Annotated in this window: 49 protein-coding genes; 13 read left to right on the top strand and 36 right to left on the bottom strand. The window is 38.7% G+C overall.

What is annotated here, in order from left to right:
• The 19 genes from tssD (AC1DNH_RS20595) to AC1DNH_RS20505 form a co-directional block, all read right to left on the bottom strand.
• The coding region (tssD, locus tag AC1DNH_RS20595; RefSeq protein WP_477625614.1) for a type VI secretion system tube protein TssD at window positions 1–124 on the bottom strand (124 nt) is incomplete at its 3' end.
• Window positions 125–676: 552 nt separating this feature from the next.
• Window positions 677–1,453: a hypothetical protein gene (locus AC1DNH_RS20590; RefSeq protein ID WP_477581688.1), complete on the bottom strand. Its 777-nt coding sequence runs from the start codon at window positions 1,451–1,453 to the stop codon at window positions 677–679.
• 5 nt (window positions 1,454–1,458) lie between these two features.
• The gene (locus tag AC1DNH_RS20585; RefSeq protein WP_477581686.1) at window positions 1,459–2,154 is read right to left on the bottom strand and encodes a hypothetical protein; all 696 of its coding nucleotides are present in this window, start codon (window positions 2,152–2,154) and stop codon (window positions 1,459–1,461) included.
• Between the two features lie 12 nt (window positions 2,155–2,166).
• On the bottom strand, window positions 2,167–4,767 hold the full coding sequence (locus AC1DNH_RS20580) for an OmpA family protein (RefSeq protein WP_477581684.1): 2,601 nt from the start codon (window positions 4,765–4,767) through the stop codon (window positions 2,167–2,169).
• Between the two features lie 3 nt (window positions 4,768–4,770).
• Entirely contained in the window at window positions 4,771–5,250 is a 480-nt protein-coding gene (locus AC1DNH_RS20575) for a DUF4280 domain-containing protein (RefSeq protein WP_230142646.1), read from the bottom strand.
• 4 nt (window positions 5,251–5,254) lie between these two features.
• Window positions 5,255–6,211: a hypothetical protein gene (locus tag AC1DNH_RS20570; RefSeq protein WP_477581681.1), complete on the bottom strand. Its 957-nt coding sequence runs from the start codon at window positions 6,209–6,211 to the stop codon at window positions 5,255–5,257.
• Between the two features lie 524 nt (window positions 6,212–6,735).
• Window positions 6,736–8,376: a hypothetical protein gene (locus AC1DNH_RS20565; protein ID WP_477581679.1), complete on the bottom strand. Its 1,641-nt coding sequence runs from the start codon at window positions 8,374–8,376 to the stop codon at window positions 6,736–6,738.
• A 7-nt stretch (window positions 8,377–8,383) separates the two neighbouring features.
• Window positions 8,384–8,548: a hypothetical protein gene (locus tag AC1DNH_RS20560; RefSeq protein WP_157258313.1), complete on the bottom strand. Its 165-nt coding sequence runs from the start codon at window positions 8,546–8,548 to the stop codon at window positions 8,384–8,386.
• 1 nt (window position 8,549) lies between these two features.
• Window positions 8,550–10,415 carry a type VI secretion system Vgr family protein gene (locus AC1DNH_RS20555; protein ID WP_477625613.1) on the bottom strand — a complete coding sequence of 622 codons (1,866 nt, stop codon included), beginning with the start codon at window positions 10,413–10,415 and terminating at the stop codon, window positions 8,550–8,552.
• Window positions 10,416–10,780: 365 nt separating this feature from the next.
• Window positions 10,781–11,176, bottom strand: coding sequence for a type VI secretion system tube protein TssD (tssD, locus tag AC1DNH_RS20550; RefSeq protein WP_025141860.1), 396 nt, complete (start codon window positions 11,174–11,176; stop codon window positions 10,781–10,783).
• Between the two features lie 143 nt (window positions 11,177–11,319).
• Window positions 11,320–11,490, bottom strand: a complete 171-nt coding sequence (tssD, locus tag AC1DNH_RS20545) for a type VI secretion system tube protein TssD (RefSeq protein WP_477625612.1) — start codon at window positions 11,488–11,490, stop codon at window positions 11,320–11,322.
• A 316-nt stretch (window positions 11,491–11,806) separates the two neighbouring features.
• A complete protein-coding gene (locus AC1DNH_RS20540) occupies window positions 11,807–12,379 on the bottom strand; it encodes an NAD(P)H-dependent oxidoreductase (protein WP_477582745.1) in 573 nt (190 codons plus the stop codon).
• Window positions 12,380–12,502: 123 nt separating this feature from the next.
• Window positions 12,503–13,891 (bottom strand): DUF5458 family protein, encoded by a 1,389-nt coding sequence (locus AC1DNH_RS20535; RefSeq protein ID WP_477582744.1) that lies wholly within the window; start codon window positions 13,889–13,891, stop codon window positions 12,503–12,505.
• Between the two features lie 18 nt (window positions 13,892–13,909).
• Window positions 13,910–14,356: a hypothetical protein gene (locus tag AC1DNH_RS20530; RefSeq protein WP_057933296.1), complete on the bottom strand. Its 447-nt coding sequence runs from the start codon at window positions 14,354–14,356 to the stop codon at window positions 13,910–13,912.
• Between the two features lie 58 nt (window positions 14,357–14,414).
• A complete protein-coding gene (locus AC1DNH_RS20525; RefSeq protein ID WP_477582743.1) occupies window positions 14,415–16,931 on the bottom strand; it encodes an ATP-dependent Clp protease ATP-binding subunit in 2,517 nt (838 codons plus the stop codon).
• Window positions 16,932–16,936: 5 nt separating this feature from the next.
• Window positions 16,937–19,312, bottom strand: a complete 2,376-nt coding sequence (tssR, locus tag AC1DNH_RS20520; protein ID WP_477608148.1) for a type VI secretion system protein TssR domain-containing protein — start codon at window positions 19,310–19,312, stop codon at window positions 16,937–16,939.
• Between the two features lie 39 nt (window positions 19,313–19,351).
• Window positions 19,352–20,329, bottom strand: a complete 978-nt coding sequence (locus tag AC1DNH_RS20515) for a PKD domain-containing protein (RefSeq protein WP_477585111.1) — start codon at window positions 20,327–20,329, stop codon at window positions 19,352–19,354.
• Between the two features lie 34 nt (window positions 20,330–20,363).
• Window positions 20,364–20,849 carry a type VI secretion system transmembrane protein TssO gene (locus tag AC1DNH_RS20510; protein ID WP_131032454.1) on the bottom strand — a complete coding sequence of 162 codons (486 nt, stop codon included), beginning with the start codon at window positions 20,847–20,849 and terminating at the stop codon, window positions 20,364–20,366.
• A gap of 10 nt (window positions 20,850–20,859) precedes the next feature.
• Entirely contained in the window at window positions 20,860–21,381 is a 522-nt protein-coding gene (locus AC1DNH_RS20505; protein ID WP_477585112.1) for a hypothetical protein, read from the bottom strand.
• Window positions 21,382–21,560: 179 nt separating this feature from the next.
• Between AC1DNH_RS20505 and AC1DNH_RS20500 the strand changes: the two genes are divergently transcribed.
• Both AC1DNH_RS20500 and AC1DNH_RS20495 read left to right on the top strand, forming a co-directional pair.
• Window positions 21,561–21,995 (top strand): GPW/gp25 family protein, encoded by a 435-nt coding sequence (locus AC1DNH_RS20500; protein ID WP_477585113.1) that lies wholly within the window; start codon window positions 21,561–21,563, stop codon window positions 21,993–21,995.
• A gap of 26 nt (window positions 21,996–22,021) precedes the next feature.
• Window positions 22,022–23,887, top strand: coding sequence for a type VI secretion system baseplate subunit TssF (locus AC1DNH_RS20495; protein WP_477608152.1), 1,866 nt, complete (start codon window positions 22,022–22,024; stop codon window positions 23,885–23,887).
• 411 nt (window positions 23,888–24,298) lie between these two features.
• Here AC1DNH_RS20495 and AC1DNH_RS20490 read toward each other — a convergent pair whose 3' ends face one another.
• The gene (locus AC1DNH_RS20490) at window positions 24,299–25,237 is read right to left on the bottom strand and encodes a type VI secretion system baseplate subunit TssG (RefSeq protein ID WP_477584647.1); all 939 of its coding nucleotides are present in this window, start codon (window positions 25,235–25,237) and stop codon (window positions 24,299–24,301) included.
• A gap of 116 nt (window positions 25,238–25,353) precedes the next feature.
• On the opposite strand from AC1DNH_RS20490, the gene AC1DNH_RS20485 reads away from it, so the two are divergent.
• Both AC1DNH_RS20485 and AC1DNH_RS20480 read left to right on the top strand, forming a co-directional pair.
• Window positions 25,354–26,247 carry a TssN family type VI secretion system protein gene (locus tag AC1DNH_RS20485; protein ID WP_477584648.1) on the top strand — a complete coding sequence of 298 codons (894 nt, stop codon included), beginning with the start codon at window positions 25,354–25,356 and terminating at the stop codon, window positions 26,245–26,247.
• A gap of 22 nt (window positions 26,248–26,269) precedes the next feature.
• Window positions 26,270–27,409 (top strand): hypothetical protein, encoded by a 1,140-nt coding sequence (locus AC1DNH_RS20480; protein WP_477625611.1) that lies wholly within the window; start codon window positions 26,270–26,272, stop codon window positions 27,407–27,409.
• 120 nt (window positions 27,410–27,529) lie between these two features.
• Here the strand turns inward: AC1DNH_RS20480 and AC1DNH_RS20475 are convergent, their stop codons facing one another.
• The 7 genes from AC1DNH_RS20475 to AC1DNH_RS20445 all read right to left on the bottom strand — a co-directional run bounded on the left by AC1DNH_RS20475 (window position 27,530) and on the right by AC1DNH_RS20445 (window position 32,509).
• Window positions 27,530–27,949 carry a hypothetical protein gene (locus tag AC1DNH_RS20475; protein ID WP_477610961.1) on the bottom strand — a complete coding sequence of 140 codons (420 nt, stop codon included), beginning with the start codon at window positions 27,947–27,949 and terminating at the stop codon, window positions 27,530–27,532.
• 144 nt (window positions 27,950–28,093) lie between these two features.
• Entirely contained in the window at window positions 28,094–28,534 is a 441-nt protein-coding gene (locus AC1DNH_RS20470) for a DUF2147 domain-containing protein (RefSeq protein WP_477581811.1), read from the bottom strand.
• Window positions 28,535–28,556: 22 nt separating this feature from the next.
• Window positions 28,557–29,558: an NADP-dependent oxidoreductase gene (locus tag AC1DNH_RS20465; protein ID WP_477581812.1), complete on the bottom strand. Its 1,002-nt coding sequence runs from the start codon at window positions 29,556–29,558 to the stop codon at window positions 28,557–28,559.
• A gap of 66 nt (window positions 29,559–29,624) precedes the next feature.
• Window positions 29,625–30,392 carry an SDR family oxidoreductase gene (locus tag AC1DNH_RS20460; protein WP_477625610.1) on the bottom strand — a complete coding sequence of 256 codons (768 nt, stop codon included), beginning with the start codon at window positions 30,390–30,392 and terminating at the stop codon, window positions 29,625–29,627.
• 23 nt (window positions 30,393–30,415) lie between these two features.
• Window positions 30,416–31,228: an SDR family NAD(P)-dependent oxidoreductase gene (locus tag AC1DNH_RS20455; RefSeq protein WP_477625609.1), complete on the bottom strand. Its 813-nt coding sequence runs from the start codon at window positions 31,226–31,228 to the stop codon at window positions 30,416–30,418.
• A gap of 135 nt (window positions 31,229–31,363) precedes the next feature.
• Window positions 31,364–31,954, bottom strand: coding sequence for a TetR/AcrR family transcriptional regulator (locus AC1DNH_RS20450; RefSeq protein ID WP_477581816.1), 591 nt, complete (start codon window positions 31,952–31,954; stop codon window positions 31,364–31,366).
• A gap of 159 nt (window positions 31,955–32,113) precedes the next feature.
• Complete coding sequence (locus AC1DNH_RS20445; protein ID WP_230142685.1) at window positions 32,114–32,509, bottom strand: winged helix-turn-helix transcriptional regulator; 396 nt, start codon at window positions 32,507–32,509, stop codon at window positions 32,114–32,116.
• 77 nt (window positions 32,510–32,586) lie between these two features.
• On the opposite strand from AC1DNH_RS20445, the gene AC1DNH_RS20440 reads away from it, so the two are divergent.
• The 5 genes from AC1DNH_RS20440 to AC1DNH_RS20420 all read left to right on the top strand — a co-directional run bounded on the left by AC1DNH_RS20440 (window position 32,587) and on the right by AC1DNH_RS20420 (window position 37,043).
• Window positions 32,587–33,222: an NAD(P)-dependent oxidoreductase gene (locus AC1DNH_RS20440; protein ID WP_477581818.1), complete on the top strand. Its 636-nt coding sequence runs from the start codon at window positions 32,587–32,589 to the stop codon at window positions 33,220–33,222.
• A gap of 182 nt (window positions 33,223–33,404) precedes the next feature.
• Window positions 33,405–34,388, top strand: coding sequence for a helix-turn-helix domain-containing protein (locus tag AC1DNH_RS20435; RefSeq protein ID WP_477581819.1), 984 nt, complete (start codon window positions 33,405–33,407; stop codon window positions 34,386–34,388).
• A gap of 181 nt (window positions 34,389–34,569) precedes the next feature.
• A complete protein-coding gene (locus AC1DNH_RS20430) occupies window positions 34,570–35,493 on the top strand; it encodes an NADP-dependent oxidoreductase (protein ID WP_477581821.1) in 924 nt (307 codons plus the stop codon).
• A gap of 59 nt (window positions 35,494–35,552) precedes the next feature.
• Window positions 35,553–36,632: an alkene reductase gene (locus AC1DNH_RS20425; protein ID WP_477581823.1), complete on the top strand. Its 1,080-nt coding sequence runs from the start codon at window positions 35,553–35,555 to the stop codon at window positions 36,630–36,632.
• 21 nt (window positions 36,633–36,653) lie between these two features.
• Entirely contained in the window at window positions 36,654–37,043 is a 390-nt protein-coding gene (locus AC1DNH_RS20420; protein WP_477581824.1) for an MmcQ/YjbR family DNA-binding protein, read from the top strand.
• Window positions 37,044–37,285: 242 nt separating this feature from the next.
• Here AC1DNH_RS20420 and AC1DNH_RS20415 read toward each other — a convergent pair whose 3' ends face one another.
• Window positions 37,286–37,726, bottom strand: a complete 441-nt coding sequence (locus tag AC1DNH_RS20415; RefSeq protein ID WP_477581825.1) for a nuclear transport factor 2 family protein — start codon at window positions 37,724–37,726, stop codon at window positions 37,286–37,288.
• Between the two features lie 116 nt (window positions 37,727–37,842).
• Between AC1DNH_RS20415 and AC1DNH_RS20410 the strand changes: the two genes are divergently transcribed.
• The 3 genes from AC1DNH_RS20410 to AC1DNH_RS20400 all read left to right on the top strand — a co-directional run bounded on the left by AC1DNH_RS20410 (window position 37,843) and on the right by AC1DNH_RS20400 (window position 40,023).
• Window positions 37,843–38,241: a winged helix-turn-helix transcriptional regulator gene (locus tag AC1DNH_RS20410; RefSeq protein WP_477581827.1), complete on the top strand. Its 399-nt coding sequence runs from the start codon at window positions 37,843–37,845 to the stop codon at window positions 38,239–38,241.
• Window positions 38,242–38,600: 359 nt separating this feature from the next.
• Window positions 38,601–39,371, top strand: a complete 771-nt coding sequence (locus AC1DNH_RS20405) for a glycoside hydrolase family 11 protein (protein ID WP_477608343.1) — start codon at window positions 38,601–38,603, stop codon at window positions 39,369–39,371.
• Between the two features lie 127 nt (window positions 39,372–39,498).
• Window positions 39,499–40,023, top strand: coding sequence for a hypothetical protein (locus tag AC1DNH_RS20400; RefSeq protein ID WP_477585712.1), 525 nt, complete (start codon window positions 39,499–39,501; stop codon window positions 40,021–40,023).
• A gap of 182 nt (window positions 40,024–40,205) precedes the next feature.
• On the opposite strand, the gene AC1DNH_RS20395 is transcribed toward AC1DNH_RS20400, so the two are convergent.
• The 6 genes from AC1DNH_RS20395 to AC1DNH_RS20370 all read right to left on the bottom strand — a co-directional run bounded on the left by AC1DNH_RS20395 (window position 40,206) and on the right by AC1DNH_RS20370 (window position 46,445).
• Entirely contained in the window at window positions 40,206–40,928 is a 723-nt protein-coding gene (locus AC1DNH_RS20395) for an SDR family oxidoreductase (RefSeq protein WP_477585714.1), read from the bottom strand.
• Between the two features lie 85 nt (window positions 40,929–41,013).
• Window positions 41,014–42,030: an amidohydrolase family protein gene (locus AC1DNH_RS20390; protein ID WP_477608345.1), complete on the bottom strand. Its 1,017-nt coding sequence runs from the start codon at window positions 42,028–42,030 to the stop codon at window positions 41,014–41,016.
• Window positions 42,031–42,112: 82 nt separating this feature from the next.
• Window positions 42,113–43,531 (bottom strand): carboxymuconolactone decarboxylase family protein, encoded by a 1,419-nt coding sequence (locus tag AC1DNH_RS20385; RefSeq protein WP_477584300.1) that lies wholly within the window; start codon window positions 43,529–43,531, stop codon window positions 42,113–42,115.
• A gap of 46 nt (window positions 43,532–43,577) precedes the next feature.
• Window positions 43,578–44,522, bottom strand: a complete 945-nt coding sequence (locus AC1DNH_RS20380) for an aldo/keto reductase (RefSeq protein ID WP_477584299.1) — start codon at window positions 44,520–44,522, stop codon at window positions 43,578–43,580.
• A 235-nt stretch (window positions 44,523–44,757) separates the two neighbouring features.
• Window positions 44,758–45,702, bottom strand: a complete 945-nt coding sequence (locus tag AC1DNH_RS20375) for an NAD(P)-dependent alcohol dehydrogenase (RefSeq protein ID WP_477625608.1) — start codon at window positions 45,700–45,702, stop codon at window positions 44,758–44,760.
• Window positions 45,703–45,866: 164 nt separating this feature from the next.
• A complete protein-coding gene (locus tag AC1DNH_RS20370; RefSeq protein ID WP_477610762.1) occupies window positions 45,867–46,445 on the bottom strand; it encodes a Crp/Fnr family transcriptional regulator in 579 nt (192 codons plus the stop codon).
• 177 nt (window positions 46,446–46,622) lie between these two features.
• Here AC1DNH_RS20370 and AC1DNH_RS20365 point away from each other — a divergent pair, with 177 nt between their 5' ends.
• The gene (locus tag AC1DNH_RS20365; RefSeq protein ID WP_477584294.1) at window positions 46,623–47,522 is read left to right on the top strand and encodes a helix-turn-helix domain-containing protein; all 900 of its coding nucleotides are present in this window, start codon (window positions 46,623–46,625) and stop codon (window positions 47,520–47,522) included.
• 73 nt (window positions 47,523–47,595) lie between these two features.
• Here the strand turns inward: AC1DNH_RS20365 and AC1DNH_RS20360 are convergent, their stop codons facing one another.
• Entirely contained in the window at window positions 47,596–48,597 is a 1,002-nt protein-coding gene (locus AC1DNH_RS20360; RefSeq protein WP_477584292.1) for a carboxymuconolactone decarboxylase family protein, read from the bottom strand.
• A gap of 75 nt (window positions 48,598–48,672) precedes the next feature.
• The gene (locus AC1DNH_RS20355) at window positions 48,673–49,086 is read right to left on the bottom strand and encodes a (R)-mandelonitrile lyase (protein ID WP_477584290.1); all 414 of its coding nucleotides are present in this window, start codon (window positions 49,084–49,086) and stop codon (window positions 48,673–48,675) included.
• Window positions 49,087–49,398: the final 312 nt, after the last annotated feature.

The raw sequence follows: 49,398 nt of genomic DNA, 5'->3' as shown, positions 1-49,398 counted from the left end.
TGGTACCGCCGTAAACTCCGGAAGAAGGTCTTCCCTTAGCATCTACATCACGGTTTAACGCATAGGCACAATGAAGCACATCGTACTCCTTGCCTGAAAAATTTAATCTAGCTTTGAAAGCCATAGTTTTAAAATTTAAAGGTTAAAAATTTGATTAGTATAGCCTCCGCTATGTTAAATATAAACCAAATATTAAGCCAATTATTGTGTATGTTACTCATATATAACAGCTAACGCGTACACTTAATTCTAAAATATTATCCTACGGTTAGCAGAACGCAGATTTTTGACAAGAAAAAAAATGTATTTTTTTTGAAATCACCCGCCGTCTCATTTCCACTACATACAATAGCTTAAAATATTGTAGCATTTTTAGACAAGGCGTTACTTTTTGAAGCGTAATTTTGGACAATTACTAATTTTTATACCAGTCGAAAGCACAGAAAGCAATCCAGTCTTTAGCTGCTCCATCTCTCCTGTTTAGGGCCGTTAACTCAACAGACACATCTTTACCTGCACATGCATTTTTCCAATATATGCCCCGGTTTAAGATTTTTCATATTACTAGACCAATTTCCAATAATTTTTTTCTTGATCTTTAGTTTGAGCACTGTAGCCTAAAAAAATACAATTGCGCCTATAAATAGTATTCCTCATATTCCTGGCAATTGTGCATCTAGCGGATAATTTCGAACCCATTATTACCTTTTGGCAGGTGTATGTAAAAAGGGAAACCAAACTCTTCATTTGCTCCCTTTTTGAGGTAAGAAATAATAGGGCTATGATTCTTTCTTTTTAAGTTTAACAATTTATTCTGCGCATAAAATTCTAATTTGGTTTGATTAGGAAATTCTTGTAAAACATAATCTTCCTCTGCCAACATAGCGAACATATTTTTTAACGCGCTCAAATTATCTTCTTCTAAATACATGGAAGTATCCGTTTCCTGATATCTCTTTTTTAACAGGGCGGATAATTCGTCGATTTTCTTATCCCTGAAAAGAAGGTATATACTGCGATAAAAATCATTAACAAGTTTTAAGCTATTTTCATTTTTAACATCAATAATCTGGGATGCTACCCAACCTAATGTTTGATAAGGTACTTCAGCTTTAAAAACACCTCCTATTTTTAATTCCGGTAGCTTTTTTTCATTTAAAGCCGGAGCATCTAGTTTTGTTATCGTCTTTTGATTATCAAAATTACCATTTGCCGAATCCAAAACGTTTATTTTTATGTGAGCTTCGGCGTTAGGATTAATCAGTTCACCTTCAACAGGCTTTAAAACAACACTAAAACTTTGATTGCCGCTTGATAAAATAAAGTGGTTTATCGGATATTGAGAATGGATGCTACCTGCTTCGGTATGGGTATGAACAACTACATCGTTTACAATGAGATCAAAATTTGCCAGTGAAATATTGTATTCCAGTAAATAATATGGTTCAGTCATAAAGGTTATTTTTTAAAAAGATGTGCAAACGGACTATCATACTCTTTTAATAGTGGCTTAGCATATTCCTCAACAATGTGATCCATATATGCCTTTTTAGTTATGATCTTAATTGACATATTTAGGTTAGCATTAGTCGGATCTATAACCAGTTGGGTTAATACATCATTTTTGCTCCAAAACAATTGTTGGGGATATTGCGTAGCCTTATTATCAAATTCATCAGCAACTTCTTTAACAAGATGTGGCATAAGGCTTTTTAATAATGCAGGCGTTTCCTTTTCGTTGTCATCAAATTTTCTTTGATTATAAATAATAGAATCGGGTGTCGAATAGCTTTTTAGCATATCCTTAAGTAAGTTTGCTGCATCTTTATTATCTGGATGTACACTGATAAAACTCACAACGCCATTGTAGGTTACTACTTTAGTTTCTAAAACTTCGGCGATTTTAGCTTTGTCGAAAGTTACATTATCGTTCCCTGCAAAAAAATAATAAACTATCTTTTCTCCCTTATCAACCAACTGAACACCATCTTTTGTGGGTAGTTCAAAGCGTCCCTTTTGTTCCGTTATATTTTTGGTAAATTCAGACAAATCTACATTGGGCTTTTCGGCAAGGACCAAATCTTTTAGGTCAATTTTTTTTGGACTGCAGCCTAAAAAGATTAAACAAACTAAAAAAGCTAAATTTTTCTTCATGAGTATATAAAATTAAACCAAATAATGTTTCTTAAATTTAACATCGTCTTTTTCAACAAGAACAGCATCACCATCAAAGCTAAAAGTTCTCTTAATAAAACCAAATTTAATTGTTGTAGCTGCAACAAACGTGGCTTTTATGCCTCCGAATTCTGCTATTGGAGCGACGAATACTCCTTCTTTATCGGCACCTAATTTTACGCCTCCGGTAACGCTTGTTTTAGCATCCGCTTTTACAATCCCCGAAACCCCCATACTACCCGTTTCGGCTTTGGCCGTAGCTTTAAATTCGATATTGACCTTGAGCTCACCGGTAATTTTGACTTCACCGGTTGTTTCTTTAGGGAATTTAACATTGATGATGGATTTCCCTGCAATATTAAGTGCACCGCCTACGGTAATCAAAAAAGTTATCTTAACGTATTTGTTCATTTTATCCTTAATCCAGGTGAGTACTTCACCAGCCCCTGGACATATAGCATTTCCACCATATTTTAGAACAATATCGATTAGATCTATACTGAGAGCGGCTTCTATAAGCGGATTGGTTTCTGCGCCGATTTCGACAATCTCTCCAACAACTTTGTTTGTTTTTTTTAAATACCATTGAGCAGACACCGCCAAAACAGGTGCCTTCACTTCGAACATGAACCTTCCTTTGGCCAAACAGGAATTAGATACCCGATCTGCCATTTGCTTAACCTGATTTATAACCCTCAGGGTTTTAGCAATACGTTCTGACCATTCTTTACTAAATTCAACCTTTTGCTTTTTACCTGCTGAGGTAGTCCATTCTCCTACAAATGATAGCTCAAACTTTTGAGCCATCTCACCAAAGTTTTCGGACCAGCCGGCATCTACTGCAGCACCTATTGCTTTCTTTTTTGCTTCATCTAACTCATAACCGTACAACTTATTACCGTAGGTGTAGGCAAAGGGTTGGGTATGCGACCATTTAAATTCTATGGTCCATTTAATATCAGAGTATACATGTATAGCCAATGTAGGATTGTTCTGAACAGAATAATACCTGCAAGAATGGATATGAACCATGTAATTATTCATTAATCCATCCCGCTTGGGCCAAATGTAATTTAATGGAATAACATTGAACTTACTCATTGTTGATACTGCCGGAACTGTAATTTTGCCCTCATTCTCAGCTTTTACATCAATGTTGATTAATTTGATGGTTTTATTATGCTTTTTGCGGTCAAAACAAGCTTTGGTATCGAATTTTACGGGTTCAACGGTAATATCTTTTGGTTTATTGCCAACAATAGTTTCATAAATAATAGTTTGTGCATTATGCCCGTAATATTCAAATGCAATATCTACCCTCCGGTTATTCTGATAGTCTGCCTCATTTTTATATTTAATATTGTCGCGGCCTTTTTTATCGTCTGTAGGGTTTACTTCTCCATGTCCGGCCGTTTTGATCCGATTTGGATCTAATTTCCCTTTGATAAAAAACTCTCTTACTGTTTTTGCCCTGTTTTCTGATAATACATTGTTATGGTTCTGTTTACCGATTACACAAGCAAAACCATCAAGTTGAATAGTACTGTATCGATGTTCGAGCAGGAACCGCAATATATTATTAAGCTGCTTAAGACTTTCGGGTAAAAGTTCTGTACTGTCAAATTTAAAAATAATAGACTCTAACGTTTTTTCCCTTTTATCGATAACATTTTTAACTCCACTTCCATTATCGAAAACTAGTTCGGGTTTACTTCCTTCTTCTATTACATTAATTTGTTCAAACTTGCACAACTCAAACCTTGCCTCGTTTTTATCGGGCTGGTAAATGGTAACCGGTGTTCTGTTTTCGGGTATTTCTACTACCTGCGATTTAAGTTTATCTTTTATCCTTAAAAACCGGGCATGGGCAGTATCGCCCTTACTTCCCGTATCTTCAATATATTCACCAGTTACGGGATGCACCACACGCACATAAAATTCTTCAACATCCGATCTATCATTCATAGACTGGTACCATGAATACGTATTGGGAATTTTTAGGTTAATTTCGCCATTGGTTACACTTACCTGATAAATTTTTCGGGTTTCTTCATCATCTTTTGGCCATAGGCCTAATGCTGATCTCAATTTTCTGAATACCCTAACCTCTACATTATCATAGCCATTTAATCCTTCAGTAAAAAGCCTGAGCCAGATGAGTTCTCCGTACGAAAACTGGTAAGTTTTGCGCACATCTGCTCCCCCTTCATTTTGAGTCCACCTGCTGTCTATTATTTTTGCAGGCGATTCGCCCCTGATCTTTAAACCTGATTTGCTATCAAAATTCCCGCTCCATGTTGCTTCAATGTACCACAGGTATGGTCCGCATAATTTTTTGGGTATCCGGTAACCATAGCTAAAATTGCTGGGGATTGTTTTCTGAAGATCTATGACGCTTTTCTCGTTAAAAACGGCCCATTTTACATCTTTCTTTCTATCTTGCTCGGTAGTGCCGGGCTGCCATTCTCCTATTTTGAACCAAACATACTGATCTGGAGCTACTACCACTAACTGACCGGGTATAGATCCTTTGTTAGCATTATATACTTTACCTTCACCGGTCCAAATAATTTTCTTTATTCCCTTTGCCATACGTTATGCTTTAACACTTGCTTCTACACCGTTAAAATTATTTGCAGATTCATCTAAAGATTCTGACATGGGATTGAGCTGTGATTGTACGTCTTTATTTGCGTTATTAAAGTTTTGTTTTGAGGCTTCTGCTTTTTGCCCGTGCTGAACAATCTCAATGCAATCGGGGCCTCCTATTGGGCAGGTAGCTTTGCTATCTTCGAGCAAAATTTTACCTCCGTTTGTAAGGATGGTATCTTCATAAAAACCCGACCATTTGGTTACCACAGCATTACAGGGTTTATTGTACATTTTTGAGCAGGATCCAAACATGTTCTTTTCAAAAGTTGGGCCGATATCCATTGTGGTTGCTATAGATTTTTGGCTTCCATCTTTATCGTTTGCATATTCTTTTGTATGCGTTAGCACTTTGAGTTTATCGGGCGCCGATCCAAATTTGCACATACACTGTGCCCCCTGAACTACAATATGTTTCTCTGCCATTGCCTTAATTATTTAGTAAACGATCCCAAAATCCTTTTTTTGACGGGCCATCAAGTACCACCATTTCTGTTACGGGCAAACCTTTAACATTGGTATCTAATTCAAAATCGTGATCAAACTCCTGGTTATTTTCGGGAATCAATGCAATTTTTATCTTTACTTTCGCTTTTTCCTGCGCTCCGTAACTGAAATCAGAAACGACAGATATGATCCGCTTAAATTTCGGGTGTAAAAGATAATATCCTTCATAGTTACCGGTGGCCCTGTTTGTGATATATAATTCATCCTCCAAAGGCATAATAGTACCATCATGAATCAATTCTATTGCTCCAAAGCTATTAGATTGGGCAGCTAATTTTTCTTGTGTTAGATAGCCTTCTACGTTAAAGCCTCTGGCTATCGGAAATTTATATATAGATTCAGTTATATGGTTCTGACCGTATTCTTTATAAATCGGTTTAAAAAAAGTGTGAATAAACCAATCGCTATTTAAAAATGCAAGATTTATACTATCAGCATTAGCCAGCTGTTTTTCCATCCGCTCTACATAGTCTTCTACAAGACCACCTTCAAAATTATCCAGCACCTTCTTTTTAACAGATTCCCATCTTTTTAATATATCCTGGTGATTGTAAATACTTTGAAAACCACCATTTTGATCAACACTAATTACCAAAGGATAAAACACTTTTCCTATAGCATAAGCTAAACGATCGGCAACCAGATCGGGCAAGATTTCATTGACAAAAACATCGCTAATCCGCTCAATTTGAAATAAAGGTTGTCCCTCTTTACCTGGCTTTAACCTGGTAACACGCACTTCGTATTTAACTTCATTGCTATTTTCTTCGCCCTCGTTAAAAATGATTAAAACGCCATATTTTACAGACAGTTCTGCTGGCCATTCTAAGCGGAGGGCATTTATGCCTGAATAGTATATTGTTTTATTTGCAATGTCCATTTTTATCGATTTGTTCTATCTATTTCAAAAAGGATTATTTAATAAGAACCAGGTATAAAGAAAGTGCTATGCTTATAATTAATATTTCCGCAAAAAACATCACACAGCGAGTTAAATATAAATCACTATAATCGCACTCTTGATTTCTAAAAACTATTTTGATAGATGAGCATTTTAAAAATCAAGCAACTGACTTATAAATGATTTCTTATCTTCAATGTTGTAAAATATCATGTGCAGGATAAACCAGTAGGATATCATTACAAATGCAATAAATATTAAACTCATTACCAGTGTTATTATAAATGAGTTCTTTATTTTGTTTAAACAAAATACGACCAATAGAAATATAAATGTAGTAATTATTCCAGCCGGCATTCCTACCCTAGGCAATACCATTAGAATCGATTTGGTATCAAATTTTAATAATATATGGTCGTTTATGTACCAAAGGGTTATACCTAGAGCAGTAACTACAAACATGATCAAACTAATGATGATTAGTTTTTGAGGATTCTTCATAATTATTTCTTTTTATATCCTGTATTTACTCCCGAACTAAAAGCTCCCCGTAATCCTTCTTCAATTTTTGGCCAAAACCGGGTGTGGCTTAAACTATGCGATGTCATCGCCAAATATGGTATTGATCCAGGTTTTTTGTCTAACTCCGCAATGTTTTCATCTTTTTCTGCAACCAAATCTGCATTGTATTTTGTAACGAATTCCGTATATTTTTTCAGATTTCCCCCGAAGATTTTAAGCTGTGCATCAAGATTTCCCGTTACGACATATTCAGCATAATTAATATAATTGTAAATATTGGCCAACTGAGCAGGTTTAATAAACTGACTGAACAGACGCATTAACATATCTTCCAAATTATTGCTATGCACTGCATTTTGTGCCCCTTTTAAGAAAGTACCGAATTGAGCTCTTTTGTTTCTTGAGTTATAAGGATCTTTATCAAAAATGGGAACATCTAGAATCGACAATCCTTTGGTCTGTTTTTTTGGGGTCCATGATGTTTCGTCAATGCTATCAGTTATCCCTCTTTTTTCTCCGAAAATATTTGCTAATAAACTTAATAAATAGCTGTCCTTTGGGCCGCTTTTAATATGAAATAGTGTATTTAAAACTGTTAAACCCTGACTCAAATTCAGATTTGTTGCCCAGGTAACTTTATCGTACCCTTTTTTCCCCCCGTTATAATTCTTATTTACATCGTAGCTCCATAAAAGAAATTTATTTAATATACTTACGAATGAATCCTTTTCTTTTTGCAAGCTGGAATTTTCAATTTTCAGTGAATTAATGTACTTAATAAATTCTGATATGATCATATTGATTCCTAAAAAAGCTGTTGCCATTTCTTTCCATGCAGCAATTGCTTTTTTTTCAGAACGCCAGCCCTTAAGATAATCTGTAATAACTTCGTGTTTTACACTTTTAACAGTTTTTATACCCCGCTCAAATTTATCCATCTGGAAAGATTTTAATAGCCCTTCCATATTGACCAAACTAAAATCTGCTACGAGCTGCTGCGTTAAATCATATTCATTATGTACATTGATTATTTTACAAGCGCTATGTAGTTTGGTATGATTTAATTGGTGCTTTTTTTGAAAAAATGGCGTTGATAAATAAGTAATACTTTTAATCTTCCATAGTTTAGGAAATTCAGTAAATTTATTTCTTTTTAAAACTTCAGACTTCGCTATCATTTCTTTACTCGTAATGAGTTCTGTAAATTGGTTTATTACATTACCCCCATGCGAATGTCCGATTAAATGCAAATGAACTTTTTGATGTCTCCAATTTCTGTATGTCCGTAACATTACATCCATTAAACGCTCTGCTGCAATATTTCTTTCTTTGGTATCATTGTCTCCAGACCAACTAAAAAAATCGCCCTCAATATGTAAATTCAGATATTGAAATTTTATTTCTTTTATTTTATTCCAAAAATTATTTACACTTTCTGCTGTTGCTTTATGTGTTTTCGCATCAATACCCCTCCAGTACTCGGTATTTGCCTGGTGCTTTAAGCCTGCCGTATTTACAGGATCTGTAGTACCGGCAACAAACATTACAATATCAGCAATAGGTTTATTTTTTGTAGCCTCAGGAATTACAAACCTCGGCTTCTTAAACATTACATTCGTCATAGCCTGCTTATTTACCGGTGATATTAATTTTTTTGTTCGAAGCTAAGACCAAATTTTCTCCCAAGGCAACAATCTCTACCTTTTCAGCAGTTTCAAATGCTGTTTGCGAAGTGGAAACATATTGATCAGTAATTGTAATGATCAGGTTTTTAGCAATTTTCTTAATGGCCATATCAAAAAAGATTTGATTTTTCCGCACTGTTAATCTCTACAGTTTTTTCAGAACTCTCCAACAGCATGTTTTCTTTGGTGCTAAAAATAGTTACCTTTTCAGCATACTGTGTAGATTCCTGAGCACTTCTCATGTATGCTTTTTCTACCATTTCGGTTTTATTATTTGCTGATTCTTTCATATCCCCAGTAGCGCTGATATTGATATCTTTTCCGGCAGTTTGCGTAATGTCTTCGTTGGCACTTGTGGTAATGTTCTCCCCGGCACTTTCTGAAATGTTTTTACCCACCTTCACGTCCATATTTTCCGCTACATTAATCTGCATATTCTTACAGTTTAAAGTCATGTTCTCCAAAGCAGTAATGGTTATATTATTGCCTTTGGTGTCGATATGGATAATATTATTGTGGATATCGGTGATTTTTATGCCTTGTGTACCCTGATTATCATCAAATTCTATTAAATGTCCACTTCTGGTAATGATACTTTTAAGGTGATTTTGAATAAGCGGGCTACTATCTACGCTGGAGCTGTGGTAAACACTTCCCATTACTACGGGCCGTGCAATATTCCCCTCTTCGAACGCAATCATCACCTGATCATCTATTTCGGGGATCGCAAAATATCCACGGTTATTACCCCTATCGCCAACACCGGCACTTGGCGTAACTACACGTAACCACTCTGTAACATCGTTGGTTAAACATTCCCACTTAAATTTCACTTTTATACGGCCCTGGCCCTGTGGATCGTTATTATCAATCACATCTGCCAGTTGCATATCCGGTTGTGGTTTTTCGAAGTTCTTTACCAGTAACCGTTCGGTTGTGGATACTTTTCCTTCGAAAGTATTGTGGTATTTGCCGTTTTCGTCTATATGATGTGTAATACTGGTAATAAGAAATTTACCCAGGCTTTCGGATGTAAAAGCAAGTTCTTTACGGAGGCTCATTGTAATTTCGGCAATGCTGCCTATGCCTAAACCGGCATTATCGCCCCTGGCGGTTACTTTTAAAAGCTCACTTGTATTCGCTTTCTCTTCATTTTCTACCAGGTTTTTAATGTCGTTGTTATTATCTACCCTGATTAATGAAGGTTGGTTGAAGGTTTTACTAAAAGTAAGGTTAGAAGCTTTTACAGCATGGGATAAGTCGGGTGTGCCATTTACCTTTCCTGTACTTTCGCTCAGCAGCATTTCGTTCTGCTTCGGATTATAGGAGAACCGTTTATTTTTTATTGGTGCAATTTCCATTGCGTACTGCATTTCCTGAACATCTCTGCCATAAAACAGGGATATTTCCTTTTGTGTATCGGGTTTTCCAAAATTAAGCTGTTTACCATCGTAAAAAAGCCATTCGTGGTATTCGGCAGAAAGGCGGTTCAAAAAAGCAAAATCGCTTTCACGGTATTGGATAATATAATCGATTGATGTATTTCTTGCGGCATTGGCCACCACTTTTAAATCATTGGCAGGCGTATCTTTAGTTGCCAATTTCACGATCTCATTCAGGTCTTTATCTAAATATGAACCCAAATCAGGTCCACGATCGATTAAAATAGTCGGGCTATAACCACTTACAATTAGAACACCATGGTAACCATGAATTTGTGATAGTTCAACTTTAGAAACCAGGCCTACAAAATTCTGCATGCCTTCTGCCGAATGGCCAAAAGAAGCAGTTAAGGTTTTACCCACAAAATCGCGGCTATCATCTAAACTGATCAGTCCTGGCGCACCCATCTGGTCGTGGTTAAAGCGCAGTTCAAAATAGTGATGTTCGTTAAAAGCCTGTTGAAGGACGAAGGAAGCAAAATGTGTAATTTCCTTATCCTCTATATTGATTTCAGCAATGAGTTTCTTTTCCATATTAATTTATCTTGATCACAACAATTACCCTAAGCCAAATGCTGGGTGGGCACATGCTCTTATATTAAAAATGGATACATTTTCTGCAGACCGTATGTTCAGATGAATATTGTGTGTTGATGCCGAACCAAACATTTTACCTGAATAGTAATCGTTTTTTACTGCAACATGTTTGGAATGGTTAGACATAATTGAGCATTAATTTTTGAGATGGCTTTGTAAATTAATATACGCATCACAAAGCAATATTAATTTTTTGGGATGATTTGGATGATAGGTAAATGTAGGGTGATAAAAATAGCAACGGATTAAAAGCACCCCAGAAAAAATCGGGGCGCTTTTAATTACGATATATTTAGTGATGACTAAGCTTTTGGCCAATCGTTTTCGTGTTCTGCATTGCCCAGTTTTAGCTTACGGGCCGATACCACAAAACTTAAAGTCATTGGCGTATTGTCGTTTACCGCAATACCCTCGTTATACTGGATGATATAACCATCTTCGAAAGACAGTTCCTTCATTTTTGCATCTTCTTCGCCTTTCTTGAAAACCAATGTTCCTGAAAGCGGCTTGTACTGGTTGTTTACCATCGAYTCGATTACAGAAGTATCTTCGGTYGATTCGATTTCGATGTGGATGGTGCCACCATAAACACCTGACGATGGACGGCCTTTTGCGTCAACATCTCTATTTAATGAAAAGCTGCACTGTAGTACATCAAATTCTTTTGATCCTAAGTTTAAACGGGTTTTGAATGCCATTGTAGTAAGTTTTAATGTTTTTGAAAAATGAATGATTCTTGCGAGCATGGGTTTGGCGCATGGCGATTGGCGAATAGTATAGGGTTAATACAACCTCATACCCTAAACCTCACACCTTCAACCTTTCTACCCTCAACCTCCCCTTAGGCTTTTGGCCAATCGTTAAGGTGCTCGGCGTTGCCTAATTTAATGGTACCGCCGTAAACTCCGGAAGAAGGTCTTCCCTTAGCATCTACATCACGGTTTAACGCATAGGCACAATGAAGCACATCGTACTCCTTGCCTGAAAAATTTAATCTAGCTTTGAAAGCCATAGTTTTAAAATTTAAAGGTTAAAAAATTTGATTTATTGTAGCCTCCGCTACAGTATCAGCATTAACCAAAGATCAGGCCAATTACGCTTTATATTGCTCATCTATAGCGAATAATCTTATTTTTGAAATCAAGATAAAAGCCTGAAAACGCACTAAACGATTAGTTAAACGAGTTATTATTGTGGAAAACGTGTGGAAAAGTTTTAAGATATTTTTAGTGTTACAAATACAACGTGATAGAGAATAACTTACGTAACTGTAGTGGTTTTACCCAAGATGTAGTCTTTTTGGACAAATATTTCCGGTAACTTAAGTTTTAAATCAGCTGTGAACCAAATTTTTCCATTTTAGCTACCCATTTTTGGCTGTAATGATTTTCAAGAGAATGTAATTCACCAATGGTATTGGTGAGCACGGGGCTCATTCTGCATTTCTCGAAAATAACTTTTTTGATGGATAGGTAAGTTGTTTTCTTATTTGCTTTCCATTCTTTAAAAGTAGCCTCATCCAAAATAGACACAATCCGTGCCGAACGACCACTAAAATTATTGTTTACGTTTTGCTGCTGGGTAGTAAAAATCTGGTCAGGCATAAATAAACGATCAAAAAAACCCTTAATCTTTGCGGGAATATGGTCTACGTATACAGGACAAAAAAGCACCACATGGTTACTCTGCCTAATTGCGGTTAAAGCTTTTTGCAAATCGGGCTCTAACTCGGCAATCTGCCTGTTGTTAAACAGCTTATTCGAGTTGAATATGAGGTCGATAATGGCCAACTCTCGTACGATTGCACCAGCACTTTCGGCACCTTGCTTATACGCGTTAATCAGGAAATTCGTAGATGCGTTTTTTTCAATATCCCCATTCAGGATAAGTATTTGCTTCATTTTTTTTGATTAATCTGATCAGGCCGATGCATTACAAAATTATAAAGAATTTGTTAAGTGTTATGCATAACCCATAAAAAAACCCAACGCTGGGGTTGGGTTTTTATTTTCAGCCATCAAAAACTACTGCTGATTGTACTCTGTATTCCATGTGGTATTTTCATCTTCGCCTTTATGCCCGTCTAGTTTTACTACAAAACTTTTAGCCGGGAAATATGGTGTGATGTGGATATCCAGGTGAATCCTGTCTTTTTGTTGTTCATCTCTTTCAAAACGCATAATTTTAAATCTCTCGATTAAACGGTCGGCTCCCTGAATACCATCCAAGAACTTAACAATCTGGCCACGCAGGTCTTGTTCCGTTTTAGAAGTCCAGTTTTCGAAAGCCCTTCTGTTCAGGAAATCGAATAGTACTTTGGTAATATAATCGAATACACGTACAACCGAATAAGTTTGTAAACCGATATTATCTCCGTTAAATAAGGTTTTGGCAGAAAAAGCCATTACTTTACCATATTCGTTAACCATTGGCACCAAGCCTACTCTTTCTAAATGAGAGATTTCACTTTTCTTTAAATCGAATTTTACACCATCTACCTCGTTTATAGCACCATGTTTTTTACCTGCAGTAACCTGCGACATTAAGGTGTAATACATTTTACCTGCAAGTGCTGCTGATCCGGGTACGGTTAAATCGTCTTCCTCACCCACTTCTGCAACTTTACCACGGCCAACCAACCAGTTACAGGTCATGATTACGTTCGACCTGAATGCGTCACCTCCGGTAAAGTTTGCTGCGGTAAATAAATCAAGTACATCATCCGGCTGATCAAGATCGGCAAAATCGGTTACCAGCATGGCTTTGTTGTTATGCGCAATTTTACCCCATCTCTCTAGTACTTTATTGGAACCCATATAGCCGGGCACAACCATTAACGAATAGTTATTACGGAGATCCAAACGGTCGTAATTCTGTTTTAACTCATCATCTACGTATTCAATAAAACGTGGATTATCAAGATCCTTGATCTGATCCATTGATGCATTTAACAGCACTACATTTTTAAGTTTGTCGGATTCGGTATTTTTATAGAATAAATGTACCGAACGGTATGCCTGCTCCAGCTCTCTTGTACTTTCTAATGCAGTACCGATGTTTTTATTCAGATTTTCTTCGGCAGCATTCAGCTTTTGAGTGCTTTTTTCTACCATATCGGCAACTGAAGTGGAAGATTCAAGCACATCAATCCAAAGCTGGATTTTCTTTTTCAGCTCTTCACGTTCTTTCTTTTTCTCATCACCGGTTAAAAAGATCTGTTTACGGGCTTTACGTTCAGGGTTTAAATTCTGCAGACCATCAACAGTGGCTTCCAACAGATCGAAACCGCCAACACGGGCCAGTTTTTCGAGGTTATCTTTAAGTGATGTTTTTTCTAAGGTTTTGGCTTCAGCTGGTTTAAAGCCTTCCTGGCCTGTATTTTCGTCGGTTTTTAATTCTTGAGGGTTTGACATGTTTTCTTGGCGTTAAGATTATTTATTTTGCTCCAATTCGTCAACAAAGTTCTTCAAAGCGTTAATGAAGGCCGACTTTGTTTCTTCGTCATCAAGTGTAGCTTTTAAGGTTTTGTTCGATTTTAACTGTTTGATTACATTAAGCGACATTTCTCTTTCGATGTTCACGTTAGTAAGGTAATTACTTTGGTTAATGATGTTTTTCACACCAAAATCGCCCAGATCGTTAAAGTTTATCGTTTCGCCAACTGTAGATCCATCCTGCTTTTCAAAAGCCACCTTCACATTTGGTTTATAATGTTCGAATACATCTTTCACCGTTTTTAATCCCTCTACTTTTTCGGGTTTTATCGGATCGTTATCGGTAAGTTTCTGTACAAAAAGTGTTTTGTTGTGGGCAATTTCTGCGAAAGCTTCTGAGGTGTCAATTTTTCGCTCGTTACCACCAATTTCATAATTAAACATAGTATGTTGATTTAGGTTTACGATTACTTTTTTTTCTAATAATATAATAGTTAACGTTTTAACTCAATTTTTGTTCCAATGTTACGGTTTCTGGCTGAATAATATTCCATTCGAGTTTATCTTCGGCTGCATGCTTGCTTACCACAACCTTCGATCCTTTTTTTAGTTCACCAGAAATGATGTATTTCGAGATTGGCCTGCGTAAAAGATTTCTGATAACCGCCGATAGCTGCCTTGCACCGTATTTTGGTGTAAAACCATCTAAAGCGATCATTTTTTTGGCATCTTCTGCAATTTCAAAATCGATACCCATTTTATTGAGCGATTGTACCAAACTGCTTAACTGGATTTCGAAAATACGCACCACATTACTTTCGTTTATCGGCGCAAAAGGAACAATTTCGGAGATCCTGGCTAAAAATTCGGGGCGAAAATGGCCGGCCATAACCTCCATTAACTGATTTGAAGCAGGAATTACACCTTTTCCGATCTGTTCGGCAATCCATTCACTACCGATGTTCGAGGTAAAAAGAATCAGTGAGTTGCTAAAATCGCCCTCTTTTCCTAAACGGTCGTGCATGTGGCCTTCGTCCAGGATCTGTAAAAAGGTATCGAAAACGGAAGGGTGCGCTTTTTCAATTTCATCAAAAAGCAGTACAGAATAAGGCTGTTGCCTGATTTTATTCACCAATAAACCACCTTCTTCGTAACCTACATATCCTGGAGGCGCGCCATAAAGTAGGGCGGCACTGTGTTCTTCCTTAAATTCGGACATATCGAAGCGGATCATCGCTTTTTCGTCATTGAATAAAAATTCGGCGATTGATTTGGCCAGTTCTGTTTTACCGGTTCCTGTTGGCCCTAGTAAAAAGAAGGATCCTATTGGCTGGCCTTTTTTATTCAATCCACTGCGCGATTCGAGTATGGCATCTGAAACAGCTTTTAAAGCCTGATCCTGCCCTACCACACGTTTTTTAAGGTAAGCTTCCATATTGAGCAATTTTTCCTTTTCACCGGCCTGCAGTTTACCCATTGGGATACCTGTTTTGTAGGCCACTATAGAAGCAATATCCTGTTTGCTGATGCGATCGCTCTTGTCAGCAGCATATTTTTTTAATTCCTGTAAGCTTTTGGTAATATAACCCTGATATTCATCGGCGGTTTCGAACGCGTCAGTCTGTGTTTCATCGGTTAAGTGACCCAGTAAAACCGGACTTAATTTATTCTGAAGCAAAGAGAAAAGCCATTTATAATCAGCAAATTTCTCTGCTTCCGGTTCTTCGGTATTGGCATTTAAAGCTTCCAGATCGGTTTCCAAACTTTCGATTACCTGATCAGAGGTATCGTTCATCATTTTCATGGCGGCCATTGTACGGTCGAGCAGGTCGAATGCAGAATCAGGGAGCCTTCTATCTTTCATGTAACGTTTGGCCAGGCGCACACATTCGCCCAAAGCATCGGGTTCGATGGTTAAGGTATGGTGCTCTTCGTATTTTACGGCCAGTTTCTGCAGCATTTTAATGGTGCTTTCTTCGTTTGGCTCATTTACCTGCAACACTTCAAAACGTCTGCTGAAAGCCTGCTCAGGCTCGATAATTTTGCGGTACTCATCAATGGTTGTGGCACCGATAACCGTAATTTCGCCACGGGCCAGTTCTGGTTTCAGCAAATTACCTATGCCCGCACCCAACGGTCCTTTACTATCCAATAAAGTGTGGATTTCATCAATAAACAGCACAGCCTTTTCAAACTGCTTGATTTCTTTGATGATGTTTTTTAAACGGTCTTCTATTTCACCCTTGTAAGAGGCACCTGCAATTAATGAACCTAAATCGAGCTCAAAAAGCTGCACGGGTTTTAAACTCTCGGGTACATTCTGGTTTACGATATCAATGGCAAAACCATCAACCAAAGCGGTTTTACCTACGCCGGCATCACCGGTTAAGATTACATTTGGTTTGGTGCGGCGGCAAAGGATTTCCATCATCTGCCTGGTTTCTTTATCACGGCCGATAATAGGGTCGGTTTTACCATCGCGCACCATCTGTAATCTATCTATACAGTATTTATACAGGGCATTGCCTGTGCTTTTGCTTTCAGTACCAGCGCTTGTTTTATCAGGCGAAACCACCCTCGAAATTTCTTCATCTTTTACATACAGATCCAGGATTTCACGTTCTTTAATCGGGAACGATTTTAGCTGATCGGGCTGAAAACCGATACCCGGTTTTGCCAATGCGGTTAATACACATACCGGGGTAATTAAGTCCAACCCCAGTTTAATGCGTACATTATCGGCCTCTTCAAAAATCACTGCAATCTCTGGCGCACCGCTTACGGTATCCGTAAAACTCGCCGATTTTGCCTGTTCGTCAATCCGCACTTCAGCCCATTCGCTAATGTATTCTTCATCTTTACCAATAGAGGTAATGAACGAGCGCAGGCCAACATCTTTATGCATCAGGCCTTTGAGCAGGTGAGCTGCAGTAAAAATCTCGTTTCTGTACTCTTTAGCTAAAGACTGTGCAATATGCAGGGCTGTTTTGACCGATTCGCTTAAATTTGTAACTGCCATATCCCTTAGTTGGTTGTAGGCAATACTGCCGGGTTAAAATTATTTTCGGTGATGTAGTAATATATTTTGCCGTTCGAAATAAACTGCTGCTCAATCTGAGTAGCCCTTTTAATCTGCTGAACCGATTGATTTAATAATTTAATGTAGCTTTCGAACGCTTCGAGTGGCATTTTAGAACTGTTCTTTAAATCGCCTACCGTATATTTCTCTAAAAATTTGTTGTTCAAAGGCAAGCCAGTTACCAATTTAATGTAGTTAGCCAAGGTTAAACGCTTTATGTTGCCCGATGACTCTTTAATACCCAGCATCTGTTTTGGCATTTTCACATAATTTTTAACAAGTTTACTCCTGAAAGAAGACTGATCGGCCTGCAAATTCTGTCCCAACATCATCGAAAACACATCTACAATCTGCTTGTACTCCATGTTATTTAAAACGATGGCATATTGTAATGTTGAGGGGTTGTTTTTCACTGCATCAACCGACAGATTTGCAGTGCTATAATATTTAAACGCATTGTGCGGCATGCGGTCTGCAACTTCCGCGCCAACGGGTTCCGGCAATAAACCTTCTACATCGGCAGTCAGGTTTTTACGCGATATGCCTGTTAAACGGAAAGCACTATCCAACGAACTGATCTGGTTATAGATATCGGAGTTGGTTTCTTTTACGAAACGGCGTAAAGCAATCGTCATGCTCTGGTTGGAATTTACCGAACCTTTTGTCGGGAAAACTACCCCACCCTGGATTAAACTGTTTTTAGGGTAATCTAAATAGTAAGAGATAGAATCCTGTAAACTGGTATTATAAGGCTGGAAACTTTTTAAACCCTCGCCTTTTACCATGGTGTTTTTTCTATACTCGGCAGCGCGGATAGCCGATTCGGAAACAAGTTTACGCGACTGGATTACAAAATCGTTAAATGACTGATTGAAATCGCTATACACCTGTAAGGCTAAAATACGGGCATCGGCCTGTGCAACCTGCTCACTTAATTCGTTAATCAGGTAATTGTTGGTTCCGCCGGTATTTCCGGTACTGCCAACTAAAATAATTAAATTGGTTTCGTTCTTTTTTGCTTTAAATAAGCCCAATCCGGTTTTTATCGCTTGAAAAACAGGCTCTTCGCTTACTTCTCCATTACACCTAACAGTGTTTTTAGCCTGATTTGAAAGGAAGGTCATCAACTGCCTGTAATCGTCTTGGATCGGGCTTACGAAAATACCTTTTAAAGCGCAACCACTTTCACCACGGTATACTACACCACCAAAGTTCACTTTTGTTCCTTTACCAAAATCGCCCATAATATTTTCGAAAGAAGCGATGGTATTGGTCATTCCAGAAAAATATTTGGTCATTGGGCTACCACCGTCCACAACAAAAACAACATTTACCTTGGTTTTATTTTTACGGAGGTTCAGGTAGTCCTGATAAGAAAGCGCAGAACCGTTAATGGTTAATATTTTATTGTCTTTTTTATTGTAAACATCTGCAGCGATACCTACCGTGTTACCTCCTTCATCGTTTGAAACAACAGGTACACTACGCAGGATCAGGTTTTCCCTTGGCAATAAGGGATCTACCACGAAAGTTGTTCCTTTATTGATCCCGTTTTTGAGGGCTATAGAGGTAGAATCATCCCTGTCGTAATCGCCTGGTTTAACCGAGGTAATGTACAAACGATCGCCCCAGCTGTGTACAGCTTCGGCAGAAACCCAGCCGTAAATACTTTTTAAAGCAGTATCTGCAACCAGCTGGTCATCAGAACCTATCAGATATTTCTTACCATCTTCTGATTTTTTGTAGATATAGGCAATTTCGTGCAACCTTACTTTTGTACGTCGGTCTTTAAGTTCGGGTGTATTGTAAACCAGGATAGAATCGGTTGTATCGAAATAAAACTTTGGTTCGGTTAAGGCATTTTTCCCGTTTACGATACCGATGGCTTTTTCTGCATAACCTGTTTTTTGGTTAGAGAAAGCGCGTTGCCATAAAAGCAGTTTAGATTTTGCGATCCAACCATAACTGATGGCACTTTTTTTATCGTTTATTTTTCTGCCCCTGATCATTCCGGCCTTATATTTAATCAGTTTCAGGTAGCCGTTTTCTTCTTTTGAAACATAGAAAGGTTCCATAAAGCTGATTTTTTTCATAATCAGACTTCCACCCGGTGCAGTAGTGGTATAATTATCTTCACGGTCTGAAAAAACAATCCATGGCAAACTGCTGCTACTGGTATTGTCCATTACGTTTATATTTTCTGAAGGCCTTTCGTAAGATTTAGGCATGTATTTTACTCTTTTGCCAAAGGATGCCGGCGATTGTGCGTAGGCAAACGATATTCCTATAAAAAGGAGGGTTAAGGCATAGTATTTTTTCATAATCTGTAGATGAGCTTTAAAATTAGGTGAGCGGTTAATTTATCTTGTTTTGGCCGGAGCATCAGCAGTTGTTGCCGCAGGTTGGACCGTTCCCGAATGTTGCTTAATGTTTACCAAGCTGGCACAGGTAGAATTTGGCTTAATGGTTAGCTGCGCTTCATCAACGGCTATTTCGCCCCCAAAGGTGAGTCCCATGCAGTATGAATAAATATCGGTCTGTTTTTTCTTACCATTCATTTCTACATTTACCGTTACTTTTTCGTTACCGCACATGTATTTGTTAACGAGGTAGTAATAGTTAGAGTTAAAATCGGCACCATTGGCAATGGCCTGTAAACGGGCCCTGATATCATCGATGGTTTTACGTTCGCCATCACCAGGGGCAACAATATCTTCAACGATTTCGGCATTTGGATCAGTGATCAAAATGTTTAGGAAAGCGGGTTTACGGCTTTTATCCGAGCGCAGGCGTACCACATATTTCCCTGGGGCACGGTAGGTGTATAAAGCAGTTTTTCCTTTAACATCTACTCGCCCAGTTTCGCCGAACGACCATTCGAAATCTTTTCCCTCCCCGTCTCCTTCGAGCCTGATTTCTTCATTAACCAAACCCGCGGTCGGGCCGCTAATGGTTAATACACTATCTACAACCGGTGTATGAACGGTATCGCGTACGGTAACCGGAAATTCCTGACGGAGTTCGCCATCAACGGTTAAACGCACAATGTAAGTGTCGGGCTTTGTGTAGTGATAAGAACCGGTTTTTGTGGTGGCTTTTTCGCCGTTTCCGAATTCCCATAACCATTTTGTGGCTTTTGGTGTATTATCGGTAAAAACCAGACTTTCGTTTAAATAAATTTCATCTTTTAAGATCCGCGCATCAATTGTCCTTTTTTCGAACAATGAACTTTTAAATAGGAAAATAAGACCAGTTAAGAGCAATACAGCTAATAGGATGTAGAGAATAACATAGCCCTGCGAATTTGAATTAACTTGCTTGGTGTTTGTGTCAGACATAGGTAGCGTTTTTTATAGGTTGTTTTTGAGGTATTTATCTAGCAGATATGGTTTGCTGCAATTGTCGCCTGTTGAGAATACAATCGTCCAATTGTCGTTTATGCAATTCGATATCTGAAATGTTTCTGTTCTGTTCCTGCCTATCGTAAAATAACCTGTCGTACAGCTGTGCCGTTTGAACAAATATTTTATAGCGCTGGTCTGATGCTTTACGGTCAAACGCAGCCCTGATAGAGCCTAATGAATTCTGTATGTCGTTTTTCAAGAAAACCGCCTGTACATTTGGGTTGTAGCGGGTTATCTGTTTATAAGTGGTATCAATAGTAGGCGAAGTTTCTTTTACCATACTTTCGAATGTTTCGTTCTCGCTGATTTTTACTTCAAGCTCTTCTTTGGAGATTTCGTAGCGCGATTTATCACTATAAAAAATACCAAAACTTAAAAGCCCTACGGTAAAAACAAACAGCGCTATAAAAAACAAGAATTGTTCGCGTCTTTCTTTTATACTTAATTTTATCATAATCGTTTAATTATCGGCCGAACCGTCCGTTTCTGATCTTGGTTGCCGTAGCCTGGTTTGCGCGGTGGCAATCGTTAATCTGTTCCTTATACCTTTGGATATCGCCCCTTGATTTAATAAGCGAATCTTGCAGATCGGCCATTGCACCAACATTGTTGTTTATTTTGGCGTAGAGATCAAAACTCGGGCTGGTTTGTGCTTTTTTGGAAATAAGGTCTTTAATCCTGTTGTTAGCGCTTTGGATATCGCCCAAAAGGATACTCTGTTTGCTCATTTCGTTGGCATTGTAATCGCGGTATTGGGCAAGTTCTTTAAAACGGACAAGGATAAGGTCGAAATTGGTATTGATATCTTTTCTTAGATAAGATAGTTTTTCGGTTTCCTTTACCTTTTTATCGAGCAGGGTATACTCATAATCGGATGCGGCAAAAAAAAGATAAATACAGAGAATAGAGAAAAACGTTAGGAATACAAAGTTTAAAATAAACCTCGTGTAAGCAGTCCTGATTTCGATGGCATTAATGGGTTTCATAGAGCATTAATAGTTTCACATAGCGTTGGTTATCATATTAATCTGACATCTCCCTCACATAAAATCATTCAAACTTTTTCAAATTAACACTGTACTATAACAATTTTTAATATTTGTTGTTTGGTTATTAAAACGATATTATTTCTTTTACTTTTAACAAACTTTAAGCCAAACCGTGTATGTCTGAAAATTTTTACAACAAACCCTTCAGATTTAGGTCGGTTTTCTCAGGCATTGGCCTTCAGCCAACTGACCTCGGAAAATCGATTTCGAACCACCTAGAACTGATTATTTTTACCCGTTTTGGGGAGCATCGGTTCCATAACGATTTTGGATGTGAAATATGGGATCTCGACTTTGAGTTAATCGTGAGTGAGAGCATTTGGGAGGAAAAATTCCGCAAATCATTGCTAAAATCCATCACCGACTATGAATTTAGGATATATAATACCGAGGTAGAAGTACGTATTACTGAGGTAGAAAATGTATACCCCCTACGTAAGATAACCGAGATTAAAAAAAAGGTAGATATTAGCGTTAGAGCACTAATAAAAACCACAGGAGAAAAATATTTTTTTAACACCGCTTTATTTCTTAGCCCATTATCAACTTAATCTAAAACGCCCCAAATATTCTACACATGAAACCAGTTTTTTATTCATCAAAAGATGAGATCCGGAACAGAATTTTAAAAAATGCCGAAGATTTCTGGAATATTAAAGACAGTAACGACTTCGATCCACTTGTTAGACTGATTATTGAGGCATTAAGCAATGAGCTTTTTAATGTATCCAATGATGTTAAAAATTTAGAGAACAGGATCTTTGATAAGATCAGCCGTATTTTAGCGCCCGATCATTTAACTTCATCGTTACCGGCCCATGCCATTATGCACGCCAGGCCGATTGAACAACAGGACTACCTTTCGATCTATTCGCAGTTTGCATTTAAAAAGAATATCCCGCAGGAAAATGATAAGGCCAAGAAAACCGATATTTTTTTTAGCCCGCTGCATACCGTAAAGTTAAATAATGCATCGATAAGATACATCGTTACCGGAAATACCCTTTTTAATGTAGAACAATTGGGCAAACAGCCTATACACAATACCCTTTCGGGCACTTCTGTAGAGAAAAACACCGTATACATAGGTTTTAACGGCATTAAAGACTGGATGGATTTTAATAAACTGAATTTATTTTTCGACTGGAAAAATTATTCGGTGCCCGAAAACACTTACGATCTGCTCTCGCTGGGGAAATGGTTCTACAAAAACAACGAGCTCACCGCCTATACAGAACGTTTTATGGATGAGCCTTTAACGGGTAAGGTACAGGCTCCGTTTCAGCACAAACAATTGCTTAATCTGATTAAAGCAGATGTTTTACAGTTTTACAGCAACAGGTTTATTACCCTGGGCGATCTTAATGATTTTAATATCGACGAAAGCAGAGAACTCCCTCCTGAGTTTGCCAACCTATTCCAGCCGGCTGTTTTAAACCAGATCGATAATTCGGTAAAATGGCTTAAAGTAATTTTTCCCGCAGCTATAAACCAGGAAATGTTGAACGAGCTTCATATTTATATCAATGCGTTCTCGGTGGTAAATAAACGGTTAAGCCAGATCAAACACCGGCTTAAAACGATGAACAATATTATCCCGATTAAAACGGAATCATTCGATCAGATGCTTGCGGTAGAAAACCTGAAGGATAATAAAGGGAAAAGTTACAATGAGATTCCTTACACCAATGAGAACGAAAAAGGAGACGGATCTTTCTCGATCCGGTACGGAGGCACCGAGCGTTTTGATACGAGAAATGCCAAAGAGCTGGTAGATTACCTTTTTGAACTTTTACGCGATGAGAAAGCAGCTTTTACTGCTTACGGACCTGATTTTTTAAGTACCATACTTAAAAATCTGGAACAGAATATTGCGCTTATTGAACAAAAAAGCCGCTCGGCGCTTAAAGACATTAAAGAACTGCCCAGCTATATTGTACTGAAACCGATTGATGATGCGGATATTTTATTCCTCGATATCTGGGTTACACAAGCAGAAGAGGCCAACCACATTAATGCCGGAAGCCGTTTAGTGGTATACGATAACAATAAGGTAAATGCAGAGAGTATCTTTTTATTGAGCCAAACGAAAGGCGGCCGGTCGAGATTGAATGCAACCAACAGGGTGCAGGCTTATAAATATGGTTTAACCACAGCCGACCGGATTATTACGAAGGCTGATGTGATCAATTTTTGCCGTTACGAACTGGGCAACAAATTAAAGGGCATTACCCTGGCCAAAGGCTTGATAATGGATAATAAACCAAACGCAGGCTTTATTAAGACCACTGATATTTTGATCGAACCTGCAGATCAGCTTAACCTTAGCGGGCAGGATTGGGAAGAACTGCTGAGTTTAACTTTAGCGAAATTAAACCTAAGGAGTACGATGAATGTGCATTACCGTATGCTGTTAAAGCCAGCGTTTTATAAAGCGGTTTAATTTAAAGTAACTTTTTTATCTATTCAGTCCTCTAAAGCAGTTCGTCACCCTGAATTTATTTCAGGGTCTATCTAGCATGAAAGATGCTGAAACAAGTTCAGCATGAGGATCGAGTCAAGAAAAGAGTAAAAAAACATCTTCATATCCGGAGCATTGCAGATTGGAGATCCTTCGACTCCATTCAGGATGCAGTTTAACAAACCAGGCCATCATCTCCGACCAGAACGCAGCGAAATGGAGAGATCCATCTAGACAGATTTTGCTTCGCAGAGCCTTTGGGTTCTCGGCTGCGTTGCACTACGCTCGAAATGAGGTATTGCGAGGATAGCGATCGTTGTAAGATTGCTTCGTCGGCTGAAAAAGCCTCCTCGCAATGACGAACTCTCGCTGCTTGTTACAGCTTCATATTAACTAAAGATATACCGTATACCCTAAATAAGCACTTTCACCATCCTCGCTCAATACTGTTTCCTGATAATCGGGTGCGGTAAGGAGTTCTACGTTAACCTCTGCATCAACAGGGATTAAATAGCTGATGGCCATATCCAAAATGGCCCTGTTTTTTTGTCCGGGAATAAACTTAACCAGTTCCTGTGGCGAAGTTGGACCGATATTAACATTATAAGCTTCGTGTTCGGGGGTAAAGCTATCACCAATGATGGTATCAATCCCCAATGCGCTTCCACCCAACTGCATCTGCATTTCTTCAGCAATTTTTACCGGTGCAATATTGGCTGTAGCATCCACAATGGTAAGTGGCAGGTTGAACAGTGCAGTAAGTACTTTTGAAACAAAACCGATGTCATTTCTCTTTTGCTGGATTTCGGGCAGCAGGTGCATCCAGATGATGCTTTGTTCTTTGTTGAGCAAATTAAACTCATCCCATCCAAATTCAAAAATCTGACTTAAATCGGAATAGGTTGTTTTTTTATCGAGCATATTTTCATATAGCTCGGTCATGATCCTTACATAATTAATTTCCGTATCAAAGGGTGTAAAAAATAACCTGGCTTCCTTTTCTTCCTCTCTCCTATCCCTGATATCTTTAATCATAGATTCCTCGTCCATACCGGCACTACCGGTTGGCGGACGGTGGAAAAGCCCCTCAGGCAGCATATCATACAATCCTTCGCGGTTGGTACTGATGCGGATGCGTTCGTGCCTTCTTTTTTCAGAATAATAAGCCGTTGTATCCTCAATATCTTTTGCAAAAGCACGTTTATCGGGGCCCAATGGGATAATTTCAATCCTATTGGCATCAATTACCTTACGTTCAATCAGGTCGGCAGCGTGGGCAACGGCCTTGTAATCTGTAAATAGTTCGTTATTAATCAAAGTTTCCTTTTTCATTAAACTTTAAGGCTTCATTTTTGTTATAGGTTAAATTTTTATTACCGAAAAAATAACGATTATAATCAAATATTAAAGATACTATATTTGCAATACATCTCATCTATAAAAATTTAATGGACGTTCAATCATTTTTTATCCGCTTTCTCTTGTTCCCGCTGATCTTCATCGTATCAACAGCGGTGCTTTCTATCATCAACAAAAAGAACCAGTTTCTCAATAACAAAAGACTTATCGTAAGTGTTCTGCTCATCGGCATTATTTTAGCCCTTCCGGGATTTTTAGGGTTCCTAAACTTTAATTTCATGCCCTGGGGCTACATTATCTGCTGTATTTTTTATCTCTTGATGGGCACGGTTTTCGTTTATCTGTTAACCAAATACTACCCTAAAGATGTACTGGAGCGCAAGGTTTTTATCTTTTTCGCTACTTTAATTTCGGCCATTTTAGCTGTTTATTTATATCAGCTTGCCTTTAACTGGTTAAGCTCGGTAAATTTTGGGTGGTTTGGTGCTGGCAGTATCACCTGCTTTTTTGTTCCACTTATTTTTTGGTGGGCTTATGTTTCACTGCTTGGTATCCCTTCAGAAATCTACAAGATCTGGAAATATCCTGATACTCCTTTGGACATCAACATGGACCATGTAGATTTTAACCGTTTATTGGTACTGGAGCTGGAGCTTTACAAAAAAAGCAGCGATCCCGAACCTTTAAAGGTAAAGGTAAAAGCTGTAGAGAACATGAACTTCGGTATCTGGTTCCACAAGTTTATTGATGATTACAATTTAAAATTTGCCAAAAGCCCTGTAGAATTCAGGGGCGACGATATGGAAAATTATAAATGGATTTTCTTTATCAAAACTTCTTTTTTTAAACGCAATATTTTCATCGATCCTGATCTCGACATTATCGAAAATGGCATTACCGAAAAAATGACGATTTACGCTAAACGGGTATCTGAAAACGCAAACAAACCCAATGAAGTTGGAGAAAGTGCTATCTTTATCTAATCTATAATTAAAAACATCTACCATGATAAAGCCGCTAAAATATAAATCCATTAACTGGATTAATGGCATGAAACTTTCCAGTGATCATTTTACATTAAGTGATCTTTATTTGCAGGACTTTGTACGCGATGCCGCCTCTCTACACCTAAATAATAGTAATTACGGATTTTTACCGCCTTTTGCAGGCTATAAAAGTTCGCACGATATCGAAATTATCGAAAAAGCAACCAACCATATCGAGGTAAGGGTTAGATATTGTAATGCGATTACTCCTGAAGGCTGCCACATTGATATTGTACAATCGGATAATATGGATACACTGGTACACAACCATTATTTTGGCCAGTCGGAACCGCGAAACTATGTGATTTTATTAGTGGTAAGTCCGTTTAACCGTGTACCAACGGGCACACCAAATCCTGAAGAAAACCCGATCCGTTACCCTGAACTTGCCAAAAGTTATGCTATTGCGGTTTTACCGGAGAGCGAGGTGGGTTCGCAAACTGCAGATAGCTATTTCTTAACCATCGGGCAGGTTTACTACGAAAATGGCAGGTTATCAATAAACAGCAGTTATATACCGCCCAGCTCAACTATAACAAGTCATCCAGCCCTGATTAGATATTATGAATCTTTTAGTGTTTTACTAAATGATTTACAGCTGGCGGCTTTTAAAATCATCGACAAAACAGGAGGAAGGGACAACATTACGCCGCTAGGCAGGAACATCCGTTTAATCTCAGAGAAAATTGTAGATTACATTGCAGGTTTATTTTACGAGTACAGAAACATTGCGCACCGCGAATCGCCAGCAGTTTTAGTAGGTTATTTCTCCAGTTTGGCGCACATTTTTTTTACGGCCATTAAACTGATTGATCCCCGCGAAAGAGAAGAACTGTTAAAGTATTTTTACGAGTGGAAAGATGTAACCCCAGGAAACTTTGAAGAGCTTTTAGCCAAAACCATCGAACTGGTTTACGATCATAAACAAATTAACAACAGTATGCTAATGGCCAACGAATTTATGAGTGTATTGGTAGCGCTTTGGAATAAATTGAGTGGATTAGAATATATTGGCCAGCGCAAAGAAAATATTGTGGTTGCCGAACAGCAAGTTGTACAGCAGGTACAGGCCAGAAAAACCTGGACATTGCTGGATTAAAATTATTTCTCGGAGTAAATTAATAATGAAGCTGTACCCAGAGAAACCGGGTACAGCTTTTTTTATTCTTGTCAGTTAAAAATTAACAGGGCAATCCGACCTCCGCTTTTGGAATAAATTTTAATCGAAAGCAACCTGCTCCGGTCCTGAAATTTTATTGATGTGACAAGCGCACTTGCCTCCACTTACTTTAATCACAACAGATTTAGTTTGCTTGGTTTCTACTGAAGTACCGCTAATTTTTAAATCATCTCCCTGTTCTGACAGACCAAGTTTATTATTATCATCAACGATAATAAATACGCCTTTTATGGTATTTGTATAAATACTCGAATTAGCCGTTACCCGCTCTCCTGTTCTTTGGTTGATTACATTGAAATCTTTTACTTCAGCGGCAGCGCCTTTATTATCTACAAATTTTAACACTACCGAGGCAAATTCTTCAGTACAGACCTTGTCCCCACAATCAGAAGTGGTTTTATTTTTTTTACAGGTTAGCAGGGCAACACCCAACAATAATACAAGCGCTATTTTTTTCATCGTCTATTTGGTTTTTAATGAAAAACGACAAAGCGCATTAAAACGCTACAAAAAGGGAAATTATAGCTCCATTATGGCAACTACTTTCTAGCCGCCAACAAACTGTTCAAAACTCATAATTTCCTGGCACTTTCAATTTAAACATTACTTCACCCTCTCCCAAACACTTGTCCGGCCAAACAAAGACATGCCAATATACCCCCTGATATTCAGCTTACTATCCTTTAGTTTCAACGTACAGCTGTATGTTTTACCACTATAAGGATCATAAATCTCGCCACCATCCCACACGCCATTATGATAAGTAAAATCGTAAAGCATGATCAGATCTTTAAGGTTACGTGCCCTTAATTTTTCATCTTTGTTTTTTACGTCCTTCCTGGAAGTAATTCCATTTGGTTCGTACATGGTTTTACCCCAGATCAGCTTGCCGAAATACTTCCCTTTTGCTTTATAAATATCAATTTTACCGGTTTTATCTTCACTCAACCATACGCCTAAAATTTTATCAGCTTCTGGAGTTTGTGCGAATGTTTTTGTTGCCGCAAAAAGGCACAACAATAATATTATCCTTAGTTTTTTCATTATATATGTTTTACCAATTAAATTATTTAACTTTTATTACCACTTTTCCTTTGGCACGGCCACTTTCTACATAAGCTATTGCTTCATTGACCGATTGGAACGGAAAAATTTTATCTATCACAGGTTTAATAGCCCCGGCATTTATAAGCGTCGTAATTTCATTCAACTGAGATCCGCTAGCCCTCATAAACAGAAAGGAAAAATCAACATTCAGCCTTTTTGCTTTCTTTCTTACCTTCGAGTTCAACAGGCGCATAATCAGTTTCACGAACCAGGAGGCACCGATTTGTTTTGCAAAATCCGGATCGGGAGGACCAGAAATCGAGATGAGCTTTCCACCTGGTTTTAATACCTGTAGCGACTTTTCAAGCGTCAATCCGTCCTGGCTGTTTAAAACCAGATCATAATCATTCAGAACTTTCTCAAAGTCATCCTTTCTATAGTCTATAACAACATCTGCACCGAGACTTTTTACCAACTCGATGTTGGCTGTACCTGTCGTGGTAGCCACAGTAGCCCCCAGATATTTAGCCAACTGAATGGCAAATGTGCCGACACCGCCTGAGCCAGCCTGAATGAAAACCCGCTCTCCTTTTTGCAGTTTCCCTTTTTCAATGAGTGCCTGCCAGGCAGTGAGGCCCACGAGTGGGATGGATGCCGCTTCTTCCATGGTCAGTTCTGCAGGCTTTATTGCCAAATCGGCCTCATTAACGGCAATGAATTCTGCAAAAGTTCCGATACGATGATCTGCGGGCCGAGCATAAACATGGTCTCCAACCTGAAACTTTTGCACCTGCGCACCAACCTTAGTTATTATACCGGCCAGGTCATGCCCCAAAATAAATGGTGTTTTATAAGGTAAAAAAAGTTTGAATTCCCCTTTCCTTATTTTGGAATCGAGAAGGTTTATACCGGCAGCGTATACTTCTACCAATACTTCATCGGCTTTCAATACTGGAATGGGTACATTTTCAATCTTACCACCTTCCTTGCTTTTATATTTGTCTATAATGAACGCTTTCATATTATGTTTATTTCTTGTTTTATTATTTACGTCAGTTACAACATGCTGTTACTTAAGGCGTAATTTTTATGGGGATATTAATTTATAACTTTTCTTAGGATTAACCAAACCAAAAGCAATTCCTGGAAAAAGCCGGTTGACGATATACAATGTTTTTGTATCCCCTACACGGATGGTAAACTGATCCTTCTTGAGACCTGCGATAAGCGCTTTTACCAGACCTTCTGTAGTCATTTTTTTTCCCTTCCTATCAGCCGTCATTTCTGTAGCCACAACAGGAGGCAAAAGCTCAAATACCTTCAGGTTACTATTTAAAATTTGTAGGTGCTTTCTCAATGTTTCTGTATAAAACCGCAATGCTACTTTAGAAGCTGAGTAAGTTGCTTCCAGTAATGATGGAACATAACTAAGCAATGAAGTTGTGTTGATAATAGCGCCTCCCGCCCTTGATTTCAGCATATCCATGAAAAGATTGTTAAGCCTGATAACTGCAAGATAGTTGACGTTTATTTCGTAGGCTGCGTCTGTAAGATGCCTTTCGTTTGCCGATCCGAGATTGATTGGATCGGTTAAAACACCTGCATTGTTGTATAATATATCAATACCGCCCAATTGCTGCACCTGGTTAAAAAGCTTTTGTGCATCATCGGCTTCTGACACATCACTTTTAATGGTTATAATTGCCGGATATAGTTTCCTGGCATCATCTAATTTCCCTTGGTTTCTGCCAGTAATGATTACACTGGCGCCATTAGCCAAAAATTGTTTTGCTGCTTCCAGCCCTATACCTGATGCCCCACCGGTGATCAGTACCGTTTTTCCTTTTATTTGCATGATTATAATTTCTAATGATAATTCTATTTTGAAGCATTAACAGATTTCAGAATGGATTTTTCAAAAACCTTATAAAAGAAATGCTGAAGCAGCAGTGCGATTGATGATCCTTTTCCGACAGGGTAACTAAACTTTGGATTCTTTTCCTTTACTGTTTGCAATAAAGTGGCGATAACCGGTGCAGGATCAGGTGCATTATCAAATGTACTTTTAGTATAGGCGGTTACCTTTTGCCTGAAGGTATCATACGCTGGGATCGTTCCTGTAGCAACAGTTCCGCTTTCACCGATATTKGTTTTAAAACTCATCGGCTCAACCATTACTACCTTGATGTTAAACTGGTTCAATTCAAAACGCAGTGATTTAAAATAACCTTCGAGTGCATGTTTGGAAGCCGCATAATAGGACACATTTGGAAGCCCCACTAGGCCCAGCAAAGAACCGAGGGTGATTATTTTTCCATGGTTTTGCTTTCTTAAGTAGGGTAGCAACGCGTTGGTTAATTTGATCGTTCCCCAAAAATTGGTTTCAAACTGCTGCCTGCCTAATTCAATGGGAGTTTCCTCCGCAAGTCCATTTACAAGGTAACCAGCATTGTTAACCAACACATCCAACTGTTTAATCTGACTGAAGAGCAACTGACCAAAAGATGTTATAGAGCGGTCATCATTCAGATCTAATGGCAATAACTTATATGGCAATTTTGCCTGGTATTTTTCGGGGTTCCTACTTGTTCCGATAACGTGGTAGCCATTTTCGTGGAGCCTGTTGGCGACAAGCAGCCCGATGCCAGATGAGGCACCTGTGACTAAAACCGTTTTTTCTTTTGATTCCATATCTTCTTAATTATAGACTTTTTAGTATATTTTCACACGTAGTTTTGCATTTAATTTAAACTGCGAAATGGTTTTATATTTTTTTAATAGTTAAAAATATAAAAGACTTTTTAGTATATTTTTAGTGAAAAAAAATTAGCCCTCGTAACTTTCTAATTCTGCTTTCAGGTTTTTGAGCAAACTCGCCATCGGTTTTGCCGTGTTCATAGACCTGCACATAATCACCGCACCTTCAACAGCAGCTACAGCTTTAAATGCATATACAGCAGGGTCAAGCTCGTCAGAAAACTCTCCGTCCTTAATGCCCTGTTTTAAGACACCAACAAATAATTCCTGTCCACGCCTTATTACACCGGCTATTTTCTCTTTAATTGCCGGAAAATGATCATCAGATTCAACCGCAACATTAAATATAGGGCACCCGCCTTTTAAGTAGGTATTTAAAGGATCCTTGTAAAAATCGAGAAATGCAAACACTTTAGCCTTTGCTGTTTTACCCTTACCGATAGTTGATAACATTTTTTCGCCGTTTGTTTTCAGCATAAAATCAACAACCTGTAAGGCAAGGTCTTCCTTGCCTTCAAAATGACCATAAAGGCATCCTTTAGTCAATTTTGTAGCAGCAAGCACATCGTCTATATTAGCGCCTGATATCCCTTTCTGATTAAAGATAGGGGCCGCTGTTTCCAGAATGAATTGCTTTGTTCTTTCGGCTTTAGTAAGCATATTAATAAATTTTACGCCACAAAAATATACTAAAAAGTTTAATTAAAAATACTTTTTAGTATATTTTATTCTTTGTGAGATGAAGATGACAATCACCGTGAGCCAAAAACAAATATTCCGTAGCGCCTGATTTATGTTGCACGGATGCAGGTTATTAACTTATGCAGGAAACTGTTCCATCGTTTTAAAAAGTGGCTCTTCCCTTTTTTGCCCGTCTTCAATTGCCCAGTTTGCCATGGCGTATAACACAGGTCGCAAAGCCTGCCCCGCATCCGTCAGGCTATAGGTAACGTGTGGCGGTATTACAGGTAATGCTACCCTCGAAATCAGTCCGTCTGCTTCCAGCTGCCTCAAATGTTGTGCAAGCATCTTTTCTGTAATATGAGGCATTGCCTTTTTTAACGCTCCGTACCGTTTTGATCCAGACATTAAGTGGAAGATAATAATCGGTTTCCAGTAGCTGCCAATTTTTTCCATCACATAGGTAACCGGACACAATTTAAAGACCGTTTGCTTATTTAATTGTATGGTGGATGTTTCTTTAACTTCATTCATTTTACACTTACTTTTAGGTGCGTACTTGCACAAATGTTAGTTCAAATATACCTTTGATTCAATTAAAATATCACAAAATGAAAAAAATTCTTGTATTTGGTGGTTCTGGCGGAACTGGAAAACATTTTATTGAACAGGCACTAAACGCCGGATATGCTATAACGGCTATTGTTAGAAATCCCCATGCTTTTACAATAATGCATCAAAATCTAAAGGTTATTAAAGGAGATGTTTTAATTCCACATACTTATGAAAAAGAGTTTGATGGGCACGAAGCAGTGGTTTCCTGTCTGGGTATCCCTAAAATTCAGCAAACCACCTTGTATTCGTCTGGCATCCGCAATATTGTAAACATCATGGAGAAATCTTGCCCGAAGCGCCTAATCTGTATTTCGTCAGGCGCATTAGACATCCCACCCAAGAGCTCGTTCATCATGACTTTTCTATTAAAGCATGTATTGCAAAAGCTCTATAAACCTGTATATGCTGATATGCGTATAATGGAAGGAATAATAAAGACGTCCGGCTTGGACTGGACAATTGTTCGGGCGCCAAAACTAACCGATGGCAAAGCAATAGGAAAGTATAAAAATATAACCGGTTTGCCGCTAGGTGGCATTCCGAAAATCTCGCGTGCTGATTTAGCCACTTTTATGTTTATACACCTCGCAGACAGCGGGACTTTTAAAAGTACAATTGATATCGCCTATTAAATGATCAGAAAATGAAAGAATACATTTCTGTTGAGGTAAGAGAAATCAAAACCGGACTTCCATCTCCAATCCCTCTAGACGTATCTTAGCGCCGAGATCTTAAAAATAATAATATTAGAAGAAAGTGGCGTAACTTTAGGAAGTTACACCACCTTAGGTTTATTAATTAGTTATTTCTTGCAATGATTTTCGAATTTACAGCGGTTCCGGGTTTTGACTTTATAATACAGTTTTCGGAACTAATTAATGTTCCGGTGAGAGATAACTTTTTAGAGATCCCAAAGAAAATGGGAGAAGGTTATGTACGTAAGGTTGGCTTTGGGGATGATTTTAGATTGACGATCCACCGGTACGTATTAAAGGAAGACCTGATTATTAAGCGCAACCCAGCTGCGCAGGCCAATGATATACGTACCATTTTCTTTTATAATGGCAACGATGATCGTGAAGTTAAATATAACAACGAGGCAAACGTACCATTCTCACAGAAAAAGGACGCTTCTATACTCCTATCTACAAATGATTTGCATACAGAAATCCGTTTCCCTGCCGGCAGCAACATTCAATACGTGGTTGTGGGCATTACGGCCAGCCGACTACGTTCAGTTCTGTCTGTTGAAAAACCAAATGGTACGATAACAACCATCATGGATGCAAACGCCTCCTTTCTCTTTTTCGAAAACCTGGATCCTGAAATGCAATTGCTCCTTAAAAATATTGTCTCCGTTGATATGAAGAGCGCTTTGAATAATTTCTACGTACAGATCAAGGTACAGGAATTAATGTATCTGCTTTTCAGTAAATTATCGCTTAGGGAGAATACGACTTTTAAGAACATAAATAGCAACGATGCAGAAAAACTGCTGACCATTCGCAACAAAATATTGAGTGATCTTAGTACTCCACCAATATTAAGTGAATTGGCCACTATCACTGCTATGAGCGAAACGAAACTTAAGCAGCTCTTTAAGCAAACATTTGGAGATACTATCTATAATTATTATCAAAAAGCAAGAATGGAAGAGGCTGCTTTTCTGCTGAAACAGGCCAAACATTCTGTTTCTGAGGTGGGATATGAGCTGGGATTTTCCAATCTCAGTCACTTCAGTCGGCTATTTGAAAAACAATATGGCATTACACCAAAGAAGTTTTCCTATACAGCTTAATTTTCTATTTTTCCAAAACACTACCCCGTCATTTGTCGGATAGGACTATTCTTCTGTCTTTTTGGGTTATTTTACCTACTGAATAGCTGATACCTTTGTTCGTATATTCAGTATAACAAAGAAGTAACTTCTACACCTGATATTCTTTAGGTGTGAGGTGTACAGATTATAATTTAAAAAAATGAAAGCGATACAATATAACGACTACGGAAATTCAGATGTGTTAGAACAGGTCGACGTTCCGGTACCATCAGTCCAGAATGGAAATGATGTGTTAGTTCAGGTTAAAGCAGCAGGTGTAAATCCTATAGACATTAAAATCCGGATGGGCTTTATGAAAGCCGTCCGCCCCGTAGAAATGCCGTTTATTCCAGGCGGCGAGGCTGCAGGAATAATTGTAGCCATTGGAGATGATGTATCAGCCTTTAAAGTGGGCGATGAAGTGATTGCCCTAACCAGGACAAATGCCTACGCAGAATATGTAACCGCAAACGAAAGCTTAGTGGTGCCGAAACCACAAGGACTTTCCTTTGCAGAGGCGGCATCAATCGGTGTCAACATTGGCACTGCCGAATCCGTTCTGTTCATTGCTGGTAAATTACAAAAGGGACAAAGCGTATTAATCCAGGGTGGAAGTGGTGCTGTTGGTGGTGCAATGGTACAGATGGCAAAAGCTGCAGGTGCATACGTTATTGCAACAGCATCGGGAAAAGGTGTGGCATTGGCAAAAAGTTTTGGCGCCGACGAGGTAATTGACTATAAATTAAAAGATGTTGCGCGTTTGATTAAGGATATTGACCTGGTAGCGGATACCGCAGGTGGTGAAGCCCAGACAAAACTTTTTCAAGTGCTAAAACCCGGTGGTATGCTGTTGAGCATTGTGGTACCACCATCGCAGGAACTGGCAGAACAATACGAGGTAAAAGCGAGTTTTGTCGCCTCCAACATTTCAGCCCAAACCTTGCAGAATGGCATTGAATTATTAAAAATTGGAAAATTTAAACCGGTTGTTTCAAAGATATTCAAGCTCGGAGAAGCAGCCGTGGCACAGGATTTTTTAACAGCCGGAGGTGTAAATGGAAAGGTTATCCTTACAATCGGTTAAAAATCGATCACAATTTAAATTTTACAAGTTTATATCACTAACATAATGAAAAACAACTCATGAAATTACTAGAAAAAGTAACACTAGGAAAGAAAATACTAAGGAACGCGATGGCAATGGCGCCAATGACACGAAGCCGTGCTAACATAGAAGGAGTAGTGTCAGACCTAACGACCTTATATTACACGCAGCGGGCAAGCGCAGGACTTTTGATAACGGAAGCCATTAATATCTCAGAACAGGCTATAGGAAGTCCGTTGACACCAGGACTTTATCATGATGAACAAATTGAAGCCTGGAAGAAAGTAACTAAGTCTGTACATAACAACGGAGGTGTAATTTATGCCCAGCTATGGCATACAGGTCGTGTTGGACATTCTGTAGACAGAAATGGAAAGCTCCCTGTTGCGCCTTCGGCAGTCGCAATAAAAGGGCAACAACATTTTACTTCCCAGGGAATGAAAGATTACGAAACACCTCATGAATTAACTATTGTGGAGATCAAACAAATCGTTAAAGATTATGGTAAGGCCGCTAAAAATGCTATCGAAGCAGGTTTCGATGGCGTAGAACTTCATGCTGCATTTGGATACCTGCCGAACCAATTTTTATCGGAAAGCGCGAACCTACGCACCGATGAGTATGGTGGTAACATTGAGAACAGGAACCGCTTCGTACTGGAAGTGATGCAGGAACTTGTTCATGCATCAGGAAGCGATAAAGTTGGCATTAAACTATCGCCAACGGTTTATTATAACAATATAGAAAATAGTGATCCTGTTGCTCAATTTAGTCCTTTGATCGAGGCATTGAATGAATTGCCATTAGCTTATATCCATTTGATGAATGGCATGTTCCCTTTAAACAATTACCCTCACTATCCTAAAAATGCGATAGAAACATTTGGCGGCATCAGTAAACACCTGGTAATGGCCAACGCTGGGTTCAATAAAGAAAACGGAGAGGCAGAACTGGAGAAGGGGATCACGAAAATAATTTCTTATGGTTCATTGTTTCTCGCCAATCCTGATCTGCCAAAAAGATTTGAATTAGATGCCGAATTTAACCAAATTGACCAAGCCACAATGTACGGTGGAGGTGAACACGGATATACTGATTATCCCTTCTTGAAAGATTGATCCTGGATAATTTAGAATGATATGAATGCAGAAAGTGCGAGAGAATATTGTCTCTCCTTCGAGGGAGTTACCGAAAAAATGGCTTTCAAAAAAGCCTCTTCTGAATATGACCGAAACTTACTGGCTTTTTATGTGAAGGATAAATGGTTCTGTTTTTTTAATGTGGATGAGTTTGATTTTTGTACCTTAAAATGTGATCCTGAGGAATCAAAGAAACTTCAGGAAAAATATGAAGATGTAACGCCTGCTTACCACATGAATAAAAAACATTGGATCAGTGTTTATTTCAACAAAAAGGTTCCTGATAAGGTAATCAAGAACCTGTTAAAAAACTCGTATGAACTTGTGGTGGCTTCACTAACTAAAAGGATAAGAAAAGATTTAGAAGAGGACGCTCGTGAAAACGGATAAAGATCAAAGATAGGTGGGCATCGAACAATTTGGTGAGTTTTGTTGTCATTGGTTCCTTCGAAAAAGCGCAGGTTTAACAGCTATCTTTTTATTTACATCGGATAGCGCCCCATTTTGATATCGAGTTACCACATCTTTTAAGGCGCTACCATATTTACAAGAAAGGGTAACCGTTAATTGCAGCACAGCTATGGGCATATTGGCTCTGGCAATGGATACAAGGACGGCTACCCTTTTTTACGCTAACCGTTAAATGGTCTCTCATCTACAATTATAAAATATCCGATACGTTCCTTAATTAGCCACTTCCCATCCAGACACACGTATTTGTCATCGTACTTAACGCTGTAATCTGTAAGGATGGACTTACCTTCAGATTCTCTGATCATTTTGATCTGAGAAAAAGAAACACCTGTAGCGGTATCACCATCTATTTTCACAGTATGCTGCCCGTTCATTGTAAAATAGGTTTTTACTAAAGAGGCATGCCCGTTAAATTCCGTTTCCATGGTTTCTGTTCCGGACACATTTGCAGCTAAGAAGTTACCCATATAAACTTTGTAGGTGGCATCTGGCGTAAACAGCCTCATTACTTCTGAGATCTCTTTTTCATCACTTAAATAGGCATAAGCATCTATTAAGCCCCTTAATTCTTCTTTGATTTTCAAAATTTCTAATGTCATAATTTTTATTTTTTTGTGTTTTAAAGTTCTTTTTATAATCATCAAAATTAGGCTATATTCGCTAACAATTTATTACCTGTTACCCAAAGGTTAGTTAGTAATCAAAACATAGCGAAATGGACAATAAAGAAGAATCGGTAAAAAACAAAGAATTTACAGAAGAGTGCCATAAAATTCTAAATGGGATGGCTGATGCACTCTATGCAGTTGGCGGTAAGTGGAAACTGATGATAATTATTGCAATGGCCAGGGGAAACAACAGGTTTACAGAATTGCAGCGGCAAGTTAAGGGGATCTCAGCCAGAGTACTTTCGAGCGAACTAAAAGACCTTGAAATGAATGGTTTTATCATAAAGAAAGTATCCGTAGGCTATCCTGTTGTAATAGAATACGAATTGTTGCCTTATAGTTATACGCTTGAAAAAGTCATTGGAGCGATGACCGAATGGGGCATCCAGCACCGGGAGAAAATAAAAAGTGAAATGTCATCCAAAACCAAAGAAGGGCAATTATAATACTGTTTCAGAGAAATGGTATTATGATTGTTTCTGTTTACCTCCCTTTAGCAACCTAGCCATTGTTCATCATTTTGGTTATATTTCTGAAAAACTGCTGGAGCAGAGAACTCTCTTCGAATTTCAGCATCAACCTGCATCCCGTTCTTCAAAACTATCTTGCTATCGGGAGTTTTTATTCTTAAAATGTTCGAAGATTGCTTAAAGCAATACTTCTCTGTAATCTGACAGAAAAAAACGCCAGTAGAGTGTTCCAATTCCAGACCGTGTGAACATTTGTATAACAAATTTGCTGATTATTAGCCATATCCCAGATCTGAATACGGTTATTTTGCTTCCCTAACCAATATATATCTTATATGAAAAAACAAAATTCACTGACAGGTGTAACCAGGAAGGTTACTCTTGTTGTGGCTGCAACCTTGGTGTTTGCAAGCGCTGTATGTTTAACAGGCTGTAAAAAAGACGAAAAGATCGCGCCTGGGGAAGTCACTGCTCCGCCCCCTCCTACCAAAGCTGTCGCCACGGTAGAATCCTACCAATCGGGTACACATAACGGCTTCTTTTGGTCGCTTTGGAAGAGTGACGGCGCAACTGGCACAGTCAATTATGCCAATGGTACCGGGGGAAATTACAGCGTTAACTGGAACGGCTTTAACGGTAATTTTACTTGCGGTAAAGGTTATTCAGTAGGGTCAAAAACCTATAAGATAGGCTATAACCTGAGCACTTATTCAAACTCCGGAGGTGGTACTTTTGGATGGTACGGATGGAGTAGAAGCCCTTATTTTGAGTATTATGTGAATGAAACCTGGGGTGCGGTTTCACCTCATAGCGGGACTTACCTGGGAACATTTGAAACCGATGGTGCAGGTTATAATGTATGGACCCGATGGATGACAGGTAAAAATATCGACGGTGGCGACGGTTTCAGGCAGATTTATAGCTCCAGGGTTACAAAGGTTCCTACCGGACAAAATCGCGTCATTACTTTCGCCAACCACTATAACAAGTGGCAAAGTTTCGGATATACGCTTGGTCAGTTAAATATTCCTGCGATTATGGTTGCGGAAACATGGGGCTCTAATACGAATGGCAATATTAACTGTACCATTTGGGCCGCACAGTAAACATTTGTTTAAACCCATCACAACCACATTACTGCCTGGCAATAAGCCGGGCAGTATGTACTGCAGGTACTTTATGATCAATACCTGGATTAAAAATGCTTTTAATATTATTTAACAATTAGTTATTATGAGATCCATACTTTATTTCCTTGCATTTTTCAGTTTTATCCTTCCCGCCTGCCATTCGCCAAATCTTAAAAATACAGATGGAAACAAAAAATCACTGATCGGAAAATGGCATCGGTTTTCCAAAGCGAATGGATATAGCGAATTTGATATTGATTCGCAATATGTAGTTTTCTATAATCAGAAAGTTGGCCGCTTTAAGCTTCCTTACAAAATAGAAAATGATTCCTTAAAATACCTTACCAAAGATTATGTAGCTAAGATTACAGACTACGGAGACTCCCTTCTTTTGGAAGGCAACGATAGTACTCAAGCGGTGTTGCACAGGTTTAAAGAACCACATGTTCCTTTTGCAACAATTCCTGAACAAAAAGATTCTGTATCATTTGCATCATACATCGCTGATTTCGATAAAAGATTAATCAGTGAGTTTGAGAAAGCCGGAATAAAGATTTCTGATGGTATGGAAAAACCTGAGGGACCGGTTTACGAAGAACTGTTAAAAAAAAAATCAGCAAATAGGTAAAAGATGTTTAATAATTTAAACAACTACTCAAACTATAATCGGTGAGCATTCATACCGTTAATATGCTCACCGAATTGCTCACCTTTTTCGGATCAAGCGGAAAAGCTCTGCCGTTATACCAATTTCTAAGCTGATAAGTGGTTCGCTCCATTGCAACATCCCTATCATCCTGCAACCTTTGCTTATGGGTTCATTCTTTTAAACATTCCCTGTATTTCAACGGGTGTTGCTTTTGATAACATTTCGCTATATCCAAAAGTCAATTCATTCCTGCCTTCTTTTAGTTGTTGAAATATTGCATTAATAAAATCCTCAACAGAAGGGTGCTCGCTGTGCAAGCCTTTGCCGCCCAGGTCAGTATTGAGGGCTGGTGGGATCAATTCGATGACCTCTATATTTTTTGATTTTAATAAATGTCTCAATGAAATGGTAAATGAGTGGAAAAAAGCTTTTGTAGCACAATAAACGGGTACCTTTGTAAGGGGCGCAAATGCCAGGCCGGAGGTTACATTAATGACCGTATCCAGTGATTTGAGTTCGGTAAAGAGTGAAGTTAAATGCAACGGCGCTAAAACATTTATTTGAATTTCATTTTTTGCTTTATCATAAAAGCGCTCGTCTGAAATATCCATCCAGTTTTGAATACCAGCATTGTTTACCAATACGTTCAAATCACTATGGTGTTCAGCAATCCATTGATAAAGTTCCGTTCGCCCGGATTCCTCTGATAAGTCGCATACCTTTGTTATTACTGCCGGGAATTTGTCAGACACTTCTTGCAGCGCTTCTTTCCTTCTGCCACAAATAATAACCTGGTTGTTTTCCTGAATAAATCTTTCAGTTAATCCCAAACCGATGCCAGTGGCTCCGCCAGTGATTAAAATTTTATTGTTTGATAATTTCATTGTTTTTTGTTTAATATTCAATGTTTTAAAGAATTTTTATCTTTTTCAATTCTATGTTTTTTAACTTGTTCCATACAAAAGCAGATTATAAACCCAACAATTTTTCGGCATTTTTATAACCGATTTTTTCTTTGGCCTCTTCTGAAATAGGCGCACTTTCAAGAAATTGCCTGGTACTATTATCTATTAAATAAGGGTAATCACCTGAATAAATAATTTTGTCGGCCCCCAGCTCATCAATCACATATTTAAGTTGAGCTTCAGAAAAAAGTCCGCTTGGTGTGATATAGATATTGCTTTTATAATAGTCGGAGATTTTGCGCTCTAATTTTAAGGTTTTGCTTAACTGATCGTCTAAGCGGTTCAGAAAAAAAGGAACCAGTTCACCCCAATGTCCTGAAATGAGTTTCAGGTCAGGCAGTTTATCAAAAATGCCCGAAGCAATTAAGCGGACAATTGCAATTCCTGAATCTAAATGCCAGCCATATCCTGCCGATGAAAACATAGCACCTGCAATGCCAGGCCAGTTATTACTCTGATAATAATGTGCGGCAATATTTTTGGAGATGAAACCAGGATGCATATACACAGGCACATTTAACTCCTGGGCTTTAGAAAAAATGGGCAAAAATGCTGTTTCATCAAAAAATCGGCCATTAAAAGTTCCTGAAAGCATTGCGCCTTTAAAACCTAATTCCTTCACTGCCCGGTTCAACTCTTCTCCGGCCGCAGTTGGGTCGGCAACGGGCAAGGTGGCAAAACCGGCAAATCTTGTTGGGTACTTTTTTATCAGCCTGGCTAATTCATCATTGGCCTCGCGGCAAAGTTCAGCGGCCAATGTCTTGTCCGTTATGTTTTGAGGACTTCCGGCACCGTAGGAGAGCACCTGTATGTCAATGCCGCTTTCATCCATAAATTTTATCCGCCGTTCCCCAACATCTTCCATATCCTCGCTGCTTGGCCCAATTTTCATGAGTTCCTTTTGCACTTCATCATTAGGTGCAGTGCCACCATTTTCTTTGATATTAAATGCGGCTAATTTTTGCGAGATGCTTTTCAGGATAAAATGCTCCTCAATGGTAATTATTTTTAGTGGTTTCATTTTCTACTATAGTGACAATGCGAATTAAGCCCGGAAACTCAATTCCAAGGCACTTTTATACGGATTAAGATTAGCTAGCGGATTATTTACCCGCGCCATCATATACCTCTTTTACAACCAATGATGCAGAAACGAGTTTCGGCCAGCCTGCGTAAAATGCCAGTTGAGTTAATGCTTCGCCCATTTCCCCGCGTGTAATGCCATGCTCAACAGCCCGCCCCATATACATGCCAAGAAATTGGATATCTCCAGCCGCAATCATTGCACTTACGGTTGCCAGGCTTCTGCTTCTTGATGATAATCCTGCCCGGAGCCAAACCTCGCCGTACAATAATTCATTGGTATATTTAGCAAAACCTTCGGCTATCGGGGCGATATTTTGCGCTATAAATGCTACCCTGTTCTCATCGCCCGGTAAAGCCTCATTTTTATCAAGCGCCAGCGGGCTGGTTGAAGGTAATTCTGCCCCTAATATTCCATAATTTGCAAATACATCTTTTGCAACAGCAACAGCCGACATGGCATTGGGCACCCCTGAATAGAAAGCAAGGTGTGTGATAATTTCTGAAAGTTCACCTGGCGTAATACCACTGTTCAGCGCTTTGATAAAGTAATGCGGCATGGCATTGCTTTGGTTTCTTGCTATCAGGGATGACAAAGTAACGATGCAGCGGTCATGCTTTGATAACCCTGGGCGCTCCCAAACTTCACCTACCAGTTTTTCGGCGATATACTTACCTAATGCAGGAGAAACACTACTTACATCAGCACTTGAAAATGCAGGTTTTGGCCCGGTCTTTTCTGCATTGCTAATTTTAAACGCTTTTACAATTGCTTCGCCTACGCTTGCGGCAGATTGCGGATTTTGGCCCGTGATCAACCTGCCATCAATAGCAATGTTATTATTCCAGTTAGGGGCATGCTTGTAAACAGCTCCATGGTTAATTAAAGCATCCTGAAGCAGGAACGGAACTACCTTGGTTGATTGTACTTCTTCCTCTTCGCCATTGGTAAAGCCAGCTACATTTTTGCCCGAGATCAGATAGGAGCCATCGCTTAGTTTTACGTTTACCAAAGCTGCAGGGCCGTGGCAAACTGCCGAAACAATTTTTCCAGATTCGTAAAATTCCGGCACTAACTTTAAGATTGCGGGGCTATCGGCAAAATCCCACATGGTTCCATGCCCACCCGCAAAAAATATGGCCTCATAGTCTGAAGCTTTTACATCATCTAATTTCAAAGTATTTGCAATAGCTTCACGAAAATTGATATCTGCCCAATATTTGGCATTAACCTGATCGTTGAAATCTTCTAAGCCATCTAAAGGTGCTGCTCCACCCTTGATAGATGCAATATCAACTGTAACGCCACTTGCTTCTAATTTTTCTAATGGATGGGTAACTTCGCTCAGGTTAAATCCTGTAGGGATACCTGTATCTCCTTTTACATTACAGCTTGTTACTACAAACAAGACTTTTTTCGAATCTTTTTCTATATTCATTTCGTTTATTTCAATATTTATTGAGGTAGATTATTTTAGTAGACAACTATATCATCGATTTTTCCCAGGCACCCTGGGTATCAACGCCCGCTTTTGCTGCCAAGGTTTCTATTCTTTCTATTTCCTGATGAGTTAACCTAATTTTAGTGGCATTTAAAGCGTCTTCAATTTGAGCAGTTTTGGTTATCCCAATAATGGGTAAGGTGTTTTTAGCAATGGCCCATGCAATTGCAACCTGGGCAACGGAAGCATTTTTGCCGATACCAATTTCTCTCATCACATCGGTTAATTCTTCTACCTGTGGAAGCACTTTATTGTAGGTATTTGCTCTGGCGCTACCTTCGGGAAGCGGATTTTGAGTATTATATTTGCCAGACAATGCGCCTTGTTCAAGCACCATATAAGCAAAGAAAGTAATGTTGTGTAATTTGCAATAGTCGATGATCCCGGCATCTTCGGATGAACGGTATAGAAGACTGTAATGGTTCTGTACGGCAGAAATACTAAAACCTGCGGTTTCAAGTATACTATTGGCCAATATAATTTCTTCGAGGTTATGGTTAGATACCCCAACACTTTTTATTTTTCCGCTTTTAAGCAGTGGAATCAGTTCGGGAGTCAATTTACTAACGTCAGTAGGGTTATGAATCCAGTAAATGTCTATATAGTCCGTTCCTAAACGCTCAAAACTGCTATTCAGCATTTCCTCGATAGGGTTGTCAGAAGAACCAGCCATCTGTGGTGTAAACTTGGTAGATAGTAAGAGATCCTCACGTGGGTATTGTTTTACAAACGCTCCTAATATCGTTTCGGATGAACCCATACCATAGGCGGTTGCAGTGTCCCATAGGTTAAAACCTGCCTTCATTGCGGTATCGAACACCTGCTTTAAATCGCCAGCGCTAAGGTTGTTGCCGAAAACCTGGTCGCCTCCTGCAGAACCTGTTCCCCATGACCAGGTACCGAATGCTATTGATGGTAATTTTTTCATTTTCTTTTTATTATTTGCAGAACTGCGGTAGACGATTTAATGGATTATAGAATAGAGCTAAGTTCTTTATACTTTTGCATCAGATCGTTATACGGATTCCTGTTTCTCTTACCATTATTTCTGCTTTAGCGTATTTCTGCGAGATTGTTTGCAATACGTTTGCACCAATAAATAAAGCTCTATGAATTGTTTCATAAGGCCGTGCATATCAAAAAAATTTGCTAAAACTGGTATTTTAAGATGCGATATTAAAAACGACTTTGCCTAAAGCCCCCTCTTTGATTATCGTTTTATAAGCTTCCTTATAAGCTGACATGGGGTAAGTTTTGCTGATGTGGATATCAAAACCTTTTAATGCATCATTTGCTAATCGGTTTAAACTTTCTGTGTCAGATTTCATCAAAAGAATTTCATATTTCTTTCGAGATACCATGTTATTTGAAAACGAATGCACGAAATTCCATAACGAAGGGGTAACGGTAAAATATGTGGATTTAGGCTTCATTAATTTTTTAGCTTGACTGAAAGATAATTTAGCAGATAGTTCAATGATAACATCAAACTTCTTCTTTAAATCCGTCACTTTTTCTCTGTTGTAATCAATCACATAATCACTCCCCCACTTCTTTAACAAATGATGCCCTTTTGCGCTTGAAACAGCCGTTACAATCGCTCCCCGGCTTTTAGCAATCTGTATCGCAAACATACCTACTCCGGCAGATGCGCCGTTTATCAAAATCTCCTTCCCTTTTATACTATCCTTGTTTTTAGTGAGCATCTGTAAAGCGGACTGGCCGACCGTTGGTATTGCAGAAGCTTGTTCAAATGACAGATCCGCAGGCTTTTTAGCAATTTCCTTTTCATTCACCAAAATATATTCTCCAAGAACTCCATCTTTAAAAGGATCTATTACGCCAAACACGTCATCCCCTGCTTTAAATTTTTGAACACCCGTACCTGTGCTTTCTATTGTTCCGGAGAAGTCGCAACCGACAGATTTTGGGAATTTCTTGCCCGACATCAGTTTCACCTCACCCATTAAAATCTTCCAGTCGATAGGATTAATAGAAACGGCCTTTACTTTAACCAAAATTTGTTGCGTATCGGGAACTGGCTTATTTACCTCTACAGCATGTAAAACGTCGACACTGCCGTATTGGTCATAGATTATTTTTTTCATTGATTTGCTATTATTCTAAATTTCATTATCTAAAAAAGATCAGCCACCCAATGATTAAAAAGGCACACTTATAAGGTGTAAAACATCGATAACATTGAGGTGATCGTTCTTCGATGTAAAATTATCGGAACGGAAATTGAATATCGTTGACTTCAATCAACAAATCATAGGTGGGCAACTCTTCTTCTAACCCTGCTTAATGTTTCCTTCCGGATGCCAAGAAAGCTTGCAATGTAATGTTGCGGAACACGCAACAATAAGGATGGTCTTTCCTTAAGAATTTCCAGATACAACTCTTCTGGTGATGCCGATTTAATTCGGTTGGAATTTTCCATTATAATAGCATTATCGGCGAAGCTCTTCTGAATCATGAAGTGCTGAATCCACGGTGTCTTTGCAGCGCTACACATGTCATTGCCTGTTATACACAATAACTCGCAATCCTCAAGTGCCTGTAGGTTCATGTCCGTCGGCTTCTGGTTAATCATACTTTCAACCTGGCCAACCCATGTATTTTCCTCATAAAATCTGGAAATTTTCTCATCACCCTGGCTATCCAGCCAATATTCGCGCAAGCAGCCTTTTAAAGTAAACGACCAATATTTAGGAACTTTACCGGCTATGTAATGGAATTCACCCTTTTTTAAATAAACCGGTTTAAAAAGGTTAAAAAAGAGTTCAAACTCATCTCTGGATATTTGAACATAAGAGCAGATCTGAGTATAAAGTATCTCGGCGTTCATTTTAATTAAGATTTGTAAAATACTTCATTGATCATGCTAAGGGGCGAAGTTCTTTATACTTTTGCATTAAATCATTATACATATTCCTGTTTCTCTTACCAATTTTTCTGTTCATTAGCGCTTCTGCAGGGATAATTGAAATACTTAAGCTATTTTCACTTTAAAATAACCGAAGTAATGGGAAATCCCCTTAGAATTGAAAGTGTGGCTCAGATCAATAACGAGAGGGGGCAGAAGACCCTGCATCCTTTGGTCAGTGTTCTTGATCAGTCGCTATCGAAGCCGGTAAAAGAGGCGCGTTATATTTCTGATGTGTACATGATCTTTTTAAAAGACGAGAAGTGCGGGGAGATGAAATATGGCCGCAATCACTATGATTACGAAGAAGGAACACTTCTTTTTATTGCACCAGGGCAGGTATTTGGTTTTGAGGAAAGCGAAAACATGATACAGCCGACCGGCTGGGGATTATTCTTTCATCCCGATCTCATCCGTGGAACCCATCTTGGCAAATGCATTAACGAATACAGCTTTTTCTCTTACGATGTTAATGAAGCACTTCACGTATCCGATGCAGAAAGAGAAATAGTGCTGGAGTGTTTTAATAAGATCCGGTATGAATTAGCGCATCCTATTGATAAGCACAGCAGGACGTTGATCGTTAGCAACATTGAAATGTTCCTGAATTATTCTGTTCGGTTTTACGACCGGCAGTTTCTCACCAGAGAACATATCCATAAGGATGTATTGACTGTATTTGAGGGATTACTGAACGAATACTTCCAGTCGGAAAAGCTGCAAACCCTGGGATTGCCCTCCGTTTCGTATTGTGCAGAGCAACTCAACCTGTCTCCAAAATATTTCGGAGATCTGGTAAAAAAAGAAACAGGAAAATCTGCACTAGAGTATATACACCTCAAACTGATTGATGCCGCGAAAGAACAGATACTTGATCTCAGTAAATCCGTAAGTGAAGTTGCATATAGGCTTGGCTTTAAATATCCCTCACATTTTACCCGTTTTTTTAAACAACAGGTTGGACATTCGCCCAATGAATACCGGAATTCTATGAATTGATTGAAATACGCATAATTTCTTGTCGGGCTGCAACGCTTTTAAAAACCAGATTCTTTGTCATCCTTGACATATCCTATTTTAGTTTACTAAAAACCTCCAGCATCGTTTCATTGTCTAGACTGTTCATATCTACCAGTTTTAATGTTTTTACCATTTTTAGGGTGGTTGTTTTGTAGTGCTGGAAGTGTGGTGTTTGCAAATGAGACTGATATGCTGCTTTATTGGCGTATATTTCTATGATCCTAACCTCAGTGGGGTTTTTCTGTTGAAACATAGGAAAAATGGCAATCACACCAGGCTCGATTTTTATAGAAGCCGCGGCCTCCTGCCGCAAAATGGATTTATAATCTTCGAGGTATTCTGGTAAAATTTCGATTTCAGAAATACGCACCATCATATCCTTCTCAATTACAGGAACCAATGGTTTTCCGATTATTTTCCTGATGGTATTTCCCTGTGTTTTATTAACGTTTGTTTCAACCAGCATTGCTAATTGTTCCAATTGGTTTTCAGTTAGGCCTGTATTCTTTCCCATGTTGATATGAGCCTGCAGCTGACCTTCGACACCAGGCATCGAGGCCAGAGCCGCAATTGTTACCATTTCTCTTTGCTGATAACTCAGCACGTCACTAACAAAAATGTCGGCAAATAAATGTTCCTTTAAAAAAGCATCAATACGCGGTGCAAATTCCCCGAAGCCTGGGGCAGGTTTTGATTGTGGGGTCTTGGTCAGTTCTTCCAACACTTTTCTGCCCTGTTCATATTTATTTTTAGGATTATTTGCTACGACAATTGTTTTCCCTACTTTATCGGTGATCCCCTTTTCTTCTCTCTCCTTTGCTACAGTCATAAAAACGTTAATGGCATTAAGGCTTCTTGGAAAGCCACAATACGCATAAAGCTGAACGAGCGCTTCTTTAATTTCGTTAATAGCAAGTCCGGAATCCAGCCCTTTATTCAATTCCACTTTTAACAGTTCCAGGTTTCCCGTAGCTGTAAGTGCCGAAATTTTTACCAAGCTTTGCTGTTGTGCAGACAAATCCGTATTAGCTGTTTTGTTTGGTTGTGCATTCATTTTGATCATACTTATTGTGAGCACAAAAAATAGTATCCCCTTTAAAAATTTGCTTTTGCCCATCATTTTGATTGTTTAATTTTTGTTGGCTGCGTTGAACTCTTCATCAGTTACAGGGTTTAACCAAACTGCATTAGTTTCACCTTCATAATTGGTAATGGCAATATGTACCATCTTTGTTCTGGCGGTAGCTCCATGCCAGTGTTCTACATTTTCTGGTATGTTGATTACATCACCTTTTTTGATGACTTGAGCTGTTTTCCCTTCTTGCTGGTAAAGGCCCTCGCCTTCGGTTATAATCAGTACCTGCCCTTTAGGGTGCGTATGCCAGTTGGTTCTTGCCCCTGGTTCAAAAGTTACGCTACCCAAAACAAAATCGTTGTTCTTATCTTTTGCCAGAAGTGTCTGCAAATAAGCATCTCCAGTAAAATATCCATTGGTTAATTTTTCTCCTTTAGGGAAAAGAGCCGTGGTGTTTTCTGTTATCATTTTTTCTTGATTTTTATTGTTATTGCAGGCGGTTATAGAAAATGAAATTCCCATTATAAAAGCTAATAACATTATCCTGAAAATTGTTTTCATTGCAATGAGTTTATTTTATTGTACCAATTCACGGTTATTTTTAGTTTCAGATTGCATTTCTCACTAACAGGGATCAATACCAAAAGTTGTGGAGGACGGTAAAAACAAATAGCTTTGCATTTTACTATTTCACTTTATATGACTTCCCCTGCAGCCTCTTTACTTAAATTGTTCTTACCAGATTTTATACTAGCAAACTTTACTATTACCGGTGTCATT

It is taken from the genome of Pedobacter sp. 01N310 (assembly GCF_056399805.1).
This window is presented reverse-complemented; position numbering and strand designations above follow the sequence as displayed.

What these genes read in the sequence shown, in the direction of transcription:
- AC1DNH_RS20480 (WP_477625611.1), top strand. Translation starts at nt 26,270, where the DNA reads ATGATAAAGCCGCTAAAATATAAATCCATTAACTGGATTAATGGCATG.
- AC1DNH_RS20440 (WP_477581818.1), top strand. Translation starts at nt 32,587, where the DNA reads ATGAAAAAAATTCTTGTATTTGGTGGTTCTGGCGGAACTGGAAAACAT.
- AC1DNH_RS20515 (WP_477585111.1), bottom strand. Translation starts at nt 20,329, where the DNA reads ATGTCTGACACAAACACCAAGCAAGTTAATTCAAATTCGCAGGGCTAT.
- AC1DNH_RS20500 (WP_477585113.1), top strand. Translation starts at nt 21,561, where the DNA reads ATGTCTGAAAATTTTTACAACAAACCCTTCAGATTTAGGTCGGTTTTC.
- AC1DNH_RS20425 (WP_477581823.1), top strand. Translation starts at nt 35,553, where the DNA reads ATGAAATTACTAGAAAAAGTAACACTAGGAAAGAAAATACTAAGGAAC.
- AC1DNH_RS20400 (WP_477585712.1), top strand. Translation starts at nt 39,499, where the DNA reads ATGAGATCCATACTTTATTTCCTTGCATTTTTCAGTTTTATCCTTCCC.
- AC1DNH_RS20570 (WP_477581681.1), bottom strand. Translation starts at nt 6,211, where the DNA reads ATGGACATTGCAAATAAAACAATATACTATTCAGGCATAAATGCCCTC.
- AC1DNH_RS20485 (WP_477584648.1), top strand. Translation starts at nt 25,354, where the DNA reads ATGGACGTTCAATCATTTTTTATCCGCTTTCTCTTGTTCCCGCTGATC.
- AC1DNH_RS20415 (WP_477581825.1), bottom strand. Translation starts at nt 37,726, where the DNA reads ATGACATTAGAAATTTTGAAAATCAAAGAAGAATTAAGGGGCTTAATA.
- AC1DNH_RS20395 (WP_477585714.1), bottom strand. Translation starts at nt 40,928, where the DNA reads ATGAAATTATCAAACAATAAAATTTTAATCACTGGCGGAGCCACTGGC.
- AC1DNH_RS20390 (WP_477608345.1), bottom strand. Translation starts at nt 42,030, where the DNA reads ATGAAACCACTAAAAATAATTACCATTGAGGAGCATTTTATCCTGAAA.
- AC1DNH_RS20450 (WP_477581816.1), bottom strand. Translation starts at nt 31,954, where the DNA reads ATGCTTACTAAAGCCGAAAGAACAAAGCAATTCATTCTGGAAACAGCG.
- AC1DNH_RS20535 (WP_477582744.1), bottom strand. Translation starts at nt 13,891, where the DNA reads ATGTCAAACCCTCAAGAATTAAAAACCGACGAAAATACAGGCCAGGAA.
- tssR (WP_477608148.1), bottom strand. Translation starts at nt 19,312, where the DNA reads ATGAAAAAATACTATGCCTTAACCCTCCTTTTTATAGGAATATCGTTT.
- tssD (WP_477625612.1), bottom strand. Translation starts at nt 11,490, where the DNA reads ATGGCTTTCAAAGCTAGATTAAATTTTTCAGGCAAGGAGTACGATGTG.
- AC1DNH_RS20585 (WP_477581686.1), bottom strand. Translation starts at nt 2,154, where the DNA reads ATGAAGAAAAATTTAGCTTTTTTAGTTTGTTTAATCTTTTTAGGCTGC.
- AC1DNH_RS20410 (WP_477581827.1), top strand. Translation starts at nt 37,843, where the DNA reads ATGGACAATAAAGAAGAATCGGTAAAAAACAAAGAATTTACAGAAGAG.
- AC1DNH_RS20365 (WP_477584294.1), top strand. Translation starts at nt 46,623, where the DNA reads ATGGGAAATCCCCTTAGAATTGAAAGTGTGGCTCAGATCAATAACGAG.
- AC1DNH_RS20565 (WP_477581679.1), bottom strand. Translation starts at nt 8,376, where the DNA reads ATGACGAATGTAATGTTTAAGAAGCCGAGGTTTGTAATTCCTGAGGCT.
- AC1DNH_RS20475 (WP_477610961.1), bottom strand. Translation starts at nt 27,949, where the DNA reads ATGAAAAAAATAGCGCTTGTATTATTGTTGGGTGTTGCCCTGCTAACC.
- AC1DNH_RS20580 (WP_477581684.1), bottom strand. Translation starts at nt 4,767, where the DNA reads ATGGCAAAGGGAATAAAGAAAATTATTTGGACCGGTGAAGGTAAAGTA.
- AC1DNH_RS20420 (WP_477581824.1), top strand. Translation starts at nt 36,654, where the DNA reads ATGAATGCAGAAAGTGCGAGAGAATATTGTCTCTCCTTCGAGGGAGTT.
- AC1DNH_RS20470 (WP_477581811.1), bottom strand. Translation starts at nt 28,534, where the DNA reads ATGAAAAAACTAAGGATAATATTATTGTTGTGCCTTTTTGCGGCAACA.
- AC1DNH_RS20375 (WP_477625608.1), bottom strand. Translation starts at nt 45,702, where the DNA reads ATGAAAAAAATAATCTATGACCAATACGGCAGTGTCGACGTTTTACAT.
- AC1DNH_RS20430 (WP_477581821.1), top strand. Translation starts at nt 34,570, where the DNA reads ATGAAAGCGATACAATATAACGACTACGGAAATTCAGATGTGTTAGAA.
- AC1DNH_RS20380 (WP_477584299.1), bottom strand. Translation starts at nt 44,522, where the DNA reads ATGAAAAAATTACCATCAATAGCATTCGGTACCTGGTCATGGGGAACA.
- AC1DNH_RS20525 (WP_477582743.1), bottom strand. Translation starts at nt 16,931, where the DNA reads ATGGCAGTTACAAATTTAAGCGAATCGGTCAAAACAGCCCTGCATATT.
- AC1DNH_RS20445 (WP_230142685.1), bottom strand. Translation starts at nt 32,509, where the DNA reads ATGAATGAAGTTAAAGAAACATCCACCATACAATTAAATAAGCAAACG.
- AC1DNH_RS20495 (WP_477608152.1), top strand. Translation starts at nt 22,022, where the DNA reads ATGAAACCAGTTTTTTATTCATCAAAAGATGAGATCCGGAACAGAATT.
- AC1DNH_RS20490 (WP_477584647.1), bottom strand. Translation starts at nt 25,237, where the DNA reads ATGAAAAAGGAAACTTTGATTAATAACGAACTATTTACAGATTACAAG.
- AC1DNH_RS20510 (WP_131032454.1), bottom strand. Translation starts at nt 20,849, where the DNA reads ATGATAAAATTAAGTATAAAAGAAAGACGCGAACAATTCTTGTTTTTT.
- AC1DNH_RS20460 (WP_477625610.1), bottom strand. Translation starts at nt 30,392, where the DNA reads ATGCAAATAAAAGGAAAAACGGTACTGATCACCGGTGGGGCATCAGGT.
- AC1DNH_RS20360 (WP_477584292.1), bottom strand. Translation starts at nt 48,597, where the DNA reads ATGAATGCACAACCAAACAAAACAGCTAATACGGATTTGTCTGCACAA.
- AC1DNH_RS20575 (WP_230142646.1), bottom strand. Translation starts at nt 5,250, where the DNA reads ATGGCAGAGAAACATATTGTAGTTCAGGGGGCACAGTGTATGTGCAAA.
- AC1DNH_RS20505 (WP_477585112.1), bottom strand. Translation starts at nt 21,381, where the DNA reads ATGAAACCCATTAATGCCATCGAAATCAGGACTGCTTACACGAGGTTT.
- AC1DNH_RS20405 (WP_477608343.1), top strand. Translation starts at nt 38,601, where the DNA reads ATGAAAAAACAAAATTCACTGACAGGTGTAACCAGGAAGGTTACTCTT.
- AC1DNH_RS20560 (WP_157258313.1), bottom strand. Translation starts at nt 8,548, where the DNA reads ATGGCCATTAAGAAAATTGCTAAAAACCTGATCATTACAATTACTGAT.
- AC1DNH_RS20555 (WP_477625613.1), bottom strand. Translation starts at nt 10,415, where the DNA reads ATGGAAAAGAAACTCATTGCTGAAATCAATATAGAGGATAAGGAAATT.
- AC1DNH_RS20590 (WP_477581688.1), bottom strand. Translation starts at nt 1,453, where the DNA reads ATGACTGAACCATATTATTTACTGGAATACAATATTTCACTGGCAAAT.
- AC1DNH_RS20465 (WP_477581812.1), bottom strand. Translation starts at nt 29,558, where the DNA reads ATGAAAGCGTTCATTATAGACAAATATAAAAGCAAGGAAGGTGGTAAG.
- AC1DNH_RS20435 (WP_477581819.1), top strand. Translation starts at nt 33,405, where the DNA reads ATGATTTTCGAATTTACAGCGGTTCCGGGTTTTGACTTTATAATACAG.
- AC1DNH_RS20385 (WP_477584300.1), bottom strand. Translation starts at nt 43,531, where the DNA reads ATGAATATAGAAAAAGATTCGAAAAAAGTCTTGTTTGTAGTAACAAGC.
- AC1DNH_RS20355 (WP_477584290.1), bottom strand. Translation starts at nt 49,086, where the DNA reads ATGATAACAGAAAACACCACGGCTCTTTTCCCTAAAGGAGAAAAATTA.
- AC1DNH_RS20370 (WP_477610762.1), bottom strand. Translation starts at nt 46,445, where the DNA reads ATGAACGCCGAGATACTTTATACTCAGATCTGCTCTTATGTTCAAATA.
- AC1DNH_RS20530 (WP_057933296.1), bottom strand. Translation starts at nt 14,356, where the DNA reads ATGTTTAATTATGAAATTGGTGGTAACGAGCGAAAAATTGACACCTCA.
- AC1DNH_RS20540 (WP_477582745.1), bottom strand. Translation starts at nt 12,379, where the DNA reads ATGAAGCAAATACTTATCCTGAATGGGGATATTGAAAAAAACGCATCT.